The organism is Antarcticibacterium flavum (genome assembly GCF_006159205.1).
In the GTDB taxonomy this organism is placed as follows: Bacteria; Bacteroidota; Bacteroidia; order Flavobacteriales; family Flavobacteriaceae; genus Gillisia; species Gillisia flava.
In genome coordinates this window covers 2,882,529-2,940,199 of sequence record NZ_CP040812.1, presented here as the reverse complement: position 1 = coordinate 2,940,199, position 57,671 = coordinate 2,882,529, and the positions used below count along the sequence as shown (strand labels likewise).

Sequence of the window (57,671 nt, the reverse complement as noted above, 5' to 3'; positions counted from 1 at the left end):
CTTGCCTAATAGCCACAGAAGGAACGAGAATTATAAATTTCGTAAAACCATAGTGCTTATATAGCTCATAAATCGTTTTTATATAAACTAAGGTTTTTCCGGTCCCAGTCTCCATTTCTATAGTCAATTCCTGCTCTGGAGTCAGTTTGGCTATTTCTTCGGACAACCCATTTTCCTGAATAACTGATTTAATATTTTCCTGTACCTGCTCTTTGGAAAGCGAAATTATATTAGATCGTATGCCTTGACTGCTGGCATTATCAAAGCCGTTTTTGACGGTGCCATCGAAAACATCAACTACTGATTTAATGGCGGTTTGCTGATATGCTAACTCCTCTAACTTTATTCCCATTAATCCTGATTATATTTTTGGGCATTATATTTTAATTTCCGCTCCGCAACTTGTAAAGCTTTTTCTGCTAACTGTTCATCCCGTATTTCATAAAGAATCTTCTCACTTAAATAATGAACTACTAAATCCTCCTGGTTCAAATCGAGAATTTCTGCCAGCTGAAGAATTTGCTCCTTCCTTGCCTTTCGTTCTCCACGTTCAATTTTACTAAGAATCGCCGAATCTATATTTAAAAGAGCAGCAACCTGCCTAAGCAAAAGCCCTTTCTTCTCCCTACGCTCCCGGAGTATTTGTCCAATAGAACTATTTCTATCCATTTTAGAGATATGAGTTGACGAATTTCTCTTGACAATATTTGTCAATTTAGAGGAATTTTCAAAGGGGATGTTGCGGATAGTGTTAATGAGTTATTAACATTTTCAAATTTCCGGAATGTGTAGCTATAGATAAACCAATTTAGAAGATTGCCAAATTCTTCGTGAAACTCTTCCCAACAGGAAATAAAATATTAAGAAAGCAATAAGGAAAATGATATTAAAACTCATCCAAGCCAGAAGATCAATGTGTTGGTAGGTTCAATTTGTCGAACAGAATTTGATTTCTTTTTCTTGAATCCCCAATCATCTTATCAAAACTGATTATTTCAGTATAAAGTTCAAAATTACCATTGTACGAGAAAAAACCCTGGTTATCGGGATGAGTAGTAAAATCGGCTTTCTTCGCTAGAGTTCTTAGTTTAGGTGTGAGATCTGAAATAATATAGGCATAAAATGGTGTCCCTTTTCTAATATTTATTGGACGCCCATTAGCATCTATTGCATTATTTTCTTGTATTTCAATTACATAGTTTAAAATTTGGGTAATTGGATTATCAGCTTCGCTATAATCATCCCTCATAGGCTTTTTAAACTCTACAATTACCACAGAAGAATAGTTGTTATTCTCGTTAAGCAAATGAGCTTTATTAAATATTAATAAATCAGGTCTTTTTAAAGATGTAGATTCCGTTCGATTAATACTCGTTAATGGGATGTCTGAAGCCAAATAATCATGGAAAGCCAATCTCTCATCTATTACCCATAAATTATGTTCCTCCAACTGTATTTCATCCGACGTTTTCTTAACAGGAAAAATTAAATTATGAATAATTTCCTCTTTAGAATATTTTCCGTCTTTAGATTTTTTTAAATGTTTATTTAAATGCTGGAGAATATAAGACCTGTGCACCACATATTCAGCCAGCTTCGAATTCCCGACTTCAATTATCTTATTATAAAGCTCAGTATGTGTTTTATCAAAAGCCGATTTATGGTCAATATCCTTTATGGATTTAAGCATTTTGTTAGCGTCACGCTTAACATCTCTTTCTAGCTCATTCTGAAGCTTAAAAAGCTCAATTTCTAAATTTTTCCCACTTAAATTAGAAGATATTTTTTTTAATTCTGATAGTTTGTACTTCTCAAGATATCTGTATCTCGGATGTTTCCTAACAAAACTTCTAATATTCTCAAGTCGCTCCTGCTCGATGACCTTAATATATTCTTGATAAATTTCTCTTACTATAGAAACGGCTTTCTCACTCACTTCAGTTTTTTCTATTTCATCTGGAAAAAATTCATCAGCTTTTGAAAAAGATATTTCTGTCCTTTCTTCATTTACCTTATCGTCAAGGTACTCGCTAGAGACATAGACGGCAAGCGAAAATTTCTCACCTTCTTCATCAGTAAGTTGTTGTTTTAACTCGGGTATAAAATCGGTTAGTTTATCATTAATTACTTCTCGTCTATGGGCTCTATAATGAATTTTATTGTCTGGCTTAGAGGAATACATTTTAACTACTTCAAATTCAAAATTATGTCCTTTAATCTTCGCCACCCTTTTATCCAGAGAGTCACGAGTATAATTCCTGAAGTAATCATTAACAACTATTTCATCATAATTGTCCTTTAGTATAATCCTTGGACAATTTGGCTCTCGGAAAAAGCTGAAGCAGTGTTCAATAATTTTAATTGCTATTTCTTCTAAGTTGCTATTTGTCCACCTCTGAAATCTTTCATTTAAATTTTTAAGGTAAACTACAGTTCGTCTAATTGGACGAGGAGAATCTACTTTAGTTTCCCACGGGTTTTCCACACCATCTTTACTTATTTTGAAATCAAACTTTCGCTGATTATAATTCCCATTGTATTTATAAATACTATCAATATGGACACTGCTAAAGGCACGTAACCAGGTTATTCGCCCTATTCCCTTCCCACCTTTTCCATACTTGTAGCTCGAATGAGCTAAATTAAAAGAATCCCAGTTGGCAGCATTAAATCCTATCCCATTGTCGGTTACTTTAAAAGAAATAATTGGTGGTTTTTTCTCAAACTCTTGGCTATTGGAATCATTACCTAAGTTCTCTTGGGGTAATCTTTCGGCCTCAATTTCAATAATACCAGGTGTCTGCAAATTAAGTTCTTCGATGGCGTGAATGGAATTTACTACAGCTTCAAATAATGGCAGTAGAGCTTTATTACTCGCTAACTTTTTTTCACGAACTTTACCGGCTATATCTATACGCATATGGGATGATGAGCTATTTGTTGAGAGGAACAATTTACACATAAATTAAATAGATTTAAAAGTATTAGAATTACCTTCAAATATCGACCTAGCCTCAATATAGATCCTGTCAAAGTTTGTTGCCAAATCAGCTTTGGAAAACTGCTTCGAAATTTCAGGAATTTCCCGCTGTATATTCGGTAACTTAAACTGAACCTTTTTTTCCTCTCCATCAGCATATGTAATAAACTCCCCTTGCTTTAGGCGGAAAAAGACATCAGCTCTTATTTTCGGAATCTCCTTCTCTCCAGTTGTAATTCGGGTATCAAAATCCAAACTATAACCTCGATTGATACTGGTAGTTTCTTTTTTAACTATTTCAAAAAAGCGCTCATAGTATTTGGCAGTATCAGGATCATTTACTTTTCCGAAGAACTGATAAGAAAGGTTGCTCAAAATAGCTTTGCTTGCTTTGTCTCCATACATCATATCATTCTGGATCTTGTCCTGCATTACATATACCGTGGCTATATCATAACTTCTAAGGGTTGCCGGAATCCGATGCATATTAAGCAAGCGAATGGTCGGGGCTTCTTCCATCAACAAGAAAGAAGGCAAAGATTTGCGAACACTCATTTGTTTTACAACTGTATGGATTATAGTTGCGATAATTGGAGAATAGGAGGTTTCAAATTTAGGATTGTTTACTACGGAAATTACTGCAGGATTTTCAGGGCAATTAATGTTTAATGGCACTTCATCTGCAGAAAGAGCCATAAAAATATTTTGAGTGCTTATGCGCTTTAAGGCATTCGCAAGGGTACTTTTTACTCCAGCCGTTTGCCTTTCGGAATCTTTGCCGCTAATAAAGGCATCTGCCATAGCCCTGGACGTTGTATTGGTCTCTAAAAATTTAATTAAGCTGTCGGTATCCAAATATTGATAAATGGCTATTAAATGGGGTAAGGTGCAAAATTTCGGGTAGGATGTTTTTAATTTCCAAATCAATCCACCTATCAAACCTTCGGCTGCATCATTAAAAAATTTCGTTGTTCCGGAAGATCCCGATTCTCTTTGTTCCAGGAGATTTTCAATTAACACCCGGGAAATTTCATTTACGCTTTCCTCATTATCAAGATAGCGTGGAGCAATAGGATTCACTCTCTGGAAGATTTTATCAAAGGAGATAAGATGGAAAGGAATATTCCCATTTTTAAAAAGTGGGTAAGCCATTTCAGTAAGTTCAAAATCTTTGTAATCGTGAATGACCCCACAGAAATTATGTTCCTGAAAATGTTTTAAGAAACCAAAAACCACACTCTCGGTCTTTCCACTTCCCGCAGATCCTATAATGGACACTCCCCGTTTAATATTTTCAACCTTAAAGTCCTTGCGGCTCGTTTTAAATTTAACTTGATATTTCTTGGGAACTGTATCTATTAATTTACCATCAAAGAAATAAGCATATGCAACGGTGTTCAAAAATATTAGAGGACAAGCCAAAAAGACCATTCCTCTTAGTACAGAATTTACTCCATAACTGAATATGAATATCATCAACAGAATGCAAATATTTGTTATAAAAAGGTAGTATTTGAAACTGTAGTAAAGGAAATAAGTAAATAAACTTTTTGTCTTCATAATATATAATCTTAATAATTGTTCCGTTAAATTCCGATTGAACTGGATTTTATGGCCATATCCACACCCCGTCTTAACTGATTGAAAACTTTAAGCGCCAGTTGTGCCTGATTGGTGGGGATTCCCGGTAGCATTGGCATACCTGACTCACGAAGAATTTTAAATGCTAATGCTTTTTCATTTGTGGGAAGTTTCATCAAAGCAGAAAAATAGCTCTTAGGATCTTTTATAAATTCTTTCCTGGAAGTATAGGTTTCTACAAAATTCCTTTGGTAGCCGAAGGTTTTATCAAAGGTCTTTTCTGCACTTTTAAAAAAGTTATCCCTGTCAAACCCCCTTTTGATCGTTTTGCCATTCAGCGCCACCTCAGATGCTTTATATTTACTTCCGGGAGAAAGACTATAACGATTAGAGGCGTCCTTTCTGCTAACGATGATATGGATATGGCTTTGTGGACCATCTTTTAGCATTCCCTGCACAATTCGCTTTCCATTCTGTTGATGCGGAGCGTCCTTTTCAAGTTTTGTAATTTGCTTTTCAAGTGCTTTAATGTTTCCGTGTATTTCCCCACGGTCAATTTTTCGGATCTCATTTTTTAATTCCAATATCTTACTTGCAAATGGCTGGTTCTCCCGAACCTGTTTGTCATTCCCCTTAAACGTCCTTTGATGCTCAATTTTTGCGTAGTATTTAATATCCTCCACTCCTATTGGTCTCCCGTTAATCTCCCTGTTAAATGAGGCAACATAATCCTTCATAAGTTCCCGGGTATAGCGTTTTAAGTCTTCACTGTGATCCTGCAGACGGTTTAATTCATATTTTGACGGACTCACGGTAATTGAATAAAAACGAGGTTCTGTTTTTTCTAATTTAGCCGTGTTCCCATCAATTTCTCTAATTACTTCCTCTGCGGAAATTTCATCTCCGTACTGATTAAAAAAATGTTCCATGTCCTCCTTCTCCAGTCCCTGATTTTCTTTCTCCAGGTAATCGACAAATCCGGAAGAGCTTTTAGAATATGTCTCTCCCAATTTTTGAGGTGTGATTGTTATATACATATCAAAAAATTTAAAGCTCTTTATGAGGATCCTGCTTCTCCCGGAAACGAACTTCTTGTTTCTCTTCTAAAAATTTCTTCTCCAAAATCAGAGGTTTCTTTTTTGGTTCGGTTTCTTCAAACAGGGATTGCATCATTGCTACCGTCGGCTTCGTTTGGCTTTTCTCAATATCCTTCAAAATGGCAATAACACCATTGATCCTTTTCTTGATCAGGCTCTCAAGGGTTTCCATTTTTGGGCCCAAAACTTCGTTGGGAGAAACACCATTCAGTTCAAAAAATTCAATCATCGACAACAGAGCCATTGATTGGGATTTTGAAATAGAACGGCTGAACCGTCTAAATTTCTTGGCTACAGAAGACTTTATTTTAAAGGTCTCGAACTTCTCTTTTTTATATTCCTCATCCATTTTTTTAGTAAAATTTTTGCCTGTTTTCAATGGTTTCGAAAGGTTTTTAGTAAATAATGTCCTTCCATTAAATATAGATTCATGTAGAATTTTATTTAAAATGCTGTAATACAGTGTTTTAAATAAAAAAAGGAATAACATAACGCGGCTCTGCCCGTTACCCTCTTGCTATTCCTTTTTTGTCCCGCTAAAGCGGGACAAAATTTTAATACAATCTGGCAAACGCCAATTGCTCATTTGTGGAATTAAAAAATTCCTTCTAAAAAATTATGATTGAAAATAGTTACCAGCGAAAGTCAAAAATGGGATAACTATAAAATATTTGTGCTGAGTTACAGCATTTTAAAGATACATTTTTTAATTGAACCAAAGCTCAAATTTAATTTGAGGTTTAAAATTTTTATATAAAAAAGACCTGAAAGTAATCAGGTCTTAATTTCTTTGGTTTATTTAAAATTATAGCAAACCTTCATCGGCAAAACTGAAATAATCTCCGTCTGGAGTAATAATTAAATGATCAAGAATTTTCACGTCTAAAAGTATCCCTGCACTCTTAATTTTCTGAGTGAGGCTTTTATCTGCTTCACTGGGTTTTAAAGTTCCGGATGGATGGTTATGTGCAAGAATCACAGAAGTAGTAAGGCTCTTTAAAATTACCGCAAAAATAATTCGCAGATCTACCAAGGTGCCGGTAATTCCTCCCGTGGAAACCTCATAAATTCCTTTAACCTTATTGGCGTTATTTAAAAGAATAACTTTAAAACATTCCTGCAGCCCAATTTGGTCTTTGTTCCAAGTTTCAAATAGCAATTCTTTGGCACTCATAGAAGAGGTTATCTTCGGTGCCTGTGCGATTTTAAAATTTCCATTATATTTTATGGAAATTTCGTTAACTTTATTTTTCATTGTGATCTTTATTAAAAGGTGAATAATGAAAGAGGGCGCAACATTCCACTGGGACGCCCTCTTAATTTTTTAATCCGCTGAATTATTGCCGTTCTTAATGCTTAACAAAAGAATTTCTTTTGCTTCAACTTCCGTAACATAGCGTGTATTGCTTTCTTTATCCTCGTAGCTTCGGTATTTCAATTTTCCGCTTACTACGATCTCGGAACCCTTACCGGCATATTTCTCTATAATTTCGGCAGTTTTACCCCAGGCTACAATATTGTGCCACTGGGTGTCCTGCACTCTTTCACCATTAGAATTTTTGTGAAATTCATTAGTGGCAAGTGAAAAATTTGCTACTTTTTTACCGCTCTCAAGATGGATAATTGAAGGTTCCTGTCCGAGATTTCCAATTAACTGCACGTGATTTTTAATAGTTTTCATAATAAAAAATTTAAAGGTTAAAATGCTGTCCGAACCATTCAGACAGTTTTCGTTTCTATTTTTTTAAAGTGATTTACTTATTTTATCTGGAGCGTTTTCCTTTTTTGTTTTTTGGTGCCGCTTCCTTTTTGATGTTTTTGAACGATTTCATAAGATTTATTTTAGATTTACTTCCTATAGCGCCCTCGCTGTTACCTTTTTTGTTGCTGATACATTTTCAATATTTGGAATTGATAAGGACTTATAAAAAGGAGGCACGACTGGCTTATGCAGTCTGTTCAACTTCCAAATGTTGGTATTTTGCTTTCAAAAAAGGTTTTTGCAGTGAGGGTGCGGGAGTATATCTAAAGGCTTTTGTGAAGTACCAATACATAGGAAGCGGCACCAAATGATTAATGGAATTCCGATTTGGCGGACTCCGTTCACGATTTCATATTGAAATTGAGCGGGCTTCCCTGGCAGAGGGAAGGGCGTGGAATGGAAAGGAGAAATTGGGGATGGGGTCCAAGACCTTTATAGGGAAGCTCTTTGCCCGAAATGGAGCTTTTTGCGAAATGGAGCGGCAATGTGCTGACCGGGTTATTAAAATATTAGTACACTTTAAGTAGAGGGGACTAGAGATAGATTTGACAATTTAGTCACTTAGGAGATTATAAAAAAAGTGGAATTGAAAATTTCTGTTTCACAAAGGAAAAAAGTAAGAGTTTTTATGTCCGGGTAAGAAATAATAAGGTATGGGAAGAGTTTGAATGGAGCAGGAGTGAAATTAAAAACTAATAAATTCACCTGGCGGACTCAGGTGAAAAAGTGGTTTTGGATAATTAAGCTGGTAGGTAGAGATTCAGAATTGCACCAGGAACTTTATAAAGCAGTAATGCCGGTTTTTCACCTGTGTCTAAGAACCCTTTCAAGAGGCTCTTTTTCCTGCAGGGACGGCAGGGAAATGTGCCTCGGGTATGTTAGCACAATCTGGATATGGAGCAGCAGGGTTTTCACAAAACCAATTTCTGAGTAATCTGACCCGCCCTTTGCTAACTTTAATTGGAATTTTATTTACAAAGACTTTCTTTGGTATTGAAAATTTTAAAGTATGATTATTAAAACGTTATTGTTTTTCATCCTCTTCTACTTTTCGTTCAAACCTCCAGGTTAATTCATCGAGAAATTTGGATTTTTTGCCTTTCCGCATTTTTATTTCTGAATAAGTCTTATAAATGTTATCGAACTTGATCTGGAAAAAATCTTCAAATGATGTGGCTATAGTAATTAAATCAACTGTTCCGTTGTTGATGGACCCCGCATGTTGTAGAGCATATATTAGCTCAACAAGAGATACTTTGGAAGCAGTCCAGTGAAGCTCTTTTCTTTTTCCACTCACATTACCGGAAACAGTAGTAGAATCATTTAAATAATCGTTAAGAAGAGGCAAAAGCATACGGTAAGCTTTTAGCTCACCTAGCAGAATATCTTTTGAAGTGGAGAAATTAGGATCTTCATAATAACAGCCATACACCGTAAAGTTATCTCCTAAATTAAACTCACGGGTGAAATAATATTTGTCCAGGTGATCCTGATCTAAATCAATGTACTGAACAAACTCCTTATTACAATTGAAGAAATTACTGGCTTCTTCAATTTTTCTTTCCACATAAATTTTTCTAGGATCTCCTCCAATTGGTAAACTTGCTTCAAATTCTTTAAGGTGTAGGTAGAAGATGAGATTTACAAGAGGAATTTGTTTGTGTAACTTAAAAAAAGCTATTTCATCTACAGAGGTATTAAATTTCTTTTGTGCAATTTGGTGTCGAAAAGTTTCTAATAATTTTCTACAGAGTATAATTATCTGACTATAAATAGTTATTCTGGTTTGAGAAGATCTTTCTAAAGTATAGATTTCTTTCTCTAATTCTTGATTAACCAAATTAAAGTCCATTGAAGTTTAATTTTATTTCAATTTCCTCCAAAAGAATTACTTAAGAAAATAGAGTTTACCGGGCTTTATAAATGAATTAGTCCGTTTATAAAGAATCAGGTAATTTAGATTTCTAAACCCCCTGCTTTTCTTGCTTTTAATTCGGCTATAAATCTTGAGGGATATACGCCGGTCTCTTTTAAGAAGGCCTTCGAAAAAGATTCTCCTGTTTTGAAGCCGAAGAGTTCCGCCAATCCTTGATTACTATACTTTGTAAGTTCCAGATTAATTTTCAACTCCTGAATGGCATAGGAAATCCTTAGTTCCTTTAGATAGTTTGGAAAACTTTTCTTTTTATAGTAGTTAATTACTAAAGAGAGATAAGAGGTATTTGTATGTAATTCATTTGCAAGAGTAGGCAAATCAAGGACCTTGTCAAGGTATCGATTGCTATTCTCAAAATTATCCAACTTGAGTATTAGATCATTCTTAATATCTTCAGGTATTGCAAGTGAAAAATCTAAGGTCTTTTTAGAAACGGGTTTTTTTTTTGGCTCTTCCTCCATAAGAATGCGTAATCTCCTCTTCATTTTCCTATTCCTGGTATAGAAATGAAGGCCGGAAAGTATTGTTATTCCTCCTAAAAATCCTGCCAATAACTTGTACCTCCTCTTGGCCTTCAACTGGTTTTGGAGTTTTAATTTTTGCTGTTTTAAAAGAGGAATATCTAAAGCTAATGTTGATTTGTTAAGGATCCGCTCCTGTCCACTAGAAAGGACACTGTCATAGTAGACCAGTTTATCAATATAATCTATTTGCTTCTCCTTATTATTCTGCTGAATAGTATGTAAAATGAGATGATGATAAACATCTTTAATTTCTGGAAATCCATCCTGAGTGTAGTTTACAATTGAATCAATTTTTTCAAAGTATTCAATCGCCTTTTCTGTATTCCCAAGTTGATCCTGGATCTTGCCGAGATAATAAAGTTTAATTGCTTTACTGGTGCCTTCTAAACTGGAAACATACTTTTCTAAAGTGTCATTTGCGGTCTGTAGATTATCTTCATAATAATTAATTTGCGCATCCAACAGAACAAAGTCTTTAAAGTTGCGATCATCATTACGAGTGATTTCTATGCCTTGTGCCGCATAAATTCGAGCCGAATCATTTTCCTTTAAACGTAATTGAGTAAGTGAAAGGTTGTACAATAAGACTATATAATCAGAATAGTGCTCTCTTTTATACTTCTTATTCTTTTTGAGCAGGTTTAAAGCTTTGTTGTACAGTTCCAGGGCTGCATAATGTTGCCCTGTTAAATTTCTAATTGCAGCAATAGCTAGAGATATCTCCCTTTGTTGTTCAATATTTTTCTTTTTTTCTGCCAGTTGGAGAGCTATTAAATAATTGTCCAGGGCTAATTCAAGTCTTCCAGAATGATAGTAATAATGGCCTTTTAGGGAATAACCCACCGTTGGATAATTATGATGAGTACTGGCTTGAGTTAGATTAATAATAGAATCAGCATAATCTAAGGCTTTTTCATCATCTGAAATTGCGTATTTATAATAAATAGCGTGAGCAATCTCCAACGTGTCCTCTTCTGCTTTCGCTTTTGCAATATGGAAATTAACCAGTTTATCTAACTTACCTAATTCTTCATCTTCAAATAATTTTGTCTCCTTCGATCTAATTTCTTTATACGAAAGAGACTGAAGATCCTGAAAATTAAATTCAATTTTATTCTGGCCAGACATTTCTACACACGAAGGATAGAGGAAAACTCCCAATAAAAACAAATTGGCTTTGAAGATTTTTTTCGAAGTGCTCATAATATCTAAGTTAGTAGTTAAAAAATTTTTGACCTATAGAGGAACTCTAAATAGAAGGCTTCTTTGGTAATGCATATGAAATGTAAATCATTCCTGTAAGCAGTGTTCTAACGTTCTTGCCTGTCAGAAGTGTGAAAAATTCACTTATAAAAATCAATTTAAAGATACTACTGAAATGGCCACGAGAATGATTTGCCTGATGGTGTTTTATAAATTACGATGCTTTAGTGCAGATAAGAATAGACTATGGGATTTACTTATAGTTTTATCTAAACACTTGAAGAATGTAACAGATAAACATTTACAGAAAAAATTTTCGACTTTGTATAATTTATTTAAAATGTAGAGTCAGTTAGAATTACCTTCTGGTTTTCTGATAAAGTCATGGAGGTTATACTTCTGTAAGGGATCAAAATTGCTTTCTTCTTCTATTTGTGACAGGGTCGGGAATGGACCATAAACTATTACTACGGAAGAGAGCCTTTAATCAATCTGAACTAAATTATTCTTCAATCCAATACCAATTCAATTGTTTTAATATTAAATGATATCAAATGGAATGTGGAGGAGAAAAGAGCAGAATGTTGTACCTATGTTGTACCTGCGGCCAAAAATAAAGGCCTCACATTTCTGTGAAGCCTTGTCATTACTAGTAGCGGGAACTGGACTCGAACCAGTGACCTTCGGGTTATGAGCCCGACGAGCTACCTACTGCTCTATCCCGCGATATATTGTAAAAATAAATTTTTTAAGAACTTGCGACAAGCATTGTTACTGCGTTATCGGATGGCAAATATACAACGGTTTTCTACTTTGACAAAAGAAATTTTAAAAAATTATTCAGCTATCCAGTTCATAGCCACAATGCGGTCTTTATGAGTAAAGACTTCCACTTCTGCCTCCATTAATAAGTCCTTGGCTTTCATTGCTTTTTGAAAAATTCCTGAGCAGGTCACAACCGCAATCTTTTTAAATCGTGCAGCATTTTTTAACTTGAACAGCAAATCTTTCAGGATTATATTTACAGGAATATCCACTCCTTCCCTGATCTCGACAAACAAATTCATGGGTTTTTCACGATCGAACTTCTCCTCAATGATCTTGTGGATTTCATCAAGCAGCTTTTTATTGACATTGGAATCTATCATGATTCCCACGACATCATCAGAAAATTCAAAAGTAGAAACCATAGCTAATTTCATTTTTCTCTAAATTTAACCAAAACCACTACATTTCAGTTAAATAGAAAGTTAAATAAAACTATTGCTCAATACTATTGGCAGCGAAAGATGAAATATCATTATCTTCAAAACTCACACTTATCTGGATGGGATTGCAACATACTTCACAATCTTCCACATAGGATTGGCTACCCACAGAGGGATCGAGCAGCACAGAGATCTCCTCCCAGCAATAAGGACATTGAAAGAAATATTCGTGCATTGAATTATATTAAAACTCTACATTGAGTAGCTGGCCTGTAAGCTGTAACACCTGCAATTCTGCCAGCTTGGCGTCATACTTTGCCAAATTCTTACTGGTCCTGGCATTTATAAGATTTATTTGTGCCTGCCTGAATTCAATAGAGGTGATTTGGCCCACCTTGAACTGCTCCTGGGAGCGCTCAAAGTTATTTTCATTGGTAAGCACATTCTTCTCCTGGACCTCATAAATTATACGTTTATTCTCGTAGTCTCCCAGGGCATTGGCAATATCCCTGTTCACCTCCAGCAATATTTGCTGTTTAAACAGCTCCTCATTTTCCTGTCTTATTTTCGCATTCCTGATATTCGTTATGGTCGTACCTCCGTCAAATAGATCCCAGGAAAGGCTTAGACTTGCGCCATAGCCCAAAGTGGTACTGGACTGCACAAAAGACGTGGCAGGCAGGTTCGCAGTATTCCAGCCATAGGACCCATTAAGCCCTACTGTTGGTAAATACCCACTCCTGGCTACCTTTATAGCATAGTCTGAAATATTTATAGCACTTTCAGCCTGCAAAAGGGAAACATTGTTCTGTCTTGCCTCCTGTAAATAATTTTCCAGCTGTAGTTTGGTGATAAAAGTGACAGTTGTATCTACTACAAAATTTTCCAACGGGATCTCCTGTTCATTCAGGATTACATTTAAATCGCGTTTGGCATTGGCCAACTGCTGCCGGGTGTTCAATAAAAGGATACTGTCATTGTTTACATCAACCTCTGCATTAAGTATCCCTAACCTGTTGGCCTGCCCAAATTCAAACTGATACCTGGCCCGGGTGATCCTTTCCTTAGATGTTTCCAATGTCTCCTCCAATACCTCTACATTCTCTGTAAGCCGTGCTACTTCAAAATATACCGTAAGCAGTTGCAGGATAGTGTTTTCAATAGTCTCTCTGGCTTCAAGTTTGGTAAGATTGTACTGCTCCTTGAGCTGCTTAAAATTATACCACCTCCCAAGGCCGTCAAAAAGGGTGTAATTAAGATTGACCGAGGCATTATACCTATTGGTCTTTGCACCATCCACAACGCGCTCTTCCCCTCCCTGCAGGGTAGCATTTATATCTTCATTATTATAATTGGCACCGGCAAGACCACTTATGGAAGGCAGGTAACCAGAATTGAGAATGCTCTGGCTGTTATCTGCTATCTCAACCATATTCTGCGACATCCTTATACCATAATTATTTTCCAGGGTCTTGATAATAGCCTCTTCTTTGCTTAGCACCTGTGTTTGAGAATAGGTGTTACCTGCAACAAAAAGGAAAAGGAAGGTTAGGGATCTAAACATTCTCTGCATGCGATTCTTTTTCTTTTTGTTCTTTCAAAGCTCTTTCCACATCTTCATTCTTAACTTTTTTACCTGTTGCCAGCCAAATAGTTCCAACCTTGGTATAATTACTAAGGGCGAGGAATAATGGTAACAACAGCAAAGTAAGAACAGTAGCTATTCCTATCCCATACGCAATAGATATTGCCATAGGCTTGAGGAACTGGGCCTGCCTGCTCTTTTCAAAGATAAGTGGTGCAAGTCCTGCTATGGTGGTAAGGGAGGTAAGGAAGATCGCTCTAAACCTGGACCTGCCGGCTTCATAAAGTGCTTTTTCAAATTTCATCCCCTCCAGGAGGTAATTATTGAATTTTCCAATAAGGACCAGCCCATCATTTACCATAATCCCGATGAGGGCAATTATCCCAAGTGCAGACAGGAAGTTGATTGGAAACCCATGGATCCAGTGGCCCCATGCTACCCCTATGATACTAAAAGGAATCATAAGCATAAGCAGGAATGGCTGGCTATAACTTCTAAAAGTAAATGCTATGGTAGCATAAATTAGGAAAAGTACGATAGGCAACACCTTTTTGGCTGAATTGGTCAGCTTGTTTCCTTCCCTGTTCTGCCCTTCATATGAGACTGAAAGTGAAGGATATTTATTAAGAAGATCTGGCATCACATTGCTTTGGATGTCAAAAAGTATATCTGTAGCACTGCCATTGGGATCCTCCATATCTGCACTTACCCTTATTTCCCTTAGTCCGTCCAGGTGGCTTATAGACTCGGTTCCCCGTATTATTTCATATTCCGCAATTTCACGGAAAGGGACCCTGTTACCCGTTGGGGTAATGATCCTGTAATCATCCAGCTTTGTGATAGAAGAACGTTCAGACAGGTCATAACGCACCCAAACCCGTACCTCATCCTGCCCCCTTTGGAAGCGCTGGGCCTGCGTACCAAAGAATGCATTCCTTACCTGCCTCATCACATTGTTAAGGTCCAGGCCTAAGGCATATGCATTTTGCTTAAGCTTAATATCTATTTCCTTGATACCTTTTGGATCATTATCTGTGACATCCTTAAGCAGGGTATTATTTTCAAAAATCTGCTTGAGCTCCTCCTTGGCGGCTTCCAGCTCTGCAATATTATTTCCCAACAATGAAACCGAGACTGGGCTGCCTCCAAAATTACCTCCACTACCAAAGGTGAGGCTCTCCACCCCAAATACAGGGCCTACCTCATCCCTAATAGCATTGGTGATATCTGGCGAGGCGAAATCCCGTTCTTCCCCGGGCAGGAGGTTAACCTGCAGCGAAGCTTTATTATTCCCCGGGCCTACTCTTTTAATGGTATTTTCTACCACCTGCTTATTTCCGGTTTGTCGGGCTGTAAAGTCTTCATTAACCCTCCATGCAGCTTCCTCTACCAGAGTAATGATAGAATCAGTTTTTGCGGGATTGGTACCTTCTGCCATTAAAAGGTCAATAGAAACCCTGTCACTGGCAATACTTGGAAAAAGAGTAAGCCTTATCACTCCGCCTCCAATGGCACCTATTGTTAAAATAAGGAACACGAGGATGATCGATAGACTCATTATAGGCTGCCTTAGCACAAATCGCAACGCGGGGCTGTAAGTAGTGTCGCGCATATAACGCATTATCCTATCCCCCGTACGGTTGAACCCACGCAAATAGTTAAAGATCTTGTCAACCTTGGACTTTTTCTTCTCTTTGGTATTCCTTACAAGCGCTTTGGAATGGGCAATATGGGCAGGTAATATTATAAATGCCTCTACAAGGGAAACTATAAGAGTGAGAATTACCACAGTAGACACCTCTGCAAAATACTCCCCAATCCTGCTGTCCAGGAACAGGAAGGTTCCAAACGCCAGGATGGTTGTAATAATTGCCGAAATAACCGGCGGCACCACTTCCATTGTCCCGTCAATTGCAGCCTGTACAGGATTTTTACCTTTTTCGTAATGCTGATAGATATTTTCAGAAATAACTATCCCGTCATCTACCAGGATCCCTATCACTATGATCATTCCAAAAAGGGAAAGTACGTTGATGGTAACTCCAAACTGGGATGCAAAAATGAACATTCCAAGGAAAGCCACCGGTAATCCAAAGGCCACCCAAAAGGCCAGCCTGGTATTCAGGAAAAAGGAAAGAAACAATAACACCAGTAAGATCCCTACAAAGCCATTTTCAAGAAGCAACCTGGTACGCTGGTTAAGGGTGATGGAAGAATCACTTACTACATTAAGCTGTATATTGGAATTCTTTTCATTAAATTCATCAACATATGCATTTACCTTGGCTGCCGTTGACAGCAGGTCCTCATTGTTGGTATTGCTTATATTGATTGTAACTGCCATATTCCCGTTAAAGTAAAGGGCATTTGGAGTTTCAGAGAACCTATCCCTTACCACTGCCACGTCCCTTAATCTAATGGTTTGACCGGTAGGGCTGGACCTTACCACCAGGTCATTCAAAGCATCACCATAATAGGACCTGTTATTGGCCCTAATAAGATAATCTTCAGCATAAGTTTTTATAGTCCCTCCTGTTGTAAGTATATTGGCATTGCCCACGGCAGCAGCCACCTCTTCAAAACTAAGATTATAGGCAAGCAGGTCATCCTGCCTCACGGCGATCTCGATCTCCTGCTCGGGATACCCAAAAATCTCTATTTGGGAGATCCCATCTATCGCCCTCATATCATTCTCGATTTGCTGGGCTATTTGCTTCAGGGTTTGCAACGGAATATTCTCCCCGCTAACGGAGAAGCTTATGGTAGGCCGTACCCTCTCTTCCTTGGCCACAACCAGGGGCTCCATTCCTGTAGGGAAGTTCGGCACCCTGTCCACCGCATTCTTAACTTCAGAGAGTATCACATCAATATTCTGTCCCTGCTCGATCTCAACAGTTATGGAACCACCACTTTCCCTGGCCACACTGGTAACCCTGTCTATACCTATAAGGCCTTTTAGGTTATCCTCGATCTTCAAAATGATGCCCTCCTCTATTTCCTCTGGTGAGGAACCGGGATAGGCTACATTGATATTTATAATTCGGGATTCTTCCAGAGGAAAAAAGGAAGATTTCATATTGAGGATCCCCACGATCCCAAATATTATAAAAGCAAAGACCACCACATTTACGGCGACCTCATACTTAATGAAATAACTTATTATTTTTCTCAATTTGCGCGGGATTTAACCGGGTTGGGGGTTTCACTTATTTCCACCAGCATCCCGGAGTAAGCTCCCGGCACCGGGGAATTTATCAAATAAGCACCATCCTGAAGACCCTTTATCACCACTTTTTCTGAAGAGTTGTAGATGATCTCCACTTCAGCCAGCACCAGGGTGTTATCCCGTACAACATATACTTTATTTTGATCTACCAGCAATTGTCTCGGGATCTCGATAGCATCTTCAACATTACGGGCTTCCAGTTGAGCTTCCAGGTACATTCCCTCCCGCACGTTCTCGTCCTGAATATTAATAAAAACCTGTATGGTTTGAGATTCCTGGTCTATCCTGCTATTGATCCTGCTTACCGTTCCCTCAAAGGTTTGGGTCCCTTCAAGATTGGTAAGGGTAACCTTCTCACCCTTCTCCAATAAGTCACTGAAGGATTTTCTTATAGCGACTTCCAATTCAAACTCTGTAGGATCTATAAATTCCCCTAGCTTTTGACCTGGTCTAATTAAGGAACCTACGGTAACAGCTGCTTCTGTAAGCACTCCACTATAGGGAGCAACTACGATGAACTTGTTTAACCTGGCTTCAAGGTTCTTGATGTTGTAATATGCAGATACTATTCCCCGTCCTGCGATAAAATATTTTTCCTGGTTCGATTCGGTTTCAGGCAGGGGAGCAAGGTTTCGGTTTACATCAAAATTATTGAGATACTCCTCCCATTTTGGATAAAATTCAGGGTAATCCAGTCTAAGGTCGGGCATAATAGCTGTAATACTATTATAAAGTTCACTACGTGCAGATCTTACATTCGCCACAAATTCTGAAGCATCAAGATTAAGGAGCACCTGCCCTCGGTTATACTGTTGCCCGGGCCTGAATGGCTTACTGCTGCTCCTGAAAACCCCTTCCACTTCAGAAAAAAGCTCGGTCTTATTAAGAGCGGTTACGGTACCATTGGCGGGAATTATAATAGGCACAGTTCGATTTTCAACTGTATCTACAAAAACCGTTTTCACCACTTTGTTTTGTGGTGGCCTTTCAACTGTATTGCTGTCAATAATGGCTTTTGCCCCAAAAAGGGCTGCTACCACCAGCAGGACTCCAATTATGGAGAGTATGATCTTACGCATGAAATGATATTAATTGTGCTTTAGACTGCTGTAAATGTAAAGCGTTTAATCAACAAAGGTTAAAAATGAAACAACCTAAAAAGATCTTTAACTTATCGCCTCCAGTTCTTCCTGTAATAATTCCCAGGATTTCATAAGCTGTTCGAGCTCTTTTTTCTTCTTTTGATAGTTCTCAAGAAAATTTGGTTTTTCCATGGCCTTCTCATAGTTGGCAGCCATTTCTTCATCCTTTGCTTTTAGCTCCTTTTCCAGCTTTCCTATTTTCGCTTCGGTATTACTAAGTTTATTGCTTAGCGATTTTATTTTTTTCTGGTCGTTATATGCCTGTTTACTATTGTTATTGTCGCGAGAATCTTCTTTTTGAACTTTATCCCGTTTTTCAATAGCCCGCATATTCTCTACATTACGCTGTTCCAGGTAAAAATCTATATCTCCCAGATATTCCTTGATACGGTGATTCTTGAATTCATATACCGTACTGGTGAGGTTCTGGAGAAAGTCCCTGTCATGGGAAACCAGGATAAGCGTACCTTCAAAATTCTTAAGTGCCTCTTTTAGTACATTTTTAGATTTAATATCAAGGTGATTGGTAGGCTCATCCATGATAAGTACATTAAAAGGCTGCAGCAAAAGCTTACACAATGCCAGCCGGTTACGCTCCCCTCCTGAAAGTACCTTCACCTTCTTACTCACTTCATCTCCCCTGAATAGGAAAGAACCCAGCATATCCCTTACCCTGCTGCGGGTATTCTCATTTGCCGCATCTATCATAGTATCCAGAACGGTCTTCTCACCATCCAGATATTCTGCCTGATTCTGTGCAAAATAGCCTATTTGTACGTTATGCCCTAATTTCAAATTCCCTGTATGGGGGATCTCGCCAACAATGATCTTTGCCAGGGTAGATTTTCCCTGTCCGTTTTGGCCAACAAAGGCTATCTTGCTGCCGCGTTCGATCAAAAGATCAATATTTTCCAGTACTCGCAGGTCGCCGTATTTCTTTCCAATACTTTCTGCCTCTATCACCACCTTACCCGGTTGAATAGAAATGGGGAACCTCACGTTCATCACTGCATTATCATCCTCATCTACCTCGATCCTGTCAATTTTGTCCAGTTTCTTAATAAGAGATTGGGCCATTGAAGCCTTCGAAGCTTTTGCACGAAATTTCTCAATGAGTTTCTCTGTTTGCTCGATTTGCTTTTCCTGGTTCTTCTGTGATGCCAGTTGTTGCTCCCTTAGCTCCTCCCTGAGTACGAGGTATTGGGAGTAAGGTTTCTTGTAATCATATATCTTCCCCAGGGAGATCTCAATAGTCCTGTTGGTAACATTATCAAGGAACATCTTATCGTGAGATACAATGATAACACAGCCGGGATAGTTATTAAGAAATGATTCCAGCCAGATGATAGATTCTATATCCAGGTGGTTGGTAGGCTCATCCAGGAGCAGGATATCATTGTTCTGCAAAAGGAGCTTTGCAAGTTCAATTCGCATTCTCCATCCCCCGGAAAAGGTATCTGTAACCTTGCCAAAAGTTTCCCTTTCGAAACCAAGGCCCATGAGAACCTTTTCTGTTTCTCCCTGGTAATTATATCCTCCAATGATCTCATATTGATGAGTTAGCTCACTAAGGTCCTGTATGAGTTGGGAATATCCCTCGCTCTCATAATCTGTCCTGGTAGCAAGCTGCTCATTGATGTGGTCTATTTTTTTCTCAATGGCTTTGATTTCGACAAAGGCCTGCTGGGCCTCTTCTATTACAGTACGCCCCTGTACGAAATCGATATCCTGTTTTAAAAACCCAATCTTGAGCTCCTTATCCTTGGCAATCTGGCCCGTATCTGGTTCCTGTTCTCCTGCAAGGATCTTAAGCATAGTCGATTTCCCGGCACCGTTCTTTCCAATAAGCCCTACCCTGTCCCCGGCACCCAGCCTGAAGGTTATTTCATCAAACAAGGTCTCCCCGCCAAATGAGATCGATAAATTATGAATGTTAAGCATTATATTCCTTAAATATTTTTGCAAAGATGCCTATTTTTGTCTTGCTAAAAAAATAGAAATGAGTTTCTTAAAGGGCACCAAGCTATACAGTATTTTTACAGGCACCTGCCCCGTTTGCCAGGAAGAAAGTATGTATAAAGAATCCAATCCCTACAAGATGCACAGGATCTTTGATATGCATGAGCGCTGCTCAAACTGCGGGACAAAATACAAGATGGAACCTTCCTTTTTCTTCGGTGCCATGTATGTGAGCTATGCCCTGGGGGTGGCTTTTGCAGTTGCCGCTTTCATTATTACCTACTTCTTTTTTGGAGGGGGGCTGGTAACTACATTCATAGCCATAACCGCCACTTTAATAATCTTTATGCCGGTTATAATAAGGCTCTCAAGAAATATTTGGATCAACTTTTTCCTGAACTACAAGAAGCAACCTGAACAAAAATAGGAGTGAAAAGAAGGCAAGGCCTTTACCTGGATTAGACTACTTTAAAAACCTAAGGAGACTTGTTTCCTGGTCAAGTGGAGCCCCCTCCTCAAGATGAGCTGCAAGTTCCCTGGCTATACAGGGCGCCATAAGCACTCCCCTGCTTCCAAAGCCGTTACAACAATAGAGTTGCAGGTGCTCAGGATGTTGGCCTACCACAGGTTTCCTGTCCTTTGTCGCAGGGCGTATTCCCGCTACCTGGTCCACAATCTCAAATTCGCAGGTTATCATTGATCGAAGTTTACTTAAAAGGCTCTCCCTGGCCTCCTCTGTTGGTTCTTCTGAAGTATCCTGATTGTTATAGGTAGCTCCCACCTTATAAAGTTCATTCCCCAGCGGCAGAATAAAAACAGAAGATTTCACCGCCACCTGAAGCTTTAACGATGGTGCTTTGATAATAATATATTCCCCTTTGTTACCATAAAGCGGTAAGGAATTGAAAAATGGATTTTTCTTTAGCCCAAAACCTTCACAGAAAACTACCCTCCTCGCTTTATGACTTTTGTAAGCTACCCCATCAGGTAGAAGTTGCAGCTTTTGATATTCAAATCTTTCAGCAAAAAAAACTCCCAATTCATTAAGAAATTGCCAGTACTTCTCCAGGAGAAGGGCAGTATCAATTCTTCCGGTACCAATCACTCTCCCAAAGGAATGCTGTGAAGGTAAACAGGGGTTAAGCTCCTTCTTTAGCCCTGTGTCCAGGAAAGGAGCAAGAGAGCGCTTATCTGCCGCCGTAAACCAGTTATTCTGTTCTTCAATAGAATTAAACTTTCTGTATATAGGCAGTTCCTCCACCAGGTTTACCCCTAGTTTCTCTTCCAGAGCCTTATAAAAGGGAATTGCTGTTTCCATCTGGGCCGCAGCATTCCATGCCAGTGTGAATCTCTTAAGGATCACAGGGTTATAAACCCCTCCCGCTACTGTAGAGGAAGATTGAGAATTATTCTCAAAAACCTTAATTGTTTTACCTCTGCCTGTAAGCTCCTCTGCCAGCGCAATCCCGCTTAAGCCCGCACCTACAATTATATAATCTGTCATATTTCACCAATCAAAAAACGCCCCGGTTTTAGCGGAGCGTTTTATAATATTACGAAAAGGAAATTAATAATTCCACATATCCTGTTCAAAGTTCCTAATCTGTTCCTTGATCCTTTCAGATTCCAGCAAACGCATAAAGGCACTTTCTGTTATATAATCATCAACAGAACGGTCGCCCTGTACATTTTCATCCTTATAGATAACCGCATTAAACCTTCTCGAGTTGAGGAGGTGATCAAAGGTCACTGCCTGCGAATTATTCCCGCCGGTATAGGCCTTGTGCTCAAAAAGTACTTCCCGTGCATCGGGGAACCAAACCCAGAACAATTCTACGGGTGGCATATCTTCATCATCCAGGAAGTTCACATCTGGTGCCATTGGGGCTATCCCAAGAAGCCTGTACTTAAGCTCTGCCTGGCGTTTATCAAAGTACCACATACCGCGAATACGGTATTCAACGATATCTGCTGCAGAGAGGTCCCTGCGGTCAATGAACTGCGGATCAATCTCTTCCCCGGCATTGTACTGTTCGATACCAAGATCTGTAGTATCAACCTTTGAAAGTGCGGCGCTTATGTCCTGAAGGGTTCTTTTTTCGGTAAAATAAGAATCGGCATAAATATTCTTGATCTTCCCACTCCTAATGGCTCCTACAAGAACGTCATACAATGCTCTTCTCCCAGATCCAATATTAATTGTATCTATAGGATAGTACAACGGAAAATTCACCCTTTCATCAAGATCTATAGTCTCCCAAACATTTTTGGACCAAAGAATATCACGGTCCTCCACATAACCATATTGCAATGGCTTAGCCTTTCTTTCCACATTGACTTCAGCATTCGAAACCTGCCCAATTTGATCTGGCGTCTTAGCATTTAAAATATTGCTTTGGCCATAGGATGAAATTGTAAACAATACTCCGAAAAACCCTATCAAGAACTGATTCCACTTCATGGTATTGATTTTTTAATTTGTTAACTCAACAAATACAGGCGACACTTTTTTAAGCATATAACTTGTATTTCCTGTAAGAGATGCTTCTATATCAAATATTTGAACTGTCTCTCCTCTACCTGCTCTTCTCAAAGCAGCTTTTGCGGCTGCATCCAGTTGGCTACCCCTTACCTGAACGGTAGGCTGCCCGGAAACCTGGAATTTAAATCCTGTAACCCTCAATCCAAGTTCAAAGTCAAAGTCTGGAAGAGAAGCACCAACCGTAGATATTTCTAAAGCGTTACGCTGCATTCTTACTGCACCATCCTCTCCACGAACCGTACCAACCGGCCTTGGAATATCTTTGATCCTAAAGGTCTTACTGTCTGAAACGTTTTCCCCTCCAGGAAGTTTACCACTTACGTTAATGGTAACCTCACGAGCCTGCACCGTAGTTACATCCATTACATATTTACCTGCTCCACCGGCAGATGAAAGTCCCGGCGCATTGGCAGAAACATTACCTACTCCCGGAATTGAGATGGTCATTGGGTTCTTAACCCCACGATAAACCACGTTCATCTTATCTGCAGAAATAACAGCAGAATTAGGTTTTGGTATTACAGCGTAAGAACTGGTCACCGGTATACGTACAATGGAATCACCTTCCTTGAATTGTAATTCACCTTTTATTTCCTGTTCCCCAACATTTCCTGCAGGAAAATCAAGCATAACCTGTCCCGCCTGGGTACTACTTACTTCTCTACCATTAATAACCACATTGTCAAACTGTAGCGTGTTATCCACACGACCAAGTACTACTCTACCTTTAAAATTCTCTCCGCTAAAAAACGCAGTTTTGTCCGGTATAACTATAGCCTGATAGTTGGTTAAAGATACTTCACTTTGAAGCTGGCCAGAAAGCATGGCTGAAAGGATCTCATTTTCAGTTTGCTTTACATCGGCCTGCATTTGGGTCATTTTTGTAATAGAAGCGATCAATGGATATCCCTGGTAGTGGTATTCTAACCAAGGCACTTCCCTGCCGTCCCTGTTCTCCACAGGCTCTGTAGAAAATTCATTTTGTACTTTTTGAGCTATCGCAGGAAAATCATCTCCCAGGATATTAGCTACACCTTCACGATAGTTCCTTATTTGAGCAAGGAATTCTTCCCCTTCAGGAGAATTCTTACCACTCACAAAGAATTTTTCATCAAGCTGGTCTGCACGGTCCATGGACTCATAGTCCTGCATATCCTTTTGCTTGGAAGTTAATTCAGCCTTTAACTCTTCTATGTACGCATAGAAGTTTGTTGACAATTCGTCTATTTGCACTGCCTTCTCCTTTAACGGAGCATATTTCGCAGGCTGTTCACTCACCTTCTCATCCAATCCGGCCATAAATGCCGCATTACGTTGAGTGGTAGTTTGATTTGATTCAGTTAATTTTTCATTTAATAATCCAAAGGCGGTAAGTACCTCTTTGGACATGTTCAAAGCAAGCATAGCGATGAAAACCAGATACATTAGGTTAATCATCTTCTGCCTAGGGGATTGTTTTCCAGACGCCATTTAATTTCTTTTAGTTTTTTTACTTTTTAGTCGCTTTAACTAAAGTGATTAAGATCTGCCGTTAACGTTCATTGCAGTTAACATACCTCCATAAACACCATTCAATGAGGAAAGGTTGGCTGCAAGGGACCCCATTTGCTCCTTAAGCTTACCTGCATTCTCTGCAACTTCCTGGTTGATCTCTGCCTGCCTTGAAGAAGACTCCACCTGTACTTTATACAAGTTGTTCAAAGTTTCCATTTGTGCAGCTGCAAGAGTAAGTTCTTCACTGTATTTCTTTTGAGAAGCCATAGCATCTACTGTAGGCGCAATACCTTTGGCAGCTCCTTCAAAATTGCGAATGCTGTTTCCAAGGCTGTCCATAAGGTTAGCATCGATCTTTGCTTCTTTAAGCATTTCATCTAACTTTTTGGATAACGAAGCTTCAGTCTCCTTATTCTCAACAAAAGCAGCTTCTCTTTGACCTGCAGGTCCTCCTGCAAGTTCAGGATATACAAGAGACCAGTCCAATTCATCATCTACCGGTTCAAATGCAGAGATTGCGAATACTATTGCTTCAGTAATAAGACCAATGATAAGCATCTCGTTACCAAAGTTCCAGTGCATGATCTTAAAAAGTGCTCCCAGGATTACAACTGCTGCACCCAGACCATACACCATATTCATTATTTTAACTCGATTCTGTGACTTTGCCATGATTTAAAAAATTAGTTTTTTGATTTTCTTGATAGATAAGGTTATTTATAAATAGTATTAGGGTTCAAATTTATCTTGCAGGTTGGTTCAAAGTAACATCTGTACCAAGATAATCCTGAACAGTCCTGAAACCTATATAACTCCTTGCAGTATCTGAATATTCATAATCCCTGGTGCTCACCTGCAGGAAGTATGCCACGTCCTTCCAGGAACCTCCACGTACAACCTTACGAGGATCTTCTTCATTATTTACCGTAGGGTTCATTGAAGACATATATTCATATGACGCAGGATCGTAAGATGAATGTACCCACTCTGATACGTTTCCTGCCATATTGTACAAATTATAATCATTTGGCTCATATGACTTGGCTTCTACAGTATAAAGAGCCTGATCTGCCGCGTAATCACCTCTTAATGGTTTAAAGTTGGCCATAAAACATCCACGATCATTCTTGGTATAAGGCCCACCCCATGGATAAGTTGCAGATTCCAGCCCGCCTCTTGCGGCATATTCCCACTCGGCCTCTGTTGGCAACCTGTAGGTAGGCACATCGTGGTTACCCCTGCTTCTTCTGTAAGCATTGTGATAAAGGGTTCTCCATTGCGTAAAAGCCTTTGCCTGTTTCCAGGACACACCCACAACAGGATAATCATCAAAAGCAGTATGCCAGAAATAATCATTATGCATTGGTTCGTTATAGGAATAATTAAAATCCTTGATCCAAACTGCTGTATCTGGATACACAGCTACTTCTTCAGTTTTTATAAAATCACTTCTTCTTTGCGCACCGCTTCTTGCGGCTGCCTGGATATCCATCCACTTATATTTAAACCTAAGATGCTTCACATCAATAGTACGTTGCCCGTTGTAAGATTCATCCAGCGGAATGTACATGGTGTCCATCACTCTTGCATATGCTTCATCGGGATAATCCCTGGTATCCCAGATGATATCAACATCCTTATTTAATTTCCTGCCCTGGTAATCCTCAGAGAATTGTGTATAGTTATCATACATATATCTCTCATAAACGCTCATGCTTTCAGGATCTGAGTCCAGGAATGCAAACTCACCTATTCCACCATCTCCCGGGGTTGCTCCCTCGAAATCTGCCTCGATCGCCAGTTTCATTCTCACGATCGAATCCCGTACCCAGTTGGTAAACTGCCGGTATTCCGAATTTGTTATTTCGGTCTCATCCATATAGAAGGTGCGCACAGTCACAGTCTTTGGCGGGGCATTCTTCATATCGGCGATATCATCATCTGCCTTCCCCATTATAAAAGCTCCCCCGGGAATTAATGTCATTCCATATGGTTTCTCCGGATTCCACTTTTTTCCTTGCGCGCCTACAAGTTGCCCCCTGTCGCCCCGGCTACAACTTGCAAGGACTGTAAGAACAGCAATAAGCGAAATAATTTTCTTCATAATTCTTTCAGGTTATGACATAATGGATTTAAGGTGGTAAACCTATCCAATTATTTTATAAAAAACAATAGTTGGGCAAAAATACAGTAATTCATGAAATTGCCTACTCAATAATCTTAAAGTTCATTTTTTCTCTTGGTCTTGTACCAACGCTCTGGAATTACCTGGTTACATGCCTCCAGATAATCTTCATGGTTGCAAGGTAATAACGTATGCCGCTTCAATTTAGTATTGGAATTTGAAATAAATGGTATTTCAATCCACCACCTCCCACTCACCGGACTTTTAAAAAAGACCAGGATCTCATCATCTATAGGTACCTGATATTTTATAAACTCATTTTTTGCAGAAATAGTATTTTCATTCGTGCGATAATTTACACCTTCTATAAAATACCATATCATCTGGGCTATTAGCATATTACCTGCTACAGGATAATTGGCAGCATACTCATATATTCCAAAGGAACTCACTTTATCACTAATCCCGGCATAACGTGCCAGGGCACAAATTTGCTTCCCGTCAAATCCATTGGGCGAGATTTGATAATTCCCCCCTATGGCTGCTGCATTGATCGACCCCAGGTCCAGCCCCACCAAATTGGCATCCCTCATTACAGGTTCCACGGTTTTTACATTGGCTGTGACCTCTCCCAACCTGTAGGCATCAAAGAACAAACGCTCCATCAACTCTATTTCATCCTGGGAATTAAAATAGGTTTGATAGCCAAGATTGGAATAATTGAACAAATTATAAGGCTTGTTAACAATAATTTTGCTTACATACGAGTGGTTGGAGATAGGATTCTCTGCATCGCCAAGATCAAATCGGCTGTCGATATTTACCAGGTTCACCATTTGCTCCCGCCTGTCATACCCCCTGTATTGTGCATATATAAGGTCCTGGCTGCCGCCCAGGATAATTGGTATAACCCCCTGTTTAAGCAGCTCCCCAACAAGGGTTTGAAGTGCGAAATAAGTATCCTCTACGGTTTCTCCTTTTTCGATATCCCCCAGGTCTGCGAGATTTAAATGCCAGTTCCCGGGAAAAAGCCCATAGAAACATCTTCTCACACTGGAAAAATTTAAAAACTCATCCTCTCCTTCTTCTGCAAGGCGGTTTTCCTTCACCCCTACCAGGGCCATTTTGACATCTTCAAGGTCTGGCACCCCACCGGTGGAGGTATGAAATTTAACCATGCCTGCCAGGGTTTGGGGGTTTATAGATGAGATCTCCTGGACCAAATCGTCATCTACAGGGCTTAAATATTCAAAGTCCATCAATTACTTCTTTTTTGAGGTAGTTTTTCTTGAAGTTGTTTTTTTCTTTGCGGCCGTGGTTTTTTTAGCTGCCGTTTTTTTCTTTGCAGGCTTCTTCTTGGATTTTTGCTCGATGATCTCTTTTACCTCATCAAGCGAAAGTTTTGAGGCATCTACAGTCTTTGGCAGTTCTATCTTGGTTTTTCCCTTTAAAATATTAGACCTGCCCCAGCGCGCCTTTTCAACTCTTATCCCTTCATCTTCCCAGTTGTGGATTACCTTTTCACGCTCCTTTTTCTTCTTATCCTCTATCAACTCCTCAATATCGCCATCACTCAGGTTATCGAAGTCGTATTTCTTATTCACATTTATAAAGATGTCATTCCATTTAAGGAAAGGACCAAATCTTCCCACACCTTTTTGAACAGGCTTGCCTTCATACACATAAATAGGAGCATCTGCCTTTTCCTTAGCTTCTATAAGTTCCAGGGCACGGTCCATATCTACGCTCATTGGGTCTTCCCCTTTGTCAAGAGAAACGAATTTTTTTCCGTATTTCACATAAGGGCCAAACCTTCCATTATTCACCTCCACAGGCTCCCCTTCGTATTCCCCTATTTCCTTTGGAAGCTTAAACAAGTCCATCGCTTCCTCGTACGTAATGCTATCCAAAGTTTGGTCTGGCATTAATCCTGCAAAACGCGGTTTTTCATCATCTTCAACAGAGCCAATTTGCACCATTGGCCCAAATTTGCCCAACCTTACACTCACAGGCTTCCCGGTTTCAGGGTCTTCACCCAATATACGCTCCCCTACTTCCCTTTCAGCATTTTTTGCGACATCCAATACCTGGGGGTGGAAATCTGAATAAAAATCGCGCATCATTTTTGTCCACTCCTCATTTCCTTCAGCAATATCGTCAAAGCTCTGTTCCACTTTCGCCGTGAAATTATAATCAAGGATATTAGAGAAATGTGTTACAAGGAAATCATTTACCACCATTCCCACAGCAGTAGGAACAAGTTTTCCTTTGTCGCTGCCAATAGTTTCAGTAAGTTCCTTTGCTACCAGCTTATCGTCCTTAAGCCTCAGCTGCACGTAATTTCGCTCGGTTCCTTCTATGGATCCTTTTTCTATGTAGTTACGGTTTTGAATTGTAGAGATAGTTGGGGCATATGTAGAAGGCCTTCCTATTCCAAGCTCTTCGAGTTTTTTAACCAGGGATGCCTCTGTATAACGATATGGAGGCCTGGTAAACCGCTCTGTAGCGGTAATATAATTGTTCTCCAGTTTTTCGTTGACCTTTAAAGCCGGTAACATTCCTTCCTGCTCTTCTTCTTCCTCATCACTTCCTTCGAGATATACTTTAAGGAATCCGTCAAATTTCAACACCTCCCCGTTTGCGGTGAAATGTTTATCATGTTTATTGGCTTCTATCTTTACGTTGGTACGCTCCAGCTGCGCTTCACTCATTTGCGAGGCGATCGCCCGTTTCCAGATCAATTCATAAAGTCGTTCCTCATCCCTCTCTGCCCTTACGGTGTGGCTTGCGAAATTGGTAGGACGTATAGCCTCGTGCGCTTCCTGTGCACCTTTGGATTTACCTTTAAATTGCCTGGATTTGGCATATTTCTCCCCATAAGCTTTCAGGATTTCCTTCTGGGCTCCTTTTCTGGCATCTTCAGAAAGGTTCACACTATCTGTCCTCATATAAGTAATATGTCCTGCCTCATATAGACGCTGGGCCATGGTCATAGTCTTACTTACTGAAAAATATAATTTCCTGGCCGCCTCCTGCTGTAAAGTGGAAGTGGTGAATGGTGGGGCAGGCGATTTCTTTGCCGGTTTAGTGGAAAGGTCGGCAACTTTAAATGCAGCTCCTATATTTTGCTGAAGAAATTTTTCAGCCTCCTCCCGGGTATCAAAATTCTTCGGAAGTTTTGCCTTAAAGGTTTTCCCCTCTTCATTGGTAAATTCAGCATCTATTCTAAACGAAGCTTCAGCATTAAAATCCTGGATCTCCCTTTCTCTTTCTACTATAAGTCTCACAGAAACAGACTGCACCCTACCGGCTGAAAGTCCTCCCTTTACTTTTCTCCACAGCACAGGTGAGAGCTCATAACCTACAAGCCTGTCCAATACCCGCCTGGCCTGCTGGGCATTTACCAGATTGTAATTTATGCTACGCGGATTGTCGATAGCTTTTAATATGGCCGATTTGGTGATCTCGTGAAAAACGATACGCTTAGTCTTATTCTTATCAAGTTTAAGCTCCTCTGCCAGGTGCCAGGCGATTGCTTCCCCTTCCCGGTCCTCATCACTGGCGAGCCACACCACCTCTGCATCTTTGGAAAGTTTCCTTAGCTTGCTCACCACATCCTTCTTATCCTTATTCACTATATATTTAGGTTGGAAATCCCCCTCTGTATCCACTCCCAATTCCTTGGTAGGAAGATCTGCTATATGCCCAAAGCTGGATGCCACCGTATAGTCTTTACCTAAAAATTTCTCGATGGTTTTTGCCTTGGCAGGAGACTCCACGATCACTAAATTCTTTGCCATAAATCTTTATTTTCTAGTTGCAAAAGTATATCAATTTTTTTTGAACATCACAGGAGCAGCCAATATTAGCGCAAAACAATGGTGTCCCGGGTACCATTTTTCTGGCTTTTCAAAAGCAAAAAAGCCCACCTTTAAGGCGGGCAGGACAATAAATATTAAAATTTAATTAAGATCAAAGGTGCTTATTAAAGTGATCTCATTTGTCTTATAACTGTATTGCCTTAATTTGTTCTCCCCAATCATCATCAAAACACTTTCTCCCGGGATCACATCATAGGCATTCACATCCTGAAAATGATCTGTAAGCACCAGCTCGGGTGAATGCGCAGCGTCATAGATCTTCAAACCTGAAGTACCGTCGCATACAAACAGCCTGTCATCTTTAATTCCCAGGCCGTATGGCCCATCCATTTGATAGATCTTGAGCAGCTTTGGCGCCTGTTTATTTGAAACATCGATCACCTCCAGCTGGTTTTCATTTTGCCCGCATTCATTACCGCCGCGTATGGTAACATAAGCGATGTCATTCTCCACTACCACAGGGTCACATCCCATCACGTGCTGTATACTGGACATAAACTGAGGTGAGGAAGGGTCTTCAAGGCCATAGATATACATTCCCACAGCACTACCCAGGTATAGATATCCTTCCTTATTAAAAATGGTTTCGATTTGCCAGCCCACATATTGGGTATTAAGTTTCACCGGATTGGTGAGGGCACTTATATCAAAAACCTCCAGAGTATTAGTTCCTACCGTATAGAGATAATTTCCTCCAATATTGAAGCGGGCCATGGATCCACCGGTCCCAACATTCGCAGCTTCAGCCGAATTGGCAAATTGATTGCCACGCCACCAGCCAATCTCTCCCACGATTTCTTTCTCCCTTGTCTCAAGGGTATATCCCACAATGATCTCGGTTGCATGATCAAAACCTGCATAGTCAACTCCCTCTGCATCCATAGGGATTGCGGGATGGTGATTTTCGAAAACATCCTCCAGTCGCTCCAGTTGTTTTATATTCTCAAGATCACTAATATCAAAAGTAACCAGGTCCCTACCCGAGTTTGCAAATAAAATGTTGTCTTTTATAGCAATATCTGTATTGGCCGGAATGCTAAGGAATTTTTTCTTAACAGGATTGTACCCGGAGTTATCCAGTACCAACACTCCTTTATTTAGGTCATTTATAAAAATGTAATTGTCATAAGTGTAAATCTTTCCAGATTCCTGCACTTCCACCGGTTCCATGATCTTTACCGAAGCCCTGAAATCTTCAATCGTCATCTTTACCGGTACAGCGACCTGCATTGTTTCCTGTTGTACATCGTCATTATCGCAGGAGCTAAGAAAAAAAGCCATTATACCTGCCAGAATTAATCTTTTCATTGCTAATATGGTTTTAACTAAGTAATAAATGAGGTAGGGAAAATTAAAGATAAAAAAACTTCCTGTCACTTTGTCATAATTTTTCTAAAACCTATCTTTGCAAGCTAAATTAGCGAAAGGCTAAAGGAGGAAATATGGAGAAGATCATAGACGAAAAAATACAGGGAAACACACTGGAACTGGAGCCTAAGAAGGAAAACAGCCGTAAGCTTTTCATTGAAAGCTATGGTTGCCAGATGAACTTTAGCGATAGCGAAGTAGTGGCTTCCATACTTCAAAAAGAAGGCTTTAATACCACCCCCAATCTTGAAGATGCAGACCTGGTACTGGTTAACACCTGTTCCATTCGGGATAAGGCAGAGCAAACTGTAAGAAAACGACTGGAAAAATATAATGCCGTAAAAAAGATAAACCCAAAGATGAAGGTGGGAGTTCTTGGTTGTATGGCAGAGAGGCTTAAAAGCAAATTCCTGGAAGAGGAAAAGATCGTGGACCTTGTGGTTGGGCCAGATGCCTACAAAGACCTTCCAAACCTCATCAACGAGGTGGAAGAAGGCCGTAATGCCGTGAACGTAATTCTTTCCAAAGAGGAAACCTATGCCGACATTTCTCCGGTAAGGCTGCAAAGCAACGGGGTTTCCGCATTTGTATCCATAACCCGTGGCTGTGATAATATGTGTACATTTTGCGTGGTTCCCTTCACAAGGGGCCGTGAACGCAGCAGGGAACCACAAAGCATTCTGGAGGAAGTGAATGACCTGGCTGCAAAAGGCTATAAGGAGATCACACTTCTTGGGCAGAATGTGGACAGTTACCTTTGGTACGGCGGCGGACTCAAAAAAGACTTTAAAAATGCTTCTGAAATCCAGAAAGCTACAGCAACAAATTTCGCGGGCCTTTTAAAAATGGTGGCAGAGGCGCAGCCACATATGAGGATACGTTTCTCAACCTCCAATCCACAGGATATGACCCTGGATGTGATCGAGACCATGGCGGCATTTAAGAATATATGCAACTATATACACCTTCCCGTTCAAAGCGGAAGCAACAGGATCCTGAAGGAGATGAACCGCCTTCATACCCGGGAGGAATATTTTGAGTTGATAGATAACATAAAGAAGATCATTCCAGATTGCGCCATCTCCCAGGATATGATCACAGGTTTCCCTACTGAAACTGAAGAGGATCACCGGGACACTCTTTCTCTTATGGAGTATGTAAAATATGATTACGGATTCATGTTTGCTTATTCTGAAAGACCCGGGACCATGGCCGCCAGAAAACTGGAGGACGATGTACCGGAAGAAGTTAAGAAAAGAAGGCTTGCTGAAGTTGTTGCCTTACAAAGGGAGCACAGTCTTTACAGAACTCAGCAATTTCTTGGAAAAACAGTGGAAGTTTTAATTGAGAAAGAATCTAAGAAATCTCCCCTGGAATGGAGTGGCCGAACAGAACAAAACACTGTAGCCGTTTTCCCAAAAGAAAACTACAAAGTAGGCGATTTTGTAATGGTGGAGATCACAGATTGTACGAGTGCGACTTTGAAAGGGAAAGCTGTCGGGTTTAGTAGTGAGTAGTTAGTAGTGAGAATTGAGTTTTGAGAAAAACAAGGAGACGGGTGTTGGAGTTATGAGTTAGGAGTTAGGAGTTAGGAGTTAGGAGTTATGATATAAATAATCATTCGTGCATTCGTGGCTAAACCTCTTTAACAAACATAAAAATCAAATTTGGAATTTGGAATTTGGAATTTGGAATTTGGAATTTGGAATTTGGAATTTGGAATTTGGAATTTGGAATTTGGAATTTGGAATTTAAGTTTCAGAATTAAAATGAAGAAAGAAAAAAATAATAATATAATTAATACCCCCTTCGGGGGCTAGGGGGCTTTATGGAATCAGTTCAGGCAATAAAACAGCGGTTTGAGATCATTGGGAATGACCCAAAGCTTAACCGCGCAGTAGAAAAAGCTATACAGGTTGCACCCACAGATATTTCTGTTCTGGTGACCGGTGAGAGTGGTGTTGGTAAGGAAAGTATCCCAAAGATCATTCACGCGCTCTCCCACAGAAAGCACGGGAAGTATATCGCGGTAAACTGCGGTGCGATCCCGGAGGGTACCATAGACAGTGAACTTTTTGGTCACGAAAAAGGTGCTTTTACAGGAGCAACTGCAACGCGAAGTGGATATTTCGAGGTGGCAGATGGGGGCACGATCTTCCTGGATGAAGTAGGAGAACTTCCCCTCACCACCCAGGTAAGGCTTCTAAGGGTCCTGGAAAACGGCGAATTTATAAAGGTAGGATCTTCCAAAGTGCAAAAGACAAATGTGCGCATTGTAGCAGCTACTAATCTTAATATGTTCGATGCCATCAAAAAAGATAAATTCAGGGAAGACCTTTATTACAGGTTAAGCACCGTAGAGATCAATCTACCTCCTTTAAGGGAAAGAAAGGAAGATATCCACCTGCTATTCAGGAAATTTGCAGCAGATTTTGCCCTTAAATATAAAATGCCGACTATTAGACTTGAAGATGATGCAGTGGAACTTCTTCAAAAGTACAGATGGGGAGGGAACATTCGCCAGCTTCGCAATGTGGCAGAACAAATTTCGGTCCTGGAGCAGGAGAGAAATATTGATGCAGGGGAGTTACGGCATTATCTTCCCGATATTGGCAGCAATCTTCCCGCGGTAATTTCAGACAAGAAAAAGGAAGGTGATTTTAGCAATGAACGGGAGATCCTTTATAAGGTATTGTTCGACATGAAAAGCGACCTCAACGACCTTAAAAAACTCACCATGGAGCTCATGGAAAGCGGCAATTACCAGAAGGTACAGGAGGAGCACGAGGGGCTTATCGATAAGATATACGGCAATGGAGACTCGGATGAGGATATCGAGGATATCAAAGAAGAGAATCTTGAAGTACTGCAAATTGCACAAAAATCCAGGGATAGGGAACGCGAAAGGGAAAAGGAACTTGAGGATAAATATTATTTTGCTGAAGAGATCGAGGAAGAAGAAACCCTGTCCCTGCAGGATAAAGAGTTGGAACTCATCAAAAAATCCCTGGAACGCCACAATGGAAAACGCAAAAATGCTGCAGAAGAGCTGGGAATTAGTGAGCGAACCCTGTATAGAAAAATAAAACAATATAATTTATAACCCGTTTTGCGCCCCAAAGGATCATTTTAATGAAGAACCTAACATACATATTGATTTCTGTATTCCTGCTCACATTCCAGTCCTGCGGAATGTATTCTTTCACCGGGGCCGATACAGGTGGTGCATCCACTTTCCAGGTAAATTTCTTTGAGAATGCGGCAGATATTGTGGAACCGGGAATTGACCGGGATTTCACGAACCGCCTGCAGGACCTCATCCAGAACCAAACCAATCTCAGCCTTACAAACTCAGGTGGGGACCTTGTATATGAAGGAGAGATCGTAGATTTCTACGAAGCTCCCATGACCGCAACATCAGATAATCGTGCGGCTCAAAACAGGCTAACCATAACCGTGCAGGTTCGTTTTTTCAACAGCCTGGAGCCAAACAATGATTTTGACAGGAGATTTTCCTTCTATTATGATTATCCCGCCGGGGCGCAGCTGCGTGGGGCAGTGCTGGATACCGCCCTTGATGAGATCTTTAACAGGATCACCCAGGATATTTTTAACGCTTCCCTTACAAACTGGTAATGAATCAAGAGGAACTAATTCAAATACTTGAGAACCCGGCAGCTGTAACTTCACAGCAAACCGGGGAATTGGAAAAGATCCTCGAGAAACACCCTTATTTCCAGGCAGCAAGAGCAGTGTTTTTAAAAGGCTTATATGCTGAAAAAAGCTTTAGTTATAACCACGAGCTTAAAAAGACAGCTGCTTATACTACAGACAGGAGTGTACTTTTTGATTTTATAACTTCAGAAGCATTTAACCAGGACAGGATAGCGCGACAAATAAAATTGCAGGAAGAGCAGCTTCGAAATATTACTGTTTTTGAAGCCCAGGAGGTTTTTGGCCATAAAAGCATTGCAATTGACGAGGCCATAAAAATGAAAAAGACAGAAAGCGACCGGGTCCTGGACCCCAATCTTTTTGAAAGGCCTGCACCTACCCCCTCCCCTCAACCTATAGAAGACAGGCTGTCCCCGGAGCATTCACAAGCAAAGGAAAGCCCGGAACCGGGAAGTCCGCTGGAATTCGACGCAAGCGAGGCACACTCATTTTCTGAATGGCTTCGTCTTACCAGGGCAAAACCGGTTGAAAGAGAGGATGAGGAAACAAACAAATCCAGGGAACGAAAATTTGAGCTTATTGATGATTTTATTTCCAAAAGCCCGCGTATAACACCCACCAAACCGGCAGCAACCACCAACCTCGCCAAAGACAGCATCACCCCTCCGGAAGCCTTGATGACAGAGACTTTAGCAAGGGTTTATATGGAGCAGAAAAATTATAAAAAAGCCATACAGGCATATAAAATTTTAATTTTGAAAAATCCCGAAAAAAGTGGTTTCTTTGCAGACCAAATTCGGGCAATAAAGAAATTACAGGATAATAATACAGGTAAAGAATGAGCACTTTCACTATTTTTTTAGCATTGATAATCATCGTAGCATTTTTGCTCGTGGTAGTAATTATGGTACAAAATCCTAAGGGAGGCGGCCTTTCTTCTTCATTTGGAGGAGGCGGTGGTGCGCAACTTGGAGGAGTAAAGAAAACAACAGACTTTCTTGATAAGAGTACCTGGACATTGGCTACCTTATTATTAGTATTGATCCTGCTTTCCAATGTGACCATTCTTGATGGAACCGGTACAGGGGAATCAAGGGTAATCAATGGGCAACAGGAAGTGGAAACCAATATTCCTGCTCCAGTGCAGGCGCCGGTAGAAAATCCTGAGGAACAAGGGACAAACTAACCGCCAATAAAGACATTACAGGATGCCAGCTTATGACAAGCTGGCATTTTTTTTTGCCTAATGTCAGTTAAAACCAGATGGCACAATTTTGGTCAATTATAGCACACATACAATTAAATTTAATTAACTAAAAATACATTACACAAATGGCTTTAAACATTAAACCTCTTTCAGACAGGGTTGTTATTGAACCTGCAGCCGCCGAGACTAAGACAGCCTCCGGTATTTATATTCCAGAAACTGCAAAGGAAAAACCTCAAAAAGGAACCGTAGTTGCCGTTGGTAAAGGAAATAAGGATCACGATATGACCGTAAAGGTTGGTGATGAAGTACTTTATGGGAAATACGCCGGTACAGAACTTAAACTGGAAGGAAAGGATTATTTGATCATGCGGGAAGACGATATCCTTGCAATTGTGTAAATTCTCTCCTGCCTCTTTCCTGAGGCAGCTTTTTAACTAGCAAAAAATTAAAGATTAACAACCATTCCACAGCTCTTTGAGCGGGAATAAAAACAGAATAACAAAATGGCAAAAGATATTAAATACAATCTTGAAGCCCGTGATGGAATTAAGCGCGGGGTAGATGCATTGGCAAATGCAGTAAAAGTAACTTTAGGACCTAAGGGCCGTAACGTGATCATAAGCAAATCTTTTGGAGCACCTACAGTAACCAAGGATGGGGTTAGTGTTGCAAAGGAAATCGAACTTGAAGATGCACTTGAGAACATGGGAGCTCAAATGGTAAAGGAAGTAGCTTCCAAAACCAACGACCTTGCAGGTGATGGTACTACCACCGCCACAGTTCTTGCCCAGGCTATCGTAAAAGAAGGTTTGAAGAACGTTGCTGCCGGTGCAAACCCAATGGACCTTAAGAGGGGAATTGATAAGGCTGTGCAGGCAATCACAGACAACCTATCTGAGCAAACAAAAGAAGTAGGAAACTCTTCAGAAAAAATAAAGCAGGTAGCTTCTATCTCTGCCAACAATGACGATCATATTGGGGAACTTATCGCCCAGGCTTTTGACAAAGTTGGAAAAGACGGTGTTATCACTGTTGAAGAAGCAAAAGGAACCGAAACTCACGTTGATGTAGTTGAGGGAATGCAGTTTGACCGCGGATACCTTTCTCCTTACTTTGTAACCAATAGTGAGAAAATGACTTCAGATCTTGAAGACCCATATATTCTTCTATACGACAAGAAGATCTCTTCTATGAAAGACCTTCTTCCTGTTCTTGAGCCGGTGGCACAAAGCGGAAAACCATTATTGATCATTGCAGAGGATGTTGACGGGGAAGCTCTTGCAACCCTTGTAGTAAACAAACTTCGTGGATCACTTAAGATCGCAGCTGTTAAAGCTCCTGGATTTGGTGACCGTAGAAAAGCAATGCTTGAGGATATCGCAATCCTTACAGGAGGTACCGTTATTTCTGAAGAAAGAGGTTTCTCTCTTGAGAACGCTACCATAGATATGCTTGGTACTGCAGAGAAAGTTGCCATAGACAAGGATAACACCACTGTAGTAAACGGTGCCGGTGATCAAAACGCTATTAAAGAACGTGTGAACCAGATCAAAGCTCAAATCGAGTCTACAACATCAGACTATGATAAAGAAAAACTACAGGAGCGTCTTGCAAAACTTTCTGGTGGGGTTGCCGTACTTTATGTAGGTGCAGCTTCAGAAGTTGAGATGAAAGAGAAGAAGGACCGTGTGGACGATGCGTTGAACGCTACCCGTGCAGCAATTGAAGAAGGTATTGTTGCCGGTGGTGGTGTTGCATTCGTGCGTGCTAAGAAAGCCTTAGAAAATCTTAAAGGTGAGAATCCTGATGAGAACACAGGGATCCAGATTGTGAACAAGGCGATCGAAGCTCCATTGCGTACCATTGTTGAAAACGCCGGTGGTGAAGGTTCTGTTGTGATCAACAAAGTATTGGAAGGTAAGGATAACTACGGTTATGATGCCAAAACAAATACTTTCGTAGACATGATGACTGCGGGGATTATAGATCCTAAGAAAGTAACAAGAATTGCTCTTGAGAACGCAGCTTCTGTTTCCGGAATGATCCTTACTACAGAGTGTGCACTTGTTGACATCAAAGAAGAAAGCGCCGGTGGCGGTATGCCAGGCGGAATGGGCGGTGGAATGCCCGGAATGATGTAGTAAAAAAGACGTTAGATTCCAGACGCTAGATTCTAGACTTTTTATAAACCCCACTTCCTTGCGGAAGTGGGGTTTTCATTTATATGCATATCTAACCTAAAGGTTCAATTATCTTTTCTAATTTTACCAGGCTTCAAACTCCCGGAAAGTTGGAAGTTACATTTCAGGTTTATGAAAAAACATTTTGCCCTTCTGGCTACGCTGTTGCTTCTTCTGGTTTTATTTAGTCATTCCTGCAAATCCCTCTCTTCGGGTAACACAGAGGAGGAACAATTGGTTGCAAGAATCGATTCCCTGATAAAACAAAAGAATTATTTCGCTGCCAGGGACTTTTACAAGGAGCATTACGAGCAACTTTCAGATCTTTCCCGGCAAAAAACAGGAGTATTCCTGGATCATGCTTTTAACAGGTCAAGACTTTCAGCTGAAAAAGCTGAAAATTTACTCTTGCGTTTTGAAGATGAGTTGACAGATTCAGCAAAATACAGGATCGAAGCGCTTGCCCACATCAATTATTCCAGGGAATATAAATATCAAAAAGCTTTTAATTCCTTAGAAAGATTACTGCAGGATTACGTCCACTACATGACCGAAGCCGAAAAAAAGAATAATGAAAATACTCTCCTTATCTGGAAAGCCTTGCAGGGGCAGCCAAAACAGAAAATCCGGATAACTCAAACCCTAAATGTACCCATCATAAGAGATAAAGCCGGTTTGCAAAACCTGCTGGTCTCTTCTGGAAACACAACTAAAAACTTCATTTTTGATACGGGGGCGAACCTTTCCACCATAACAGCCACGACTGCTGAAGAATTTGGGGTGAAATTACTGCAGGGGAGTTTTGAGGTAAATTCAATTACCGGGGAGAAGATCCTGTCTCGCATGGGTATAGCTCCTGAAATACGACTGGGCCCTGTAATTATTGAAAATGCCTTATTCCTGGTATTTCCAGATGATGCCCTGGCATTCCCTCAAATTGATTTTCAGATCAATGGAATTTTAGGTTTTCCGGTCCTGGAAGCATTAGGTGAAATCCAGATCACCCGGGATGACAGGTTAGTAGTCCCGCTGCAGCAAACAATTGCCATGGAGCAGAACCTCGCACTGGATTTTCTTACTCCGCTGTTATACCTGGAAAACAAAAGAGGAAAAGGAGTTTACACTTTTGACACGGGAGCAAATAAAACTATGCTGTATAACATTTACCTTCTGCAGCACCAGGCGGAATACGATGGGACTGCACCCGATGTTGATTACACCTTTGGGGGTGCAGGGGGCACTACTAGCAAAAAAGGATTTTACACCACTTTTATCCCTGTCATCAATGGAAAATCTGTCGCTATTGATTCAGTTATTGTGCTGAAAGAGCCGGTGACAGATACCAACCTCTTTTATGGTAACCTGGGACAGGACCTCATTCAAAAATTTGACAAAATGATCATCAATTTTGACCAGATGTTCCTGAAGTTTGAATAGGTTTACATTTCCCCCCGCCGAAATTCGAAGGCTCCTTTTCTAAGGTTGATGTCATATTCCAGGTATGCTTTTAAACAGGCAAGGAAATTTGCCCAGCCTTCGGTATTTCCACCATACCAGGTAATTCCAGCAGCATCTGCCGGCAATTTACCCTCAGTTACCTTTACTACAGTACTGCTATCTGGCATTTCAGTGAGACTTATCTTCACTTTTAACTTCTTCCCCTTTGCACCTTCCCATACGAATGAAATAAGTTCATTGGGAATAACCTTAGTTACCTCTATAAGTACATCCCCTTCAAATTCCGGAAATTTCCAGGTGACAGAGGTACCTTCAACCAAATTGCCTGTACTTTCAGCAATAAAATAATTGGACATTTTATTGGGGTCTACAATTGCTTCATAAACCTCATTTGCCTTCTTGGATATTTGTAATCCCGTATTTATTTCCAGCTGTTCCATAATCATAGTTCTTTATATAAATATCACTAAAAATTTTTGTTTACCGGCAGGTCCCGCACTCTTTTTCCTGTTGCGTTGTAAATGGCATTTACAATAGCTGCAGCCGCTGGACCCTGTGCAGCCTCTCCTGCACCCAGAGGCTCTTCATTAGGACGATCTATTACTGCCACCTCAACTTCAGGAATATCTTCAAATCTAAAAATAGGGTAACTGCCCCAGTCTACACTCTCCACGTGGTCCTCGTTGAATTTTACTTCCTCCATCATCGTCCAGCTCGCACTTTGGATCATTCCGCCTTCAGTTTGATTCTTTAATCCGTCGGGATTAATAATTTCTCCTGAATCTATGGCACCCCACATCTTTCTTACCTTCATCTCTCCCTCTACCAACTCTGTTATTGCTGCAACGGCAAAGTAGGAGGCAGAATTCTTATAGCGGGAAAAAGCATATCCTATTCCCTGATTTTCCTTTAGCCGGGTTGAAGATGCCATTTCCCTCACCCTGACAAGTACATCTCTTGCACGGGGATCATCCAGATGCGCCAGCCTGAATTCCACAGGATCCCGGCCTGCCTTCTCTGCCAGCTCATCCATAAAACTCTCAATAGCAAAGATATTTGCATAGGCCCCCAGACTTCTTAATGCTGAGACCCTTAAAGGACCGTCAAAAAAATTGGCTTCCACCTGCAAATTTGGAATGCGGTAATAAGGTTGGGAATTACGATAACCACCCCCAAGGAATCCGCTTAACTTAACTTTTTCAGTACCTTCATAATAGATGGTGGGTAACAAGTTCTCCTTTTTCCCACCCGGCCTGGTGCTGTGCGTATCACTCCAGAGTTCATAATTCCATTTGAAAATCATTCCTGAAGCATCCAATTCCCCCTGAAGCTCCATGATCATTGCACTTCCAAAAGGTTCCCAGGCGTGCTCCTCCTCACGGGTCCACTGGAGTTTTATATGTGTGTTGGGATGCTCAATTGCAAATAATGCCACTTCTGCTGCAACATCATCGGCCCCATTATGTCCATAGCAACCTGAACCGGGAACTCCTTTTACCAGTATCTTTTCCTCCGGCAAACCTGTTAAATCACTTAAGGCCGCCCTAAGAGGATAAACTCCCTGGCTATGGGTCCAAATGTGCAATACGTCTTCATTATAATAACCAACCGCACAGGAAGGCCCTATCGAACCATGCATTATATAAGGTTTGAAGTAACATGATTTTATAGAGTCATTCCCAAAGTTCACACTCCCCTGTTTCACTACAGATTCGTACTGCGTGGTAAGTCCCGGCAAATACTCTTTGAGGTCTTTGCCTGCCGGAAGTTTTTTCTTTATTTCCCAGGTGCAATCATCAGCCAGGAGCTTCAGGGCTTCTTCAGCCTGATATTCGTCTTTGGCGAGTACGCCTATAAAATTGTTCTTTCTTATTACCCTCACCACATCCTCCAGTGCCTCTGCTCTTTCTTTATTAAATTCAGTAAGATGGGCATCATAAGCGAGCGGACGCAAGACCCTGGCGAATAACATTCCCTTAAACCTCATATCCTGCACATAGACAGAATTGCCCCTGGCCATGATACTAATGTCTTCCCTTAAGACCGGTTGTCCTACTATGACGTGGTCCTTCTTGCCCTTTACAAGAACTACTTCTGGGAGGACCTCCTCAATATGCTCCCCTTCAAGTATATCTGCCAGGGAATAAGCCTGTCCCGTGACCCCGGTAAAAACCATCCCATCCTTTAAATACAGATCCTCTCTCTTCAGGTCATATTTTTGAGCTGCCCGGTCCAGCAGGATTGCAGAAGCCGCTGCCGTCGCCCGCCTTATTGTCATTGCACTGCGCGCGATGGAATTGCTTCCTGCAGTGTAGCCTTCATTGGGGGTTACCCCGGTTTCAGCAAGATGCACCTCAACAAGGTCAATATCCATATTTAATTCCTCTGCCGCTACCTGGGCGATCGCAATTCGAATCCCCTGCCCCAACTCCATTTTCCCGGTATAGATCCTTACCTGGCCATCTTCCAGTATCTGCACCCAATCTGAAATGAGATTGTCCAGGTTCACATCTTCAGGAAAGGCTTCACAATCCTCTGTTATTGCCCATGCTAATCCAGGCACCACGCTTATTCCCACGGCCACATAACCTGTTGTTTTTATAAAATTTCTTCTGGATGTCTTCATTATCGCGAGGTCTTTAAGCTGGCAGTTTCCACTGCCTTAATGATCCTGCTGTGAGTGCCGCACCTGCACAATACCCGGTCCAGGCCCTCCAGGATCTCTTCCCTGCCGGGCTTCTTATTTTTTTCCAGAAGGGCCACGCCAGAGATCAACATTCCGTTAAGACAAAATCCGCATTGGGCCGCCTGCTCCTCATAGAATGCCTCCTGTAAGGGGTGCAGTTTACCGGTATCCTCCTGCAGACCTTCAAGAGTGACGATCTTTAAATCCTTAAGGGCACTCACCGGTAGCCGGCAACTGGGTGTTGACTCCCCATCGAGAAGAACCATACAGGAACCACATTGTTGCAACCCACAGCCATATTTGGGGCCGTTGAGCTCCAGATTATTTCGCAACACATATAATAAAGGCGTGGCAGGATCTACATTTACCGTGTGCTGTTTTCCGTTTACGCGCAGGGTGATCTCTTCTTTCATCGGCACTTTTTTAAATTTATATAGAGGGCTTTCAGCTATATATCCTGGGAGTCAATACTCTCTTTCTAAATATAGCAAATTCTTTCGGTAAGGAAAGGATGAGAAATTTCTTTTCCGGCTGAAGGAAGAGAACAAATAAGCACCAGCAACAGGGGAAAATTTAATATCTTTCAGCAAATCTTAAGCACTTCATTCGCATGAACCCAATCCTGCGCGCATTTATCCTGGCTTGCGGCCCCGTTATTTTTATAATAATGCAGCTTACAGGAGCCCCGGAAACTTTGCCTGAAGCTGCTTATGATGTACTGGGGGTAACCATTTGGATGGCCCTCTGGTGGGTCACCGAGGTTGTTCCCATAGCCGTAACCGCATTACTCCCAATAGTGCTTTTTCCCCTAACCGGAGCCTTACCAATTGATAACACTACAGCGGCCTATGGCCATAAATATGTATTCCTCTACCTGGGCGGGTTTATGGTGGCTGTTGCTATAGAAAGATGGAACCTGCATAGAAGGATCGCCCTTACCATCATTTATTTTATTGGTAGTAATATTAAGATGATCATTCTTGGGTTTATGTTGGCCTCGGCATTTTTATCCATGTGGATCTCCAATACTGCCACTTCTGTTATGATGCTCCCTATTGGCACAGCCATCATTAGCCAGCTAAAGGACAATCCGGCTACGGTAGAGAATGAGAACAGCCTGTTTGGAAAAGCACTTATGCTGGCCATTGCTTACAGCGCTTCTATTGGGGGAATAGGTACCTTAATAGGCACGCCGCCCAATCTTGTGTTTGCCGGGATAGTAGAGGAAATGTATGGAATAAAGATCAGTTTTTTCCAATGGGCAACTTTAGGAATGCCGGTTTCCATTCTTATGTTATTCATTTGCTGGAAATACCTGGTGAATGTTGCCTTTAAATTTGGGAAAAGCACCCTTCCGGGAGGAAAAGAGGAGATCGAAAGGCTAAAAACCAATCTGGGCAGGATGGGAATACAGGAAAAGAGGGTGCTGTGGGTATTTGTGCTAACTGCCTTCTTTTGGATCACCCGTCCATTTTTGCTGCAGCCGGTCATTCCATTTATAGATGACACTATAATTGCGATCATCGCGGCTGTATGCCTATTTATTATCCCTGCAGGTACAGGCGGAAGAAACCTGTTAACCTGGGAGGAGGCTGTAAATATCCCCTGGGGAATCATTTTACTTTTTGGGGGAGGTATGGCCCTGGCAAAGGCTTTTGGTGATACCGGGCTGGCTGTGTGGATTGGGGAACAATTGATCAATCTTCAAAACCTGCCTTTGCTTCTTTTGATCCTTATCCTGGTAGCCGCTGTGAATTTCCTTACAGAGGTCACTTCCAATTTGGCCACCACCGCTATGTTGCTTCCCATCCTTGCCACCATGGCCCTTGCCCTGCAAATTCATCCTTTTACACTTATGGTAAGTGCCACACTTGCGGCCTCCTGCGCCTTTATGCTGCCCGTAGCCACACCTCCAAATGCGGTGGTATTTGGCTCTGGCCACCTGCACATCCCAGATATGATGAAAGCGGGATTATGGATGAACCTTATATCCATCCTCATTATTACCCTGCTGGTTTACCTTCTACTCCCCTACCTGTGGAGTTTTGATCCTGCAGTAATTCCGAAAAATATGCAGTTATAGAGTTTCATTAGTCTTTAATCCTGAAGCCTCTTTTTATATACAGCGGGCAATATCATCCCCGCCCCCGTTGGCTTTAAATTTAAGTGGGCTTAGATTCTCATTGTCGGGCAGCAGAAATTATATGACATCTTTCCTAGGAGTACTTCTTTAATAAATTATTATTGATTTATAACAAAATTTTAATAAATTTATTGAATAATCACAAACCCCAATCAAATGATGAAACCTACTTTAAAATTTTTAGGATTATTCCTATGTACAGGTATCCTGGTATCCTGTAGTGCAGACCCCGAAGAAGTGCCTCAATTAAGTGCTTTGGAGAAAGAGCTTCAACTGGAGCATAATGGCGTACTTGAAATTGAAAACAATACCTACCTTTTCAAAGATGCTGAAACCGCTAAATTCCTGGGCGGTGACCTTGATTACAGTTTTAATTACAGCAATGAACTGGAATTTGAATTAGTGGAGAGAACCACCAGACACCCGGGAGCAGATATATTAGTAAAGAATCCCGCAAGTGATGAATATATTATTTTTACTCATATAGTTGAATTAAGCAATGGTGGGTTTAAATTTAACCTGGAATTCAGCAACGGAGTAATTATTAATAGTGTTAGGTATTTTCCTTCAAAGGATAAAACAGAAAAATGGCATGACGTCTGGATCATCCAGCCAGATTCAGAATTAACAGGGGCACTTATTGAAAGTGCCAACACTGCGATAAATGCAGATTGCCGGGCTGCTGTAAATGTTTGTAACAGAAGCGGGGGGAAAGCCCTGGTGAATTATCACAGCGGCAGCATTTGGTTTGCCACTGCAGCTGCGTGTGAGGTGCAGTGTTTAGATTAGAATAAATCAATTAGATTTTAAAAGAGCAGGACTTTAGGTTTTGCTCTTTTTTTATTTTTGGCGTATTACAACCATTAAAGCGAAATAGAATAACATCATTTATATCGTATTGCTTCCAGCCACCTCAGGAATTGGGACTATAGTTGGAATGCTGCCAATTTCATTACGATATGCACTAAAAACCGGGAACATCTTTTTGCGTCTCTACCGTCACCAATATCACCAAACCGTCCTCCAACAAAAAACAAATTTGAACCGCAATCCCGAAATCTGGGATCTATTAACTGCAGAATTAAAATTGGGATAACAACACTGGCCCGGTCTAGAGATTCAAATTTCGCCTGGTACTCGCGATCTCATGATCACCTATTACGGAATGAAAATCCTTTCTTCAAAATTTCTCATTATATAAAGAACAACCCTATAAATTGGCAAGATGACATTTTTTACAATTTTTAAATTGGACAAGTCCAATCAACAAAAAAACCATCCGCTTCAGGATGGTTTTTTTATTTATGATTTATTACTCTTTAGGAAACTGCTTTCAGTTTATTAAGGGTAGATCTATTGAGTTTATCCTCGGCATACTCCCTGTCCACGATCAACTTTTTCTCATCTCCTTCCGGCATTTCGAACATGGCATCTGTAAGAATGGCTTCACATAAGGAACGAAGGCCCCTTGCGCCAAGTTTATATTCTATTGCCTGATCTACGATATAATCAAGTGCATCATCTTTTATCTCAAAATGAATATCATCCATTTCAAAAAGCTTTTGATATTGCTTGATGATAGCATTCTTGGGCTCGGTAAGAATAGCTCTCAAAGTTTCCCTGTCCAGAGGATTCATATAGGTAAGGGCAGGTAAACGCCCTATGATCTCGGGTATCAACCCGTAATCCTTTAGATCCTTGGGAATTATATACTGTAATAAATTTGTACGCTCTACTTTATCATCACTCTTGGAAGCACTAAAGCCTACAGCCTGCATATTAAGCCTCTTGCTTATGTTGCGCTCAATACCATCGAACGCCCCTCCAGCAATAAACAGGATGTTCTCTGTATCTACCTCGATAAACTTTTGATCTGGGTGTTTCCTGCCTCCTTTTGGCGGCACATTCACAGTAGTTCCTTCAAGCAACTTAAGTAAGGCCTGTTGTACTCCCTCTCCACTAACATCACGGGTAATAGATGGGTTATCACTCTTTCTGGCAATCTTATCTATCTCATCTATAAATACGATCCCATGCTGGGCCTTATCCACATTATAGTCTGCCGCCTGCAATAATTTTGTCAAAATACCCTCTACATCCTCACCTACATAACCTGCCTCGGTTAAAACAGTAGCATCAACAATGGCCAGGGGCACATTAAGCATTCTTGAAATGGTCTTTGCCATAAGGGTCTTACCTGTACCGGTTTCCCCAACCATTACAATATTACTCTTCTGGATCTCTATATCATCATCACTCTTAGGCTGCAGTAGTCTCTTATAGTGATTGTAAACGGCCACAGACATGACCTTCTTTGTATTTTCCTGTCCAATTATATATTCATCAAGAAAGGCTTTGATAGCCTTTGGCTTGCTTAGCATAAGGTCTGCAGAGAGTTCTTTTGCCTCCCCCTGCTTGGATTCCTCCAATACTATGCCGTGCGCCTGTTCTATACATTTATCACATATATGCGCATCAAGACCTGCAATCAATAAATTGGTTTCAGGCTTTTTCCTTCCACAGAAGGAACATTCTAAATCATCTTTCGCCATAATCATATTATTTCGAGGCTAAAAAGTAATGGAAATCCAAAGATATTCCTATACCTAAAAAAACCTAATTTGGTTCATCAAAACCAGGAAGGTTCTCCCTTTTTACCTCTTCTATTTAATCTTCTTTATCCCTTTTCCTCAGGAAGCAGGACAATTAACTTTCCCTGCTAAGCACCTCATCAATCATACCATATTCCTTCGCCCTGTCTGCCTTCATCCAGAAATCCCTGTCGCTATCCTCCTCGATCTTTTCAAAAGGCTGCCCTGTATGGTGTGCGATAATATCATATAACTCCTTTTTAAGGGAGATTATTTCCCTTGCAGTGATTTCAATATCACTGGCCTGTCCCTGGGCGCCACCCATTGGCTGGTGTATCATAACCCTGGAGTGCGGCAGCCCGCTTCTTTTCCCCTTGGTACCTGCACAAAGAAGAACTGCTCCCATAGAAGCTGCCATTCCCGTACAAATTGTCGCCACATCGGGCTTGATGAACTGCATGGTATCATAGATACCAAGGCCCGCATAAACACTCCCCCCGGGAGAATTGATGTAAATTTGAATATCCTTGGAAGCATCTGTACTCTCAAGGAACAGCATTTGGGCCTGTATAATATTCGCCACCTGGTCATTTACCTGGGTGCCTAAAAATATGATCCTGTCCATCATCAATCTTGAAAAGACATCCATCGCGACAGCATTCATTTGTCTTTCCTCAATAATATTAGGGGTCATCCCTACCGGGATCATACTGGTGATTATCTTATCGTAATAATTGCTATTTATGCCGTGATGCTTGGTGGCATATTTCCCGAATTCTTTTCCGTAATCCATAGCGTTCCTATTCTCTGTTTTTAAAGTAAATAAGGCGTTACCCCTATTGGTTAACGCCTTAAAGATATGTATAAATTTTAAGAAAGTCTACTTGTAGATCTCTTTAACAAAGTCTTCATAAGTCACTTCTTTCTCTTCCAATTTGATGTTCTCCTTGTAAAAATCAAGCAGCTTTTCATTCATTAATTGTTCTGAAAGCCTTTTTACCTCATCCTGATTTGAAAGCACTCTTGCAGCGATATCATCCAGTTCTTTTTCTGAAGGGTTCATCTGGCCAAATTGCGCCATTTGCTCCTTGATCCTGTCTGTAGCAAAAGCTTTAAGGTCCTCAAATTTAACTTCAAGGTTGTTTTCCCGAATAAGTTTACCTTCTATAAGCTGAAAGCGAAGTCCCTGCTCACTCTTTTCATACTCTTCCTTTGCCTCTTCTTCAGTTAAAGGCTTCTCACCTACTGTTTGGATCCACTTTTGAAGAAATTCCTTTGGAAGGTCAAATTTATTGTTTTCGATAAGCGCTTCAGTTACATCATTAAGCAACTGCTGGTCGCTTTGCTGCTTGAATTGCTTCGCTGCATCCTCCTTGATCTTTTCCTTAAGATCTTCTACAGATTTTACCTCATCCTTCCCGAATAACTTATCAAAAAGCTCCTGGTCCAGCTCAGCCAGTTCCTGCTTGTTGATTTCTGAAATTGTAAAAGAAACCTCAATATCCAGCCCATGGGCTTTATCGTGATCTACCTTTAAAACATCCTGAAATTTGTGGTCATCCTCAAAAAGGCCTTTGGTGTTTATTGTAATTGTATCTCCTACTTTAGCACCGAGGAATTTTTCTCTTTGCTCTTTCCCGTCAATGTTTTCAAGTGGCAAAGAAATTTCATTCTCAATTCCTTCCTCCTCATTTTTAAAAGTACCTGCAACAACATCACCTTCCTCCACAACATCCTTGGAAACAAGTTTCCCATATTGTTTACGTATGTGGGTGATCTGGTTTTCGATCATCTCATCTCCAGCTACGATCTTATAGTGTGTAATTGGTTCTTTTGTTTCAAGATTTACATCAAACTGTGGAGAAAGACCAAGTTCAAATTCAAACGAATAGTTCTCCTGGTCCCAGTCAAAATTCTCCTGCTCCTTAGGAAGAGGATTCCCCAGAACATCCAATTTCTCTTCAGTTAAATATTTATTGAGGGCATCCTGCAATAATTTGTTCACCTCGTCTACCAGCACGGCTTTCCCGTATTGTTTCTTTACCATCCCCATTGGAACATGGCCTTTTCTAAATCCCGGAATATTGGCATTTTTGCGATAATCCTTTAGGATCTTTTCTACTTTGCCGCTATAATCCTCTTTTGCGATATCTACTTTAACGATCGCATTCAAATCATCAATATTCTCTCTGGTAATATTCATCTTAACGTGTTATAAAAATTGGAGTGCAAAAGTACGTATTTTTTGTTTGCACGCAAAGTTTCAATTAGCTGAATTTCAGCCGGATTCTAATCTTCTGCAAGAAGGGAAAAAAGCACAGATTGTATTATGGACAGCAACAGGCTGAAAATAAGCGCAACCCAGAATCCGTCAACATTGAATCCACTAATGAACGCATCTACCAGGAGAATAATTATCGCATTTATAACCAATAGAAACAGGCCAAAGGTTATGATGGTCACCGGCAGGGTAAACAGGATGAGTATTGGTTTAACGATAATGTTCAGAATAGACAGCACCACCGCCACCAATACCGCTGTAAGATATCCGGCTACAGTCACCCCGGGTAAAAAATAAGCCAATAGTACAACCACCAGGGCAGTCATAAGTATACGTATAAGTAGTTTCATAATTCTATCATTTATTTTTAAATAGGATAATCCAAATCAATTTGCGGGGATTACATCTTTTCAAATATTACATAAAAATTTTCTTTAACAAAATTGCAAAAAAAAGCGCCGGGATTTCCCGGCGCTTAAGAGTTTTAAGATAATATTATATAAGATCGCTCCTTATTGTGGATTGTTACTTATTGTAACCGTAGGATAATTACCAACATTCACCCGCGGTACGGTGGCGTTATAGGTTTGATTTATATTCTCGATAATCTCATTTGCAATAACCGCATAACCTCTTGGGGTTGGATGAACCCCATCAAGGGAATAGGCACCACCTGTAACAAAGGTAGAGGTAACCACCCCTGCATCATAAGGTATCCCACCATTGGCCATTTGAGTTAACAGCCTGTTGGTATCAACGTGAGCAAGGCCATTTGCCTGTGCCACCTGTCTTATCGTATTATTATAAGCTGTGGTTGCTGCTTTAATATTTGCGATCTCTTCCATATCCAGAGCATCCTTGTCATCAATTCCATCAACGGCATCCAGAACAAGTTGTGCCTGTTCCTGGGTAGGCTGGCCTCCCTGTTGTAATATTCCAAGCACCTGCATCACCTCTGGAGTTAGCCTCACAGAACCATACCCCTGTGCCAGGGCGGCCTGGTCTATAGTTAGTACCAGCATTTCCTCTGCAGTCATTTGGCGAAAACCTAAAGGATTTGATTGTGAAACCGGAACATCAATAAGAAACCTGTTAGGGCCTTCATTAAAGGTGATCGCGTATTGAGATGCAAGAGCCTGTGCCTGTGGAGCAGGTACGCCCTGAGCTATTAAACCTTGTGTAAAAATGCCGGCAACGGCCTGGAAAAATCCTGTAAGGTTACCTGCGGTTGCAGCATCCAGCGCAAGGGCATTATTTGGAACAGTAGTAAAATAAGGAACAGCTGTAACATCTGGAATATTGATCAACACACCCTCTGCCCCGTTGGCGGTAAGAGCTGTTACCATTTGAGAATATACCGCTGCAAATACGTTAGGATCTGTAATATCGTTACTTCCATAGGATGTTGGATCCATATTACCTGTACGGTCCTCTCCCACTCCACCGGAAGTAGCATAGCCCAATACATCGTTATTCCCAATCCAAAGAGAAAAGAAAGTTGGGTCCTGTGCCAGAGCATCTTCCAGCACTGTAGCCTGGGGAGAAGAGGCAAATCTTACAAAATATGGGTTGGCAGTTCCTGCCGCCACTCCTGTAATGTCCCCATAACCGGGAGCCACCAAATGATAACTTTTGGCACCGGGAGCACCTAAATTCCCAAATGGGCCGCTAAGTACATTTGTGATATCTGTTGTAGGAGCAACGTTATAGATCACCGGGGATGGGTTCCCACTACTACCAACAGCCAGGATTCTCCTGTTTGTCGTAATTTGAGTCCCTGCTGCCAGCAAACCTCCGGCATTATCAGCCATTAAAGGCTGGGTAAATTCATTTGTTTGCTGCACTTTTTCAAATTGCTGTGCAAGAATGTTAGGATAGGAGTTTTCCTGTCCTGTTATATATAAAGCACCATCTGCATAACCGGCTGTAAGGGAATTCCCTAAAGCCACGTAGTTAGTGAAATCTGCTTCCCCACTGGAGTAAAAGCCGGGTTCATCTATGGGATTTTCAAGTTCCGGTTCACAGGCAACAAAACCTAATGCCAGGAGCGGTAAAAATTTTAAATAATTTTTCATTTTATAAACTGGTTTATAATATTATAATTTATACGAAATTCCCAGCCCCGGGATGAAAGCACTGGATTTATATCTTCCTGCAAAAGGGGCAGCCTGGCCATTCTCGAAATAATAGTCATAGGATGCCTCAACCTCTTCAAATCTTATATATAAAAATGCAGCATCTATAGATAGCTTGTCACTAAGGTTTAAGGAAAGACCACCTGTGAATCCATTAGAGTCATTTCTAGGGGTCTCTGGTGCAAAATATCCATCCTGAACCGGGGATTCATCAAAGTAATAACCTGCTCTTAAGGTGAATAAATTACTTGCTTCATACTGTAATCCAAACCTGTAAATAGAAGCATCCTTGTAATTTCTGGCGTTCTCTGAATCTGGAATATTAGGATCTGCAAATTGCAGGTCAAGGGAATCGTATACACTCCAAAGAGTTTGGTTGGCATCAAATGCAAACAACCATTTCTCACTGAACTGGTAGGCAAGCCCAAAACTCACCTCTGCCGGTAAAGGCAAGGCAGCATTGAAGGTAGTATTCCTGAAAGGAGTAAGAGGGGAATTAGGAATATTGGAGAAAGTAGCCTCCCCGCCCTCAGCTTCCATGATGATCTCAGACCTGTAGTTAAATCCTACCCTAAAATTATCTGTTGGAGAGAAGGTCGCACTGGCAGACCATCCCCAGGCCGTAACTCCACTGGCGTCCACAGTAACATTGGATCTGTTTCCCTCAATATCGGTTAAAGTTCGGTTTAGGTTACGGTTAAGGTTTACACTACCGGTCACATATATTGGCCCACCACCAAAACTAAGGTGATCATTCAGTTTAAAAGAAACCAACGGTTGCACATATATAGCCTGCAGGTCAATATTATTTACTAGATGTGACCCTACCCAGTCATCCTCCCAGGAAACCGCACTTCCATAAGGAGTATAGGCAGCTAGACCTACCGCAAGCCAGTCATTAAGTTTATAAGAAGCATACAGGTAAAAAGGTGTCCCAACGGGACTATCGGTACGGGCTATGTTGCCAAATTCATCATTTTGATACACAACATCAGAAAATACAGCGCTTGCACCTGCAGATACATTTAATTTATTCTCAAGATAGACAAGACCGGAAGGGTTAAAGAAGCCAAGCTCTGCACTGTTGATTACAGCCACCCCGGTGTGCCCCATACCAAGGGCCCGCTGCCCCTGCAAACTTACACGATACCCACCGGCATATACAATAGCAGATGCTAACGTAAATACCGTTAGGAAAAATAATTTTTTCATAATAGATTTTGGATTTGAAATTTTCTTTTGGATAATGAACTGCCCAAAAATAGCATAAATTAAAGATTTAGCAATTATAAACGGTAAATATTATGCATACATAATATTTTTATTTATTATCCAAATATTGTTTTACAGTATTGTAGAATTCCTTCTGTTTTTCGGCATGCACCCAATGTCCCGCTCCAGATATTTCTTCGAGCCGGACATTAGGAAAATGAAGATCGATCAAAGGCTTATCATCTACAGTGATATAGTTGGATTTTCCTCCTTTAACAAAGAGGGTTTCCTTATCAAATTTGATCCCGGAACCCAGAGCTTTCCCCACCTCCTCAACATTTTCCTTCAGGACCTCAAGATTAAGACGAAGGGCCAGTTTTTCTTTAGTTTTCCAGTAAAGATTTTTCAACAGGAAAAGACGAATCCCTTTTTCCTTTATAAACTTGGAAAGAAAATCTTCGGCTTCACCCCTGGATGTAAGGGAAGCTTCATCAAGAGCCGTAAGCCCTTCCAGGATTTGCTGGTGATGAGGGGAATAATAGCGTGGGCTTATATCTACCACGATCAACTTTTCAACCAAATATGGGGCCTCCCCGGCAACCTGCATAGCAACCTTACCACCCATAGAGTGCCCCAGCAGGACTATATTCTCCAAATTCCTCTTCTCACAATAGGCTACTACATCCTGCGCCATACTACTATAATTCATTTCATCAATGTGAGGGCTCCTCCCGTGGTTTCGCTGGTCCAGCAAATGAACCTCATAGCCGTCCTCTGCAAATTGGTTGCCAAGGGTCTTCCAGTTATCGCCCATTCCCAGGAAGCCATGTAAAATTATAAAAGGTTTGCCCTCCCCTATGATACTTGAATGAAGATCTATCATTATTGCAATAGTTTTAAATATTTCTGAATAGTAGTTTCCAACCCAAGATAAAGGGACTCGGTAATAAGCGCATGCCCAATGGAAACTTCCAGAAGGCCCGGCACCTGTTCCCTGAAGTATCTTATATTGTCAAGAGAAAGGTCATGCCCGGCATTTACACCCATTCCGGCATCTGTTGCAGCCTGTGCACATTGAGCATAGATCTTTACCGCTTCCATATCCCCTTTTTCATATGCCTTCGCATAATCTTCGGTATAAAGTTCGATCCTGTTGGACCCGGTATCCAGGGCGTGGTCCACCATTGCCAAATCGGGATCAAGGAAAATGGAAGTGCGTATGCCGTTATTATTGAACTCAGCTATCACTTCTTTTAAAAAATCCTTATGCTTTTTGGCATTCCATCCTGCATTGGAGGTGATGGCATCTTCAGCATCCGGAACCAGAGTAACCTGCTCTGGCTTTACTTCCAGCACCAGGTCAATGAACTTAGTTACAGGATTACCTTCTATATTAAACTCTGTAGTGATAATAGGTTTAAGTTCCCTTACATCGCTATATCTTATATGCCGCTCATCTGGACGGGGATGCACAGTTATTCCCTGTGCGCCAAACTTTTCTATATTCCTGGTAAAATCAGGAAGGTTTGGAACATTCCCACCCCGTGCGTTTCTAAGGGTTGCTATTTTATTAATATTTACGCTTAGTTTCGTCATTGTGTTTTGGGTTTGAATTAACAAAAATACAAAGATGGGGATGCCTTAATGAATATAATTTTAATTAATTTGCAATTAAATGCTGCCCGATTATGAGTATCGAACCTTTCATCCTTAATGATATTGAAATTTGTAACCTGGACAATAAAATAAGGGACCTGCAAATCATATTTAATGAACTCTCCTATTCTCACCTTCCCGTAGAGAAAGACGGGGTATACCTGGGATGTATAAGCGATACAGATATTCGCTGCCTGGAAGGGGATAAAACCCTGGCAGATTACCAATATATCCTGGATGGCTTTTTTGCCAGGGAAGATGATCACTGGCTGGAAACCCTGCAAACCTTTGCTTTAAACCAAACCAATATCCTGCCGGTGCTAAGCCATGAGAATAAATATCTTGGGTACCTGGAATTACATGACATTATCAATTCCTTTAATGAAACTCCTTTCCTTAATGAACCCGGCGGCATACTTGTCCTGGAAAAAGGGGCAAGGGAATATTCCTTTAGCGAGGTAGGCCAAATCGTGGAATCCCATAATGCAGCTATGCTGGGAATGTTTGTTTCCTCCAAGGAGAACGACCTTACTCAAATCACACTTAAATTAAGCACTACCGGCCTCAATGAGATCCTACAAACCTTCCGCAGGTATGGTTACACTATAGTTTCAGATCATCAGGAAGACAGTTTTAGAGAAAATCTCAGAGACAGGTCAGATTATTTGGACAAGTACCTTAAAATGTAACGAAGGGAAACACCACACCCAAACCAAGTTAAAAAATGAAAGTAGGCATTTACGGTCAATTTTATCACCAGGATTCCGGAAGGTATATCCAGGAACTTCTTACTGCTTTGGAAAATGAAAATATCCAGGTTGTAATCGAAAAGGAGTTCCTGTCACTCATACAGGAAAACAAAACCGTAACCCGGGAATACAGCCATTTTAGCACCTTTGAAGAATTGGATAACAGTTATGATCTATTCTTTAGCATAGGAGGGGATGGTACAATTTTAAAATCTATAAATTTCATTAGGGATCTTAAGATCCCCATTCTTGGCATCAATACAGGCAGACTGGGATTTCTGGCTACAATACAAAAGGAGGAGATAGAAGAAACGATCTCAACAATTTTGCGAAAGGATTATTCCATTTCTGAAAGAACAGTACTTTGCCTGGAAACAGATCCTAAAAGCCCGGAGATTGGAGAGAATAATTTTGCCTTAAATGAAATTGCGGTAAGCCGAAAGAACACCACCTCGATGATAACGGTTGAGACCTGGCTGGATGACAAATGCCTTACCTCCTATTGGGCAGATGGATTAATTATCTCCACCCCTACAGGTTCTACAGGCTATTCCTTAAGTTGCGGGGGGCCTGTGATAGTGCCCAACACCAATGCTTTAGTTATAACACCTATTGCCCCACATAATCTCAATGCACGCCCCCTGGTAATACAGGACAGTACAAAGATCACCCTTAAGGTCTCAGGCCGTGAAGATTTCTTCCTTGTTTCAATGGATTCCAGACTTGCTACCCTAAGCAACGACACCAGGATCACTATAAAAAGAGCCCCTTTTAATATTAGCATGGTGGAGCTTCACAGGGATAGCTTTTTAAAAACCCTGCGTAAAAAATTATTATGGGGTGAGGACCGCAGGAACTAAACAATAAATCCTTCTAAAAGCTGTTTATAAACATATACTAATAGCCTCAAATTATTGCGGGGCAAACATAATTGTTATATTTGCAAACTTTTAAGAATATATGAGGCACCGGTTTTTACTAATTTTTATGTTTGCCTGCTTTACAACAGCTCCTGCACAAACATTTGAAGTTGGCCCTTTTATAGGAGGTGCAAATTATATTGGCGATGTAGGCAGCACCTTATTTGTAAAGCCTAACAGCCTGGTTGCAGGTGGTCTTGTAAAATGGAACCGAAGTAACAGGCATAGCTTAAGATTTAGCCTTTTATATGCAGAAATAAAAGCTGACGATGCAAATTCAAATCAAGTAATGAGACAACAAAGGGGATATTCTTTTACTAATTCTATAGCTGAAGCCTCCCTGGGACTTGAATTCAACTTTTGGTCCTATGACCTTAGTGAAGTGGAAGAACAAAGCACGCCCTATCTTTATACCGGCATCACTTACTTCAACTCCAAACACCACCGGCTAAGTGCAAACCGCCCCGCCTCTGGAGTCCTGGTGCAACAAGGAGAGAACTGGGAATTTTCCATTCCCATGGTATTTGGATATAAACAAACCTTATCTCAAAGAATTATTGCCGCGGTTGAAGTTGGCGCGAGATATACATTTACAGATAATATTGACGGCAGTAACCCCCAGGAATTATTGGGACGCAGGGATCCACCCAGGGAGTTTGGAAATGTTAACACCTCAGACTGGTACGTATTTTCAGGCTTAAGCCTTACCTTTACCTTTGGAAGAAAGCCCTGCTATACTTTTTAATAGAATGTTCAAAGAAAAGATCAATACTGAAAAGCTACCCCAGCATATTTCCATTATCATGGATGGGAATGGACGGTGGGCCAAACAAAAAGGGCTTTTAAGAGCTTTTGGACATGAAGAGGGAACAAAGGCCGTGCGAGATGTTGTGGAAGGCTGTGCAGAAATTGGCGTAAAAAACCTTACCCTCTATGCATTCTCTACAGAGAACTGGAGCAGGCCAAAACGGGAGGTAGACACTCTCATGCGTCTCCTGGTAAATTCCCTTAAAAAGGAGATCAAAACCCTATCCAGCAACAACATTAAACTTAATGCCATTGGCAACCTGGATAACCTGCCAAAGAAAGCTCAAAAGGAGCTAAAGGAGGTTATTGATAAAACTAAAGAGAATAACCATATGACCCTCACCCTGGCCCTTAG

The 57,671-nt window shown here is 40.8% G+C and carries 52 protein-coding genes and 1 tRNA gene (2 of these 53 cut by a window edge); 17 read left to right on the top strand and 36 right to left on the bottom strand.

Annotated elements, in window-relative coordinates:
* The 8 genes from FHG64_RS12710 to FHG64_RS12675 all read right to left on the bottom strand — a co-directional run.
* Positions 1–352: the beginning of a restriction endonuclease gene (locus tag FHG64_RS12710; RefSeq protein WP_139066757.1), read on the bottom strand. Its footprint begins 2,372 nt before the window's first position; the window shows 352 of its 2,724 coding nt (coding positions 1–352); it begins with the start codon at positions 350–352; the stop codon falls past the left edge of the window.
* Positions 352–669, bottom strand: a complete 318-nt coding sequence (locus FHG64_RS12705) for a helix-turn-helix domain-containing protein (protein WP_139066756.1) — start codon at positions 667–669, stop codon at positions 352–354. The genes FHG64_RS12710 and FHG64_RS12705 overlap by 1 nt, the downstream gene beginning before the upstream one ends.
* Positions 670–910: 241 nt before the next feature.
* The gene (locus FHG64_RS12700) at positions 911–2,920 is read right to left on the bottom strand and encodes a hypothetical protein (protein WP_139066755.1); all 2,010 of its coding nucleotides are present in this window, start codon (positions 2,918–2,920) and stop codon (positions 911–913) included.
* A 45-nt stretch (positions 2,921–2,965) separates the two neighbouring features.
* A complete protein-coding gene (locus FHG64_RS12695; RefSeq protein ID WP_139066754.1) occupies positions 2,966–4,540 on the bottom strand; it encodes a type IV secretory system conjugative DNA transfer family protein in 1,575 nt (524 codons plus the stop codon).
* Between the two features lie 26 nt (positions 4,541–4,566).
* The gene (gene mobB / locus FHG64_RS12690) at positions 4,567–5,598 is read right to left on the bottom strand and encodes a MobB family relaxase (protein ID WP_139066753.1); all 1,032 of its coding nucleotides are present in this window, start codon (positions 5,596–5,598) and stop codon (positions 4,567–4,569) included.
* Positions 5,599–5,608: 10 nt separating this feature from the next.
* Positions 5,609–6,007: a BfmA/BtgA family mobilization protein gene (locus FHG64_RS12685; RefSeq protein ID WP_139067968.1), complete on the bottom strand. Its 399-nt coding sequence runs from the start codon at positions 6,005–6,007 to the stop codon at positions 5,609–5,611.
* Positions 6,008–6,463: 456 nt separating this feature from the next.
* Entirely contained in the window at positions 6,464–6,913 is a 450-nt protein-coding gene (locus FHG64_RS12680) for a JAB domain-containing protein (protein WP_139066752.1), read from the bottom strand.
* 69 nt (positions 6,914–6,982) lie between these two features.
* The gene (locus FHG64_RS12675) at positions 6,983–7,339 is read right to left on the bottom strand and encodes a single-stranded DNA-binding protein (RefSeq protein ID WP_139066751.1); all 357 of its coding nucleotides are present in this window, start codon (positions 7,337–7,339) and stop codon (positions 6,983–6,985) included.
* A 395-nt stretch (positions 7,340–7,734) separates the two neighbouring features.
* On the opposite strand from FHG64_RS12675, the gene FHG64_RS12670 reads away from it, so the two are divergent.
* Positions 7,735–7,947, top strand: coding sequence for a hypothetical protein (locus FHG64_RS12670; protein WP_139066750.1), 213 nt, complete (start codon positions 7,735–7,737; stop codon positions 7,945–7,947).
* Between the two features lie 497 nt (positions 7,948–8,444).
* Here FHG64_RS12670 and FHG64_RS12665 read toward each other — a convergent pair whose 3' ends face one another.
* The 9 genes from FHG64_RS12665 to FHG64_RS12625 all read right to left on the bottom strand — a co-directional run bounded on the left by FHG64_RS12665 (position 8,445) and on the right by FHG64_RS12625 (position 20,185).
* On the bottom strand, positions 8,445–9,272 hold the full coding sequence (locus FHG64_RS12665; RefSeq protein ID WP_139066749.1) for an RteC domain-containing protein: 828 nt from the start codon (positions 9,270–9,272) through the stop codon (positions 8,445–8,447).
* Between the two features lie 104 nt (positions 9,273–9,376).
* Positions 9,377–11,083, bottom strand: a complete 1,707-nt coding sequence (locus FHG64_RS12660; RefSeq protein WP_139066748.1) for a helix-turn-helix domain-containing protein — start codon at positions 11,081–11,083, stop codon at positions 9,377–9,379.
* A gap of 653 nt (positions 11,084–11,736) precedes the next feature.
* Positions 11,737–11,809: transfer RNA gene (locus FHG64_RS12655), tRNA-Met, on the bottom strand.
* Between the two features lie 110 nt (positions 11,810–11,919).
* Positions 11,920–12,285 (bottom strand): SpoIIAA family protein, encoded by a 366-nt coding sequence (locus FHG64_RS12650; RefSeq protein WP_139066747.1) that lies wholly within the window; start codon positions 12,283–12,285, stop codon positions 11,920–11,922.
* A 58-nt stretch (positions 12,286–12,343) separates the two neighbouring features.
* On the bottom strand, positions 12,344–12,526 hold the full coding sequence (locus FHG64_RS12645; protein ID WP_139066746.1) for a CPXCG motif-containing cysteine-rich protein: 183 nt from the start codon (positions 12,524–12,526) through the stop codon (positions 12,344–12,346).
* Between the two features lie 9 nt (positions 12,527–12,535).
* The gene (locus tag FHG64_RS12640) at positions 12,536–13,855 is read right to left on the bottom strand and encodes a TolC family protein (protein ID WP_394344181.1); all 1,320 of its coding nucleotides are present in this window, start codon (positions 13,853–13,855) and stop codon (positions 12,536–12,538) included.
* Positions 13,848–17,048 carry an efflux RND transporter permease subunit gene (locus FHG64_RS12635; RefSeq protein WP_139066744.1) on the bottom strand — a complete coding sequence of 1,067 codons (3,201 nt, stop codon included), beginning with the start codon at positions 17,046–17,048 and terminating at the stop codon, positions 13,848–13,850. The genes FHG64_RS12640 and FHG64_RS12635 overlap by 8 nt, the downstream gene beginning before the upstream one ends.
* Complete coding sequence (locus FHG64_RS12630) at positions 17,045–18,181, bottom strand: efflux RND transporter periplasmic adaptor subunit (protein ID WP_139066743.1); 1,137 nt, start codon at positions 18,179–18,181, stop codon at positions 17,045–17,047. The genes FHG64_RS12635 and FHG64_RS12630 overlap by 4 nt, the downstream gene beginning before the upstream one ends.
* A gap of 87 nt (positions 18,182–18,268) precedes the next feature.
* Positions 18,269–20,185, bottom strand: coding sequence for an ATP-binding cassette domain-containing protein (locus tag FHG64_RS12625; protein WP_139067967.1), 1,917 nt, complete (start codon positions 20,183–20,185; stop codon positions 18,269–18,271).
* Positions 20,186–20,243: 58 nt separating this feature from the next.
* On the opposite strand from FHG64_RS12625, the gene FHG64_RS12620 reads away from it, so the two are divergent.
* A complete protein-coding gene (locus FHG64_RS12620) occupies positions 20,244–20,630 on the top strand; it encodes a DUF983 domain-containing protein (protein WP_139066742.1) in 387 nt (128 codons plus the stop codon).
* Between the two features lie 36 nt (positions 20,631–20,666).
* Here the strand turns inward: FHG64_RS12620 and FHG64_RS12615 are convergent, their stop codons facing one another.
* The 8 genes from FHG64_RS12615 to FHG64_RS12580 all read right to left on the bottom strand — a co-directional run bounded on the left by FHG64_RS12615 (position 20,667) and on the right by FHG64_RS12580 (position 31,553).
* A complete protein-coding gene (locus FHG64_RS12615) occupies positions 20,667–21,707 on the bottom strand; it encodes an NAD(P)/FAD-dependent oxidoreductase (RefSeq protein ID WP_139066741.1) in 1,041 nt (346 codons plus the stop codon).
* 63 nt (positions 21,708–21,770) lie between these two features.
* A complete protein-coding gene (gene porN, locus FHG64_RS12610) occupies positions 21,771–22,664 on the bottom strand; it encodes a type IX secretion system ring subunit PorN/GldN (RefSeq protein WP_139066740.1) in 894 nt (297 codons plus the stop codon).
* Between the two features lie 12 nt (positions 22,665–22,676).
* Positions 22,677–24,215, bottom strand: coding sequence for a type IX secretion system motor protein PorM/GldM (gene porM, locus FHG64_RS12605; protein WP_139066739.1), 1,539 nt, complete (start codon positions 24,213–24,215; stop codon positions 22,677–22,679).
* A gap of 48 nt (positions 24,216–24,263) precedes the next feature.
* The gene (porL, locus tag FHG64_RS12600; protein WP_139066738.1) at positions 24,264–24,911 is read right to left on the bottom strand and encodes a type IX secretion system motor protein PorL/GldL; all 648 of its coding nucleotides are present in this window, start codon (positions 24,909–24,911) and stop codon (positions 24,264–24,266) included.
* A 70-nt stretch (positions 24,912–24,981) separates the two neighbouring features.
* Positions 24,982–26,343, bottom strand: coding sequence for a T9SS ring complex lipoprotein PorK/GldK (gene porK, locus FHG64_RS12595; protein ID WP_139066737.1), 1,362 nt, complete (start codon positions 26,341–26,343; stop codon positions 24,982–24,984).
* A 116-nt stretch (positions 26,344–26,459) separates the two neighbouring features.
* Entirely contained in the window at positions 26,460–27,623 is a 1,164-nt protein-coding gene (locus FHG64_RS12590; protein WP_139066736.1) for a formimidoylglutamase, read from the bottom strand.
* Positions 27,624–27,626: 3 nt separating this feature from the next.
* The gene (topA, locus tag FHG64_RS12585) at positions 27,627–30,164 is read right to left on the bottom strand and encodes a type I DNA topoisomerase (RefSeq protein ID WP_139066735.1); all 2,538 of its coding nucleotides are present in this window, start codon (positions 30,162–30,164) and stop codon (positions 27,627–27,629) included.
* Between the two features lie 162 nt (positions 30,165–30,326).
* Positions 30,327–31,553, bottom strand: coding sequence for an LVIVD repeat-containing protein (locus FHG64_RS12580; RefSeq protein ID WP_139066734.1), 1,227 nt, complete (start codon positions 31,551–31,553; stop codon positions 30,327–30,329).
* 134 nt (positions 31,554–31,687) lie between these two features.
* Here FHG64_RS12580 and miaB point away from each other — a divergent pair, with 134 nt between their 5' ends.
* From miaB to FHG64_RS12535, 9 genes are all read left to right on the top strand, one after another.
* Complete coding sequence (gene miaB / locus FHG64_RS12575; RefSeq protein WP_139066733.1) at positions 31,688–33,130, top strand: tRNA (N6-isopentenyl adenosine(37)-C2)-methylthiotransferase MiaB; 1,443 nt, start codon at positions 31,688–31,690, stop codon at positions 33,128–33,130.
* Positions 33,131–33,280: 150 nt separating this feature from the next.
* Entirely contained in the window at positions 33,281–33,433 is a 153-nt protein-coding gene (locus tag FHG64_RS19305; protein ID WP_174760403.1) for a hypothetical protein, read from the top strand.
* A gap of 8 nt (positions 33,434–33,441) precedes the next feature.
* Positions 33,442–34,716 (top strand): sigma-54 interaction domain-containing protein, encoded by a 1,275-nt coding sequence (locus FHG64_RS12565; RefSeq protein WP_139066732.1) that lies wholly within the window; start codon positions 33,442–33,444, stop codon positions 34,714–34,716.
* Between the two features lie 29 nt (positions 34,717–34,745).
* Positions 34,746–35,249, top strand: coding sequence for an LptE family protein (locus FHG64_RS12560; RefSeq protein WP_139066731.1), 504 nt, complete (start codon positions 34,746–34,748; stop codon positions 35,247–35,249).
* The gene (locus FHG64_RS12555) at positions 35,249–36,130 is read left to right on the top strand and encodes a hypothetical protein (protein WP_139066730.1); all 882 of its coding nucleotides are present in this window, start codon (positions 35,249–35,251) and stop codon (positions 36,128–36,130) included. Before FHG64_RS12560 ends, FHG64_RS12555 begins: the two co-directional genes overlap by 1 nt.
* On the top strand, positions 36,127–36,474 hold the full coding sequence (gene secG, locus FHG64_RS12550) for a preprotein translocase subunit SecG (protein ID WP_139066729.1): 348 nt from the start codon (positions 36,127–36,129) through the stop codon (positions 36,472–36,474). The genes FHG64_RS12555 and secG overlap by 4 nt, the downstream gene beginning before the upstream one ends.
* A 146-nt stretch (positions 36,475–36,620) precedes the next feature.
* Positions 36,621–36,896 carry a co-chaperone GroES gene (locus tag FHG64_RS12545; protein WP_139066728.1) on the top strand — a complete coding sequence of 92 codons (276 nt, stop codon included), beginning with the start codon at positions 36,621–36,623 and terminating at the stop codon, positions 36,894–36,896.
* Between the two features lie 105 nt (positions 36,897–37,001).
* Positions 37,002–38,639, top strand: coding sequence for a chaperonin GroEL (groL, locus tag FHG64_RS12540; protein ID WP_139066727.1), 1,638 nt, complete (start codon positions 37,002–37,004; stop codon positions 38,637–38,639).
* A gap of 171 nt (positions 38,640–38,810) precedes the next feature.
* Positions 38,811–40,115 (top strand): retropepsin-like aspartic protease, encoded by a 1,305-nt coding sequence (locus FHG64_RS12535; RefSeq protein ID WP_139066726.1) that lies wholly within the window; start codon positions 38,811–38,813, stop codon positions 40,113–40,115.
* A 2-nt stretch (positions 40,116–40,117) separates the two neighbouring features.
* On the opposite strand, the gene FHG64_RS12530 is transcribed toward FHG64_RS12535, so the two are convergent.
* From FHG64_RS12530 to FHG64_RS12520, 3 genes are read right to left on the bottom strand one after another with little or no spacing between them, the layout of a single operon-like run.
* Positions 40,118–40,576 carry an SRPBCC domain-containing protein gene (locus FHG64_RS12530; RefSeq protein ID WP_139066725.1) on the bottom strand — a complete coding sequence of 153 codons (459 nt, stop codon included), beginning with the start codon at positions 40,574–40,576 and terminating at the stop codon, positions 40,118–40,120.
* A gap of 26 nt (positions 40,577–40,602) precedes the next feature.
* On the bottom strand, positions 40,603–42,762 hold the full coding sequence (locus FHG64_RS12525; protein WP_139066724.1) for a xanthine dehydrogenase family protein molybdopterin-binding subunit: 2,160 nt from the start codon (positions 42,760–42,762) through the stop codon (positions 40,603–40,605).
* Positions 42,762–43,235: a (2Fe-2S)-binding protein gene (locus FHG64_RS12520; protein WP_139066723.1), complete on the bottom strand. Its 474-nt coding sequence runs from the start codon at positions 43,233–43,235 to the stop codon at positions 42,762–42,764. Before FHG64_RS12520 ends, FHG64_RS12525 begins: the two co-directional genes overlap by 1 nt.
* A gap of 197 nt (positions 43,236–43,432) precedes the next feature.
* Between FHG64_RS12520 and FHG64_RS12515 the strand changes: the two genes are divergently transcribed.
* Both FHG64_RS12515 and FHG64_RS12510 read left to right on the top strand, forming a co-directional pair.
* Positions 43,433–44,905, top strand: coding sequence for an SLC13 family permease (locus FHG64_RS12515; RefSeq protein WP_139066722.1), 1,473 nt, complete (start codon positions 43,433–43,435; stop codon positions 44,903–44,905).
* 216 nt (positions 44,906–45,121) lie between these two features.
* Positions 45,122–45,754: a hypothetical protein gene (locus FHG64_RS12510; protein WP_139066721.1), complete on the top strand. Its 633-nt coding sequence runs from the start codon at positions 45,122–45,124 to the stop codon at positions 45,752–45,754.
* 530 nt (positions 45,755–46,284) lie between these two features.
* On the opposite strand, the gene clpX is transcribed toward FHG64_RS12510, so the two are convergent.
* The 8 genes from clpX to FHG64_RS12465 form a co-directional block, all read right to left on the bottom strand.
* Complete coding sequence (gene clpX / locus FHG64_RS12500) at positions 46,285–47,517, bottom strand: ATP-dependent Clp protease ATP-binding subunit ClpX (RefSeq protein WP_139066720.1); 1,233 nt, start codon at positions 47,515–47,517, stop codon at positions 46,285–46,287.
* Positions 47,518–47,671: 154 nt separating this feature from the next.
* Complete coding sequence (gene clpP, locus FHG64_RS12495) at positions 47,672–48,349, bottom strand: ATP-dependent Clp endopeptidase proteolytic subunit ClpP (RefSeq protein WP_139066719.1); 678 nt, start codon at positions 48,347–48,349, stop codon at positions 47,672–47,674.
* Between the two features lie 87 nt (positions 48,350–48,436).
* Positions 48,437–49,759 (bottom strand): trigger factor, encoded by a 1,323-nt coding sequence (tig, locus tag FHG64_RS12490; RefSeq protein WP_139066718.1) that lies wholly within the window; start codon positions 49,757–49,759, stop codon positions 48,437–48,439.
* Between the two features lie 86 nt (positions 49,760–49,845).
* Complete coding sequence (locus FHG64_RS12485) at positions 49,846–50,187, bottom strand: phage holin family protein (RefSeq protein WP_139066717.1); 342 nt, start codon at positions 50,185–50,187, stop codon at positions 49,846–49,848.
* Positions 50,188–50,349: 162 nt separating this feature from the next.
* On the bottom strand, positions 50,350–51,912 hold the full coding sequence (locus FHG64_RS12480) for an SGNH/GDSL hydrolase family protein (RefSeq protein WP_139066716.1): 1,563 nt from the start codon (positions 51,910–51,912) through the stop codon (positions 50,350–50,352).
* A gap of 21 nt (positions 51,913–51,933) precedes the next feature.
* Complete coding sequence (locus FHG64_RS12475; RefSeq protein WP_139066715.1) at positions 51,934–53,184, bottom strand: OmpP1/FadL family transporter; 1,251 nt, start codon at positions 53,182–53,184, stop codon at positions 51,934–51,936.
* Positions 53,185–53,293: 109 nt separating this feature from the next.
* On the bottom strand, positions 53,294–54,067 hold the full coding sequence (locus FHG64_RS12470; protein ID WP_139066714.1) for an alpha/beta fold hydrolase: 774 nt from the start codon (positions 54,065–54,067) through the stop codon (positions 53,294–53,296).
* On the bottom strand, positions 54,067–54,780 hold the full coding sequence (locus FHG64_RS12465; RefSeq protein WP_139066713.1) for a pyridoxine 5'-phosphate synthase: 714 nt from the start codon (positions 54,778–54,780) through the stop codon (positions 54,067–54,069). Before FHG64_RS12465 ends, FHG64_RS12470 begins: the two co-directional genes overlap by 1 nt.
* A gap of 92 nt (positions 54,781–54,872) precedes the next feature.
* Here FHG64_RS12465 and FHG64_RS12460 point away from each other — a divergent pair, with 92 nt between their 5' ends.
* From FHG64_RS12460 to FHG64_RS12445, 4 genes are all read left to right on the top strand, one after another.
* Positions 54,873–55,529: a CBS domain-containing protein gene (locus FHG64_RS12460; RefSeq protein ID WP_139066712.1), complete on the top strand. Its 657-nt coding sequence runs from the start codon at positions 54,873–54,875 to the stop codon at positions 55,527–55,529.
* 35 nt (positions 55,530–55,564) lie between these two features.
* On the top strand, positions 55,565–56,449 hold the full coding sequence (locus tag FHG64_RS12455; RefSeq protein WP_139066711.1) for an NAD kinase: 885 nt from the start codon (positions 55,565–55,567) through the stop codon (positions 56,447–56,449).
* A gap of 100 nt (positions 56,450–56,549) precedes the next feature.
* Complete coding sequence (gene porG, locus FHG64_RS12450; protein WP_139066710.1) at positions 56,550–57,254, top strand: type IX secretion system protein PorG; 705 nt, start codon at positions 56,550–56,552, stop codon at positions 57,252–57,254.
* A gap of 4 nt (positions 57,255–57,258) precedes the next feature.
* Positions 57,259–57,671, top strand: partial view of an isoprenyl transferase gene (locus FHG64_RS12445; protein ID WP_139066709.1) — the 5' portion only. The gene runs 325 nt beyond the window's last position; the window shows 413 of its 738 coding nt (coding positions 1–413); it begins with the start codon at positions 57,259–57,261; its stop codon lies beyond the right edge, outside the window.

Coding starts and splice junctions, on each gene's coding strand:
- clpX (WP_139066720.1), bottom strand. CDS start 47,517: ATGGCGAAAGATGATTTAGAATGTTCCTTCTGTGGAAGGAAAAAGCCT.
- FHG64_RS12615 (WP_139066741.1), bottom strand. CDS start 21,707: ATGACAGATTATATAATTGTAGGTGCGGGCTTAAGCGGGATTGCGCTG.
- FHG64_RS12475 (WP_139066715.1), bottom strand. CDS start 53,184: ATGAAAAAATTATTTTTCCTAACGGTATTTACGTTAGCATCTGCTATT.
- porK (WP_139066737.1), bottom strand. CDS start 26,343: ATGAAGAAAATTATTTCGCTTATTGCTGTTCTTACAGTCCTTGCAAGT.
- FHG64_RS12525 (WP_139066724.1), bottom strand. CDS start 42,762: ATGAAGACATCCAGAAGAAATTTTATAAAAACAACAGGTTATGTGGCC.
- FHG64_RS12545 (WP_139066728.1), top strand. CDS start 36,621: ATGGCTTTAAACATTAAACCTCTTTCAGACAGGGTTGTTATTGAACCT.
- porN (WP_139066740.1), bottom strand. CDS start 22,664: ATGAAGTGGAATCAGTTCTTGATAGGGTTTTTCGGAGTATTGTTTACA.
- FHG64_RS12680 (WP_139066752.1), bottom strand. CDS start 6,913: ATGAAAAATAAAGTTAACGAAATTTCCATAAAATATAATGGAAATTTT.
- topA (WP_139066735.1), bottom strand. CDS start 30,164: ATGGCAAAGAATTTAGTGATCGTGGAGTCTCCTGCCAAGGCAAAAACC.
- FHG64_RS12665 (WP_139066749.1), bottom strand. CDS start 9,272: ATGGACTTTAATTTGGTTAATCAAGAATTAGAGAAAGAAATCTATACT.
- tig (WP_139066718.1), bottom strand. CDS start 49,759: ATGAATATTACCAGAGAGAATATTGATGATTTGAATGCGATCGTTAAA.
- FHG64_RS12670 (WP_139066750.1), top strand. CDS start 7,735: ATGGAATTCCGATTTGGCGGACTCCGTTCACGATTTCATATTGAAATT.
- FHG64_RS12530 (WP_139066725.1), bottom strand. CDS start 40,576: ATGGAACAGCTGGAAATAAATACGGGATTACAAATATCCAAGAAGGCA.
- FHG64_RS12675 (WP_139066751.1), bottom strand. CDS start 7,339: ATGAAAACTATTAAAAATCACGTGCAGTTAATTGGAAATCTCGGACAG.
- porL (WP_139066738.1), bottom strand. CDS start 24,911: ATGGCAAAGTCACAGAATCGAGTTAAAATAATGAATATGGTGTATGGT.
- FHG64_RS12630 (WP_139066743.1), bottom strand. CDS start 18,181: ATGCGTAAGATCATACTCTCCATAATTGGAGTCCTGCTGGTGGTAGCA.
- FHG64_RS12460 (WP_139066712.1), top strand. CDS start 54,873: ATGAGTATCGAACCTTTCATCCTTAATGATATTGAAATTTGTAACCTG.
- secG (WP_139066729.1), top strand. CDS start 36,127: ATGAGCACTTTCACTATTTTTTTAGCATTGATAATCATCGTAGCATTT.
- FHG64_RS12560 (WP_139066731.1), top strand. CDS start 34,746: ATGAAGAACCTAACATACATATTGATTTCTGTATTCCTGCTCACATTC.
- mobB (WP_139066753.1), bottom strand. CDS start 5,598: ATGTATATAACAATCACACCTCAAAAATTGGGAGAGACATATTCTAAA.
- FHG64_RS12705 (WP_139066756.1), bottom strand. CDS start 669: ATGGATAGAAATAGTTCTATTGGACAAATACTCCGGGAGCGTAGGGAG.
- clpP (WP_139066719.1), bottom strand. CDS start 48,349: ATGGATTACGGAAAAGAATTCGGGAAATATGCCACCAAGCATCACGGC.
- FHG64_RS12625 (WP_139067967.1), bottom strand. CDS start 20,185: ATGCTTAACATTCATAATTTATCGATCTCATTTGGCGGGGAGACCTTG.
- FHG64_RS12485 (WP_139066717.1), bottom strand. CDS start 50,187: ATGAAACTACTTATACGTATACTTATGACTGCCCTGGTGGTTGTACTA.
- FHG64_RS12480 (WP_139066716.1), bottom strand. CDS start 51,912: ATGAAAAATTATTTAAAATTTTTACCGCTCCTGGCATTAGGTTTTGTT.
- FHG64_RS12645 (WP_139066746.1), bottom strand. CDS start 12,526: ATGCACGAATATTTCTTTCAATGTCCTTATTGCTGGGAGGAGATCTCT.
- FHG64_RS12700 (WP_139066755.1), bottom strand. CDS start 2,920: ATGCGTATAGATATAGCCGGTAAAGTTCGTGAAAAAAAGTTAGCGAGT.
- FHG64_RS12470 (WP_139066714.1), bottom strand. CDS start 54,067: ATGATAGATCTTCATTCAAGTATCATAGGGGAGGGCAAACCTTTTATA.
- FHG64_RS12455 (WP_139066711.1), top strand. CDS start 55,565: ATGAAAGTAGGCATTTACGGTCAATTTTATCACCAGGATTCCGGAAGG.
- FHG64_RS12535 (WP_139066726.1), top strand. CDS start 38,811: ATGAAAAAACATTTTGCCCTTCTGGCTACGCTGTTGCTTCTTCTGGTT.
- FHG64_RS12555 (WP_139066730.1), top strand. CDS start 35,249: ATGAATCAAGAGGAACTAATTCAAATACTTGAGAACCCGGCAGCTGTA.
- FHG64_RS12520 (WP_139066723.1), bottom strand. CDS start 43,235: ATGAAAGAAGAGATCACCCTGCGCGTAAACGGAAAACAGCACACGGTA.
- FHG64_RS12695 (WP_139066754.1), bottom strand. CDS start 4,540: ATGAAGACAAAAAGTTTATTTACTTATTTCCTTTACTACAGTTTCAAA.
- FHG64_RS12660 (WP_139066748.1), bottom strand. CDS start 11,083: ATGAGCACTTCGAAAAAAATCTTCAAAGCCAATTTGTTTTTATTGGGA.
- FHG64_RS12465 (WP_139066713.1), bottom strand. CDS start 54,780: ATGACGAAACTAAGCGTAAATATTAATAAAATAGCAACCCTTAGAAAC.
- FHG64_RS12640 (WP_394344181.1), bottom strand. CDS start 13,855: ATGTTTAGATCCCTAACCTTCCTTTTCCTTTTTGTTGCAGGTAACACC.
- FHG64_RS12650 (WP_139066747.1), bottom strand. CDS start 12,285: ATGAAATTAGCTATGGTTTCTACTTTTGAATTTTCTGATGATGTCGTG.
- FHG64_RS12620 (WP_139066742.1), top strand. CDS start 20,244: ATGAGTTTCTTAAAGGGCACCAAGCTATACAGTATTTTTACAGGCACC.
- FHG64_RS12685 (WP_139067968.1), bottom strand. CDS start 6,007: ATGGATGAGGAATATAAAAAAGAGAAGTTCGAGACCTTTAAAATAAAG.
- FHG64_RS12565 (WP_139066732.1), top strand. CDS start 33,442: ATGGAATCAGTTCAGGCAATAAAACAGCGGTTTGAGATCATTGGGAAT.
- porM (WP_139066739.1), bottom strand. CDS start 24,215: ATGGCGTCTGGAAAACAATCCCCTAGGCAGAAGATGATTAACCTAATG.
- groL (WP_139066727.1), top strand. CDS start 37,002: ATGGCAAAAGATATTAAATACAATCTTGAAGCCCGTGATGGAATTAAG.
- porG (WP_139066710.1), top strand. CDS start 56,550: ATGAGGCACCGGTTTTTACTAATTTTTATGTTTGCCTGCTTTACAACA.
- FHG64_RS12590 (WP_139066736.1), bottom strand. CDS start 27,623: ATGGACTTTGAATATTTAAGCCCTGTAGATGACGATTTGGTCCAGGAG.
- FHG64_RS12515 (WP_139066722.1), top strand. CDS start 43,433: ATGAACCCAATCCTGCGCGCATTTATCCTGGCTTGCGGCCCCGTTATT.
- FHG64_RS12510 (WP_139066721.1), top strand. CDS start 45,122: ATGATGAAACCTACTTTAAAATTTTTAGGATTATTCCTATGTACAGGT.
- FHG64_RS12580 (WP_139066734.1), bottom strand. CDS start 31,553: ATGAAAAGATTAATTCTGGCAGGTATAATGGCTTTTTTTCTTAGCTCC.
- miaB (WP_139066733.1), top strand. CDS start 31,688: ATGGAGAAGATCATAGACGAAAAAATACAGGGAAACACACTGGAACTG.